The organism is Fischerella sp. JS2, from assembly GCF_032393985.1.
In the GTDB taxonomy this organism is placed as follows: Bacteria; Cyanobacteriota; Cyanobacteriia; order Cyanobacteriales; family Nostocaceae; genus Fischerella.
This window is the reverse complement of the sequence record NZ_CP135918.1, coordinates 922,745-980,415: the sequence shown is the minus strand read 5'-3', so window position 1 is coordinate 980,415 and position 57,671 is coordinate 922,745. Positions and strand designations below refer to the sequence as shown.

Genomic DNA, 57,671 nt, shown 5'->3' with positions numbered 1-57,671 from the left:
CTTCAGATAATTATTACAAAACTGATAACTGTTAACTGAATATGTTACCAACAGATTTACTTCATCATCGACAAAATGGGGAAGAAATTATCCCAAAAAGATTAAAACTGGATTCTAAACATATAGAGTTAGCCAACGAATTAATTAGTTCTTTTCAAGAATCAGTAGGAAAAACCCAAGGTACGCTAGAACGTCAATTATTAGAATTAGAAGGTGACACAACCGACTATAAAATGAAGCGGGGTTTAGCTTATCTGCTCAAAAGTAGTTTTTGTACATTTGAAGTCGTCAGTCCCTTAGAACCCCAAATGTTAAGAGAAAAGGTGTTTGCTTTAGCAGCTAAATCCGTTCCAAGCCCGGAATTGACACAAGTGACATTAAAAAATATAGCTGATAATTTAACTCAAGAACTCGAACGAGAAGTTTTACCACAGCAAGTCCGTGATGGATTATATGCTGACTTGTTAGAGAATAAAATTCTCACTACTTTTGATGCACCAAAACCGGAAGCATTATTGCATAGATATAATTTATCGCAAGTGCAGGGTGTATTTTATAAAGCCAGTCAATTAGTATTAAATGCTCATCGAAATGTTCCTGGTGAATACAAGTTGTTATTTCGCTATTTAAAATTATTTCAATTGATGGCATATATCGAAGGTGATGCCGATCATGGATTTACAATTACAATTGATGGACCGACGAGTTTATTTAATCCTAGTACGCGGTATGGTTTAGCGATCGCTAAACTTATTCCAGCTTTATTGCACGTCACCAAATGGAGTCTTTCTGCAACACTACAAGTCCGTGATTTTTATACAGAAACCTGGAAAACTGGACGTTTCACCCTTAATTCTGAATGTGGGTTAGTAACTCATTACCCACCAGGTAAACCTTACGATAGTATGATCGAAGCATCCTTTGCTGATAAATGGGATGCACTGAAAAGTTGTTGGGTGTTAGAGCGAGAAGTTGATTTAATTCCTATTCCTGGTAGTGTGATGATTCCGGATTTTCGGTTAGTGCATCCCGATGGACGTAGTTTTCTCTTAGAAATTATTGGTTATTGGCGACCGGAATATTTACAAAAAAAGTTTGCTCAAGTCCGGCGCGCCCAATGTGATAATTTAATTTTGGCAATTTCTGAACGTTTGAATTTGGATAAAGTTGGTGTCAAATTAAACGATGTTCCCGCCAGAATAGTTTGGTTCAAAGATAAATTATTGCCAAAATCTATATTAGCTGTTATAGAGTAAAATACACAGTTCGTAGTAAGCACTTTAGTGCTTGTGAAAACATTGGCTGATGTAAATTGCAGCGATGCCCAAAATCGTTTTTTGATAATCGAACACCGATGGATACCGATGGACACCGATGGGTTATTTGTGTGTATTTTATAATTTGTACGTCTGAGGTGAATTAATCATTGTTTTTAGAGAAGCGATACCAATAATCCATCTGTGTGCATCTGTGTTCATCTGCGTTCGATTATCAAATATCTAGTGGTTTGCGATGAACTCCAGTAGAGGAAAATATTTTAGTAATATTTGCTAAAATAATATTTTTAGGGCGAATATCAAGAATCTTACCATAATCTCAATTACTGCCTTTAAGAGTAGGGAATCCTGTTTGTAGCCAAGCAATCATCATCAAAATATTAAGTATGCTACTAACAGATTTACGAACAATTTATGAGCGTGACCCCGCAGCCCGTAACTGGCTAGAAGTATTATTTTGCTATCCTGGACTGCAAGCTTTGCTGTTCCATCGCATTGCCCATTGGTTGTACAAGAAAAATATTCCATTTATTCCCCGCCTCATTTCTCAAATCAGTAGGTTTATCACTGGGATTGAAATTCACCCAAGAGCAAAAATTGGTCGGGGTGTATTTATAGACCATGGCATGGGAGTGGTGATTGGCGAGACGGCAATTGTAGGTGATTATGCCCTGATTTATCAAGGTGTTACCCTTGGCGGTACTGGTAAAGAAACTGGTAAGCGCCATCCGACTTTAGGTAACAATGTCGTTGTTGGTGCAGGTGCAAAGGTATTAGGCAATATCCAAATAGGAGATAATGTCCGTATTGGTGCAGGTTCAGTAGTACTGCGCGACGTACCTAGCAATACAACTGTAGTTGGTATTCCTGGACGTATCACTCGTTGCGAAAATACAAAAGTAGATGTTTTGGCTCACAATCAACTGCGGGATGTAGAAGCTGAAGCAATTCGAGCTTTATTTGAACGTGTGAAAGAACTAGAACAACAAGTAGAAAAGTTGGAAGTGAATTTACATATGTCTGTCACTCAAGTAAATCAAGAAATTAGATGTAGTCGTGATTCTGTGATTGAAGATTTTTTAGATGGATCTGGGATTTGAAGTTTAGTTAGGGTTGTCATTTATTATTTGTCATTGGTAAGGATTTTATGTTTATCTACTTTTCTTAACATAGTTAGGTTGATTTTCACTCACCTACTTAAAGCAAAGGATTGAAATCTTTGGTTGATAGCAGAACTCATACCATTTTGGATTTTGGATTGGAAATTGCCTTCTGTGTCCGGGTTGGGTGAATCCATCTGTCAATTAGTATCATCTAAAGATAACTCAATAAAAGAATGAGTAGGGGCGTACACCTGTACGCCCCTAGTTTCTTAAAAATAAAGAATTCATAATATTAGAGATTGTACTTAGCTAAAAAATGTCAATATAAATAAGACACTTAGTTTAGCAGTAAACTGATTTCTCTCTAATGATACAAGCCCCCACAAAAATCTGTGGGGTCAATCCAAAATCCAAAATATAAAATCCAAAATTGTTTGACCTATGGATTGCAAAACTGCAACTTTAGTCTACCAAAATGAAAATCATCTAGAAAAAATCCAGGAAATTTTTCCAGAAGCTTGGAATTTTTTAGAAGAAGTATCTTTTGCCTACGTTCAGAAAGAGCCAGATAAATTCGATGCTGCTGTCAAAGAAATAGTTGGCGAAACACCTTTCCAATTTAGAATGGTTCACCGGGATGACAGAGATCAACTCACAAAAGACCTTTCTGATTTATTAGGAGATATTACCTCAAGATTACTGCTAGAAAAACATTTTTCAGAAGTAGTCGGTCAGCCAGTATTTTTTAGTACTATTTGTTGTAACAGTCACCTTACTTCTGACCATGAATTAACTTTAGAAGAAGTTTTACCTCTACAACGTGCAGCAGTGAAGTTACAATAAGGGTTAGTAGTTAGTAGAGACGCAATTAATCGCGTCTGTACATTAGTAGTTAGTAGTTTAACTGATAGCCAGTTCTACCCAACTGTGACACCAATAAAGGTTAGTAGTTAGTAGTTCACCACTAACCACTAACCACTAACCACTAACCACTAACTAATTAGCGAATTTTCCTACCAGTTAGTACTTCCCGTACATCAAGCATAGCTGTGTAGGTAGGTAAGATATGCAAAGTTTCGTGATCTGGGGTATTTGCCAAAGCTGTGTTGATAGCTTGTTGCAAATTTTCTTCGACAATCAATTTACAAGTATTTTGAGGTGCGGGATCGCTGTAGCGAAGACGCAGAGCCATATCATAGGCGCGATCGCCACTCACTATGAGAGTTCCTCCCCGTTGGACTAGTTTCTCTGTATCTACATCCCAAATCCAGGAAACATCCTCGCCATCTTGAATGCGATCATTTAATACTAATAACGTTGTTTGATGATGACTTTGGGTCACAACTCGAATAGTTTCATTTGTCCCCACAGGATTTTTTGATAATAAAATTCGTACTTGTTTCCCATTAATATTTAGTTCTTCCGCACGACCAAAAGCAGGTTGAAACTTAGGTATAGCATCACGAATAGTCGCTTCATCAATTCCCAATTCAATGGCGGCAGTAGCAGCTGCTAAAGTATTGTATTTGTTGTACAAGCCAATGAGAATTTGCGGCCATTGGCTACTATCAATAGTTGGTTTGCTTCTAGTAAAACTACAACTGGGACAAGTATATTCGCCCATATGAGATAAATAAACGCCTTTATAATCTAAAGCGTGTCCGCAACTGGGACAATAGATAGAATCAACAGCATGGGGAATCGCTTCTAAATACTGTTCTGGTTCGTTTAAACCAAAAAATGCAACTTGTTGTTGAGATAACTGCTGACCAAGATAGCAAATTGTCGGGTCGTCAGCATTGGCAACAATAATAGTTTCAGGGGGTAAAGTTGCGATCGCACTTCCCCAACGTTTACTAATTGTGTCTACTTCTCCATATCTATCCAGTTGATCACGGAACAAGTTTAAACAGAGAATCAGTTTTGGTTGAATTGGAGCTAAAACCCTGGGTAGGATATTTTCATCTACTTCTAAAATGGCGTAATCTACATCTAGCGAACCTACCAAATTTGTGCTTTCCATTAACGCTGTCATCAAGCCATTTTCTAAATTCGCACCCGTGGAATTATGAGCAACACAAAAACCTTGGCGTTCTAAAATCTCCCGTAAGAACAGCGATGTGGTAGTTTTGCCATTTGTGCCAGCAACAAGAATCACCCCATTTTTCACCTGCTGACTCAACAATGGCAACAAACGGGGTTCAATACGACGTGCGATCGCACCAGGTAAAACAGACGCCGCACCCAAACGTAGCGATCGCACCATCAAAGTTACGCTTTTAGCTATAGAGACAGCCAAACCCAGCCGCAGTTTATCTATGAATTGAATTTTGTTTTCCACAACCATATCCTAATCGGCAATTTAACAGTTATCAGTTATCAGTTATCTTGATCACTGTTCACTGTTGACTGATTTAATCCTGTGAGTTTAGCGAATCCTGGGTAAAAATACCAGACAATTTAATTCATAATTTATTCAGAGATACAAAGCTTTACGCCCTTATAGTAGATGGTGGTGAGTTATACCCAAAATCTAAAATCCTGTTAGCAAATGACTAATGCCTTTTTTCACGAACAATTGCAACGCACACCAGCACTAATGCATAAACTGCGGGACTTCTCCATTACCATTTGTGGTGCTGGGGCTTTGGGTGCAAATATCACTGAAAATCTAGCCCGTTCCGGTTTTGGCAAGTTGCGGGTAATAGATAGAGACAGAGTTGAGGAACGTAACCTTTCTACTCAACCTTACTACCGTTCCGATGTTGGCGCATATAAAGCCAAAATCCTCACCAATAATCTTTACCGTGCTTTGGGTGTCACAGTCGATGGGCGTCCGAAAGAATTAACATCAGCCAATGCAGGACAATTATTAGCAGATAGTGCTTTGATTATTGACACCTTTGATAACAGCAGCAGCCGACAAGCTGTGTTTGATTACTCTACTAATTCTCAGATACCTTGTCTGCATGTAGGTTTAGCTTCAGATTATGCAGAAATCATCTGGAACCAAATTTATCGTGTACCTTCACCTGCTAATGATGATATCTGCGACTACCCCCTGGCACGCAACTTAGTTATCCTCGCAGTAGCAGTTGCTTGTGAAGTTATCGTTAATTTTGTAGCTACAGGGAAGCAGCAGAGTTTTACTGTTACCTTAGCTGATTTTGCCGTTCAGCCTTTTAACGTATAAAGTTAGTACAGATTGGGAATTAAATTATGGAGCAAAATCAGCATCAACAGCGCCGCGTCGCTGATCAAGAGTTTCAAAAATCCCTAGACCAACTGCAACAAATTTTACAAGATGATTCTACACAAATAGAAGAGACACCCCAATCCCCCAGTAATCATGAAAGCGATCGCCAAATAGCCGAAAGTTCCTCAATCATTGATTTAGATGTATGGGAAGACGCAGTTGCTGATATCGAGCAATATTTGCAGCAAAGAGGAAAAAGTTAATTGTCAATGGTCATTGGTTAGTAGTTAGTACAGACGCGAGGAACATCGCGTCTGTACATTATTAGTTAATTGTTGGTAGTTGATTGCTTACTACCCCTCACACCCCTCATACTCCCCACCTTCCCCACCTCCCCACCTCCCTACTCCCCTCTCTGTCTTCGCGCTTCGTATAACATCAATGCAGATGCGATCGCTACATTCAGTGACTCTACTCCAGGATTGAGAGGAATTTTTACGCTTGTATCTGCCATTGCAGCTAATTCTGTTGACAAACCAGCACCTTCATTCCCTAATAAAATTAAACTTGGCTGATGCCAGTCTACTTCCCAGTAAGTTAAAGTTGCACTCGGCAGGGTGGCGATCACTTGCATTCCCGCCTGTTTAGCTTGCATGAGTGTCGCTTTTAAATCTGGACTTACTGCCATCGGCAGACGGAACCATTGTCCAGCAGTAGCTCGTAATACCTTAGGATTATCTAAATCTACACTATCTGTACTGAGCCACAACCCACTTGCCCCAGCCGCCGCCGCAGCGCGAATAATTGTACCCAAATTACCAGGATCTTGCACTGTTTCTAGGGCCAATACCACACCAGTAAATGGTATGGGAGTTGGAGAGACATCCCGTTTCGCTAGCGCCACAACTCCATCTGGTTGCACTGTGGTAGCGATCGTCGCCATCACTTCTTCACTGACAATTTCTGTGCGATCGCTCTTTTGACAAGCCTCTTCCCATAACATCGGATGGGATATTTGCCACTGTTGGGTACAACACACCACTGCAAGCGGATAATTTACTGCACAAGCTTCCTCCAACAAGTGTGTTCCCTCCAGTAGGAACAATTGCTGCTTATGCCGTTCCTTAGCAGCGTGGAGTTTTCTAATTTGCTTAACTAAAGAATTCTGTAAACTCGTCAACATAAGAAGGATGAACTATCAAGGATGAAGGCTGAAACTTTATCCTTCATCTTTTATCCCTTAAATTTTAGATGCGGAACCCGGGACTTGAACCCGGAAGCCTTGTGGGCACTAGAACCTGAATCTAGCGCGTCTGCCAATTCCGCCAGTTCCGCTTGCGAAGTTGTGTAATGACCGTTTTCTATTATTACTACATTTTTCATAGGTGTCAACTAATAATTTTTGTTGGTGGTCAATGGTTAATTGTCATCTGTCATTGGTTAGTGGTTAGTAGAGACGCGAGGAACATCGCGTCTGTACATTAGTAGTTGATGGTTGCTTATTCCTCACACTCTTCCCACTCCTCACACTCTTCCCACTCCTCACACTCCCCACCTCCCCGACTCGTGCCAGAAATCTACTTGCAGATGTGATGCAAGCATGTGGACAAATTAAATCTTTCCTGTAGAATCAAAACCAACTTAAAATTTGTAAAATTTATAGTTTTTTGGAGGGTAGGCTTATTAATCCTTCTAGCAGCTTACCAGATGCTAAATTGTCATCTGTTGCAGACTCCTCAGTCTTGCAGATCTGTGGTGGGTATCCGTTGCAAGGCCATGTCAAAATCAGTGGGGCAAAAAATTCAGCACTAGTAATTATGGCTGGAGCCTTGCTGTGTTCGGGAGACTGTCACATCCGTAACGTACCTTTGTTAGCGGATGTAGAGCGGATGGGTCAGGTATTGTCAGCTTTAGGTGTTCGTTTACAGCAAAATGGTGATTTTTTAGACGTAAATGCTAGTGAAATTACTTCATCCAAAGCTCCTTACGAACTAGTTACCCAGTTGCGAGCCAGTTTTTTTGCGATCGGCCCTATCCTAGCGCGCTTAGGAGTAGCGCAGATGCCATTACCAGGGGGTTGTGCCATTGGGGCCAGACCAGTGGATCTCCATGTGCGCGGACTACAAGCAATGGGAGCCGAGGTACAAATTGAGCATGGCATTTGTAATGCCTACGTCCCTGGCAAAAACCGCCGCCTGAAGGGAGCAAAAATCTACCTAGATATTCCCAGTGTGGGAGCCACAGAAACGCTGATGATGGCAGCAACTCTGGCAGAAGGTGAAACAATCATCGAAAACGCCGCCCGTGAACCAGAAGTTGTGGATTTGGCAAATTTCTGTATTGCGATGGGGGCAAAAATTCAAGGTGCAGGAACGAGTACGATTATAATCGACGGTGTTCCCAAATTACATTCTACAGAGTATAGTATTATACCTGACCGCATTGAAGCAGGAACTTTTCTAGTGGCGGGGGCAATAACCCGTTCCGAACTGCTTCTCTCGCCAGTAGCCCCAGACCATCTGGTACCAGTGATTTCCAAATTGCGGGAGATTGGCGTGAGTGTGGTTGAAGAAACACCAGACTGCTTACGTGTCCTCAAATCCGAAAGACTGATAGCCGCAGACATTGAAACCATGCCCCATCCCGGCTTTCCTACGGACATGCAAGCGCCGTTCATGGCTTTGCTTGCGATCGCAGAAGGCGATAGTCTCATTAATGAAACCGTATTTGAAAACCGTCTGCGTCATGCCTCAGAGTTAAATCGCTTGGGGGCAGACATTCGTGTTAAGGGTAACACTGCCTTTGTACGGGGAGTACCGTTGTTATCTGGCGCACCCGTGATTGGCACTGATTTACGAGCCGCAGCAGCTTTAGTTGTCGCCGGTTTGGCAGCAGATGGTAAAACCACTATTCAAGGACTGCGCTACCTTGATCGCGGCTATGATCGCCTTGATCTCAAATTACAGGAGTTAGGAGCAAAAATCCAACGTTTACCTTGTTCAGAGGTAAAAACAGAAATTGCCCCTAGCACTATCAATCCTTTGGTTAATAGTTAGTACAGACGCGATGTTCCTCGCGTCTGTACATTAGGTTGATGGTTGGTTGTTGGTTGGTAGAGACGCGATTAATTGTGTCTGTACATTAGTAGTTATACCAATTCAAATAATGTTTGCGACAGATAACCCCACCCGCCTAACCCCACCCTCCCCTTGGAAAGGGGAGGGTTGGGGTGGGGTCTTATATAATCCATGTGTTGTATTCTTTTTTCAAATTGGTATTAGTTATTGGTTGCTAAATTTTTAACCACTAACCAATAACCACTAACCAATAACCACTCACCAATAACCACTCACCAATAACCACTCACCACAAACAACAAACAACAAACAAATAACAACTAACAACTAATAATTCTTCTCGCTATACTAGGCTTTGTAGGGCTGGTATCAAACCAACTCCATTACAACCTCACTACTTCCAACTTGCTTTGCTATGTTATCCTCCAAAACTCAGCTAATTGGTCTGAAAGCCGATTCATTTCGTCACCCGCTAGACCTAGAAGCAACCAAAGCGCTAAAACAGATTCCCGGTATAGATATGATGGTGCGAAATTTCTTGGGACCAGTGGCTGAGCAGTTATTTTATGTGGAAAACATTGCATCTAGTATTTTGGTAGGTGAAAACCAATTACCGCATTTACATAAACTATTATTAGAAGCTTGTCATATTTTAGATATGGAGCCACCCCAGTTGTATATAAGACAACATCCGGCTCCGAACGCTTATACTTTTGCGATGCGGGGAAAGCAGCCTTTTGTAGTGCTGCACACTTCCTTAATTGATATGCTCACACCAGAGGAGACTCAAGCAGTCATTGCCCATGAACTCGGACATCTTAAATGTGACCACAGCGTTTATCTGACACCAGTAAATATATTAATTTTGGCGGCAGCAACTTTGCCTAATATTGGTGCGGTTATTGCCCAAGCAATCCAAGCACAACTTTTAGAATGGGTACGTTGTGCTGAATTTACATGCGATCGCGCCGCATTATTAGCAACCCAAAATCCCAAAGCTGTGATGTCTGTGTTAATGAAGTTAAGTGGTGGTTCACCAACTCTCGCACCACAGCTTAACCTAGATGCTTTTATTGAGCAAGCCCGCGCCTACGATGACATCAGTAAAACCGAACTAGGCGAAATGCTCAAAGCAACTCGGACAGCACAATTAACCCACCCAGTACCAGTACTACGGGCGCGAGAAATAGACCGTTGGGCAAGTAGCAAAGAATATGAAAGCTTATTGCAAAATCCAAAGTTAGAGTTTGGTAGTGAGTCAAAAACTGTCGGTAGATGGCGTAACTGGTAGATATTGCTCACAGCCCTTAGTGATTGGAAGTAAGTCGGGTGTGTGAAGCTTACGCACCACTTTTTAGGCGGCGTGATAGCTTCCGCCCACAACTCATCCTACACAAGATTTACTAAGCGTGCGATCGCCGTTAGTAGAAACCGATTATTTCATTTCGGTTATTCTGACAAGAGCCAAATACATTTAATTGATAGATTAATTTTTAGAAACCAAAAATTATGTTGTTATAAGCTGAAGAGATATGAGCAACTTATTTCCTCAGAATCAAGGCTCTTCTAAGAATGAATTGAATAGTCATAACTCACTGTCACAATACATCCAATCCATGAGTCCAGAAGTGTTGACTCATTTATCTAAGCCTGTTTCCCAAGATGCTTTGCAATTAATCATGCAAGCTGTGACGCACAAGTTGAACAGCTTAACTACAGAACAGTTTAATGGCTTAATTGCTACTAACCGCGAAACCTTGGGTATGTTGCTAGGTGAAGCGATGGTGGATGGTTATTTTTTACGCAACGCCGAACAGAGAATGGAAATGGAGAAATTGTTGCCTTCTATGGAAACCAATTTATCAGACTAAAAGCCAACAGCAAAATGAACGAGCATCGCCTATATCTTAACTCATGTCAATTACATCATCTGGTGTTGCTGAATCAAGATATGAATTTACAATTCACGGGTATGTAGAGATGTAGCAATGCTAAGTCTCTACAAGGATTTGGCATTTAATTACAAAAATGTATGCAAACACAGAACCAAATTCAGCAATGCCGGATTGAGCGATCGCACTCGCTTAACTTATAATTGTTACCAAAATAGCTTTCATCACCAGTAAAATTTTGTAGTTAGATTTGCCGGGGTGAAATTGTAAAATCACATCTAATGCGAAAAGAATAATACATCTGTGTACATCTGTGTGCATTGGTGGTCGATTCTCAAAAATAAATTGTGTTGTGGTTGCAATTCACATCAAGCGTAAATCCAACTTTTGATCAAAAAGCAATGAAAAAAGTTTTGTTCTCTGGATTACTACTAATCTTACTCCCGTTAACAGCTTGTTCTGAAGCTTCCCAAACTACTGGTGTAAAAAAAGTCCAACCCTTAGTCACAGGTGCAATACCCGACCAAGATCCAGAGAAGTTGCAGCGCCAGTATAACAAGCTAGCAGCGTATTTACAGCAAGAATTAGGTGTACCTGTAGAATACAAACCTGTGACTGATTACACCGCAGCAGTCACAGCCTTTAAGGTGGGAGACTTAGATTTAGTATGGTTTGGCGGATTGACTGGGGTGCAAGCCAGATTGCAAGTACCAGGTGCAGAAGCGATCGCGCAACGGGATGTAGATAAAAAATTCCATAGTGTTTTCATTGCCAACAAAAAAACAGGTTTACAACCATTCCAAAATACTAACGATCTCCAAAAACTCAAAGGCAAAACCTTTACCTTTGGTAGCGAATCTTCTACCTCCGGGCGGTTAATGCCTCAATATTTTCTGGAACAAGCTGGCGTCAAACTCACAGATTTTAAAGGTCAGCCAGGCTTTTCTGGTGATCATGATAAAACTATCAAATTAGTAGAAGCAGGAACTTATGAAGTCGGTGCTGTAAATGAAAAAGTATGGTCAAAACGTGTCGATTCCAAAGAAGTAGATTTAAATAAAGTAGAAGTTATTTGGCGTACTCCTGCTTATTATGATTACCATTGGGTAATTAACCCCCAGGTCAAACAACGCTACGGTGAAGATTTTGTCAAAAAAGTTCAGGCTGCTTTCTTCAAACTAGACCCCAAAGTGCCAGAACAAAAGGAAATTCTCGACCTATTACAAGCAAGTAAATTCATTCCTACCCAGAATGAAAACTACAGACAAATTGAAGAAATCGGTCGGGAAATTGGGAAAATAAAATAAAAGTTATTTCCAGAGCGAAGAAAGATTTCTGGAAAAGAGAATTTTATAATTGAATTTAATTATTAGTAGTGAAACACAATTTGATCAAATTGGAAAAATTGAGCATACAGAAAAAGGTTTGAAGAAATTGCTACAAGATATAAATTTGAAACAATTTGCCTTTACAAAGAGTTTATACCTGTTATTACTACTGTTAATGAGTGTACTGGTACAAAGCTGTGAATCCAAACCAACAGCCAAGTTAACCGTAAATATAAATGTGAATGGATGTTCAACTCAATACCAAACAAACCTCTGGACTGGTAGCCCAGTGACAGATTTGGCAACCCTTGACCGCGTCAGCAGTGAAACCACAGAAATTACTGGATGTGGAATTGATGAGTTAGAGTACTCATTTAATGTTTCACCCGTAGTCGCAAAAATAGAATTTGAAATCGACGCAGAGGAAGTAACAGCTTTTGTACCAATGCAAAAAGGTGTCACTGCCCCTAAACCCTTTATTGATGGCGATATTTCTCTGGAAAGTATTAACGTCAAGGTAGATTTCCCTAACGGTAATCCGTCTTCTGTTGAGGGTTCCTATCGCGTTTCCAAGTAACAAGATTAAAGTTTTCACCTATGAACCCACATGCACCAATTTTTGCACTCAAAAACGTCAGCAAAAAATTTGGTCAATTTGCATCTCTGGTTGACATCAACTTGGAAATTTATCCTGGTGAAAGAGTTGCCTTTGTTGGTTCTAGTGGTGCAGGCAAAAGTACGCTGCTTAGCTTACTCAATGGTTCCTCCCAACCTACCCAAGGTCAAGTTTGGATACTTGATCGCAACATAGCACGTCTGCGTCCTAAATTGCGGCGACAAGTGCAACGGCAAATTGGTACAATCTACCAGCAACTTCATTTGGTGGATAACTTACGGGTGATTCATAATGTCAACGCTGGACATCTGGGACGATGGTCATTTTGGCAAGCAGCGCTTTCTTTGATTTACCCACGAGAAGTAGAAACAGCTACCAAAGCTTTAATCCAGGTAGGAATTCCTGAAAAATTGTACGATCGCACTGATCGCCTTTCCGGGGGACAGCAACAACGAGTAGCGATCGCCCGTGTGTTAGTGCAAGATCCTGTAGCAATTCTGGCTGATGAACCAATTTCTAGTCTTGACCCGGAACGCAGTCGTGAGATTATGAATTTGTTGCGGGATTTAAGTGAGGAAACAGGGAAAACATTGGTTAGTAGTCTACACGCAATTGAGTATGCCCGCAGTCATTTTCAACGAGTGATTGGGTTGCGTCAGGGTAGGATTTTGTTTGATGCGCCTGCTGGGGAAGTGTCGGCGACTATGGTGGAGGAGTTGTATAGAATTAAACCACAGAGGCGATGGGGTGATGGGGTGTAGACGCGTTTGCACAGCGTGTCGCTTTGCGACTCAGCGGCTTCCCGTAGGGTAGGGGTGATGAGGAGAAAAGTGATTATATCTCCCTATTTTTTTTGGGGTTTGGTGTGGTTGGTGGCGGTAAGTTGGTCGCTGCGTGTTGCTGGGGTGTTTCAAGGGGATTTGGTGAATGAAGGTGGGTGGAGTCTGGTTGTTGCTTTTCTGGTTGCTGTGGTTTCGCCGGATTTGAGTTCAGAGTTTTTACTTCTAACTTTCGATGCAATGTTGAAGACTCTGGCTTATGCGGTGTGTGGGACGTTTTTTTGTGTGGTGATTGGGTTGGTGGGTGGTGTTTTATCCAGCCAGGTGTGGTGGCAGTCTCTAGGTAGGGGTTACAATTGTGCTTGGTTGGTGGTACGAGCAATTTTAGCAATCCCAAGAGCGATTCATGAATTGATTTGGGGATTGTTTTTTGTGAATATTTTTGGACTTGATCCATTGGTGGCGGTGTTGGCGATCGCTATTCCTTTTGGGGCAATCACTGCTAAGGTATTTTCGGAAATTTTGGATGAGACGCCTCGCGAAGCGTTGTTGGCATTACTCAATAGTGGTGTATCTCCTCTGAGTGCATTTGTTTATAGTCTTATTCCTCAAGCTTTTCCCAATCTACTTTCTTATAGTTTTTATCGATTTGAGTGTTCGATTCGTTCAGCGACGGTATTAGGTATTATCGGTGCTGGCGGATTGGGTTATCAAATTTATCTGAGTCTCCAGACTTTGCGTTATCAGCAAGTATGGACTTTGATGTTTGCATTGCTTTTATTGAGTGGTTGTACAGATTTTTTGAGTGGCTGGTTACGTCAACAATTGCAATTACCTAGTCGGTTGGATTTAAATATTTTGAAACTCAAACAACGTTCTCACAATCACTCTATCACCTCATCTTCCTATGTGTTTTTACTAGGTGCATTTGTCCTATTAATTTTTTCTTTTTGGTACATTAAAGCTGATTTTGCCAAGCTGTGGGAACCGCTTACTGCGGAACGTGTAGCGGGAATTATTCAAGATGTTTTTCCACCACTATGGATTGATCTAAATCAGTTATTTGTTTTTTCTACTCAAACTCTAGCCATGTCAATTTTAGCGATGACTGGTGCGGGTTTGGGTGGAATATTGCTTTCTTTTTTGGCAGCAAGGGGGGAGACAAGAGGGGGTGGGGAGATGGGGGGGTGGGGCAATGGGAGGATGGGGAGAAATTTGGTTTCTCTATTCACACGATTTTTATTACTTTTTGCCCGGGCTGTACCCGAACCAATTTGGGCATTAATCTTTTTATTTGTGTTATTTCCAGGAATTTTACCAGGTGCGATCGCTCTTGCTATCCATAATCTTGGTATTTTAGGACGGTTGATGGCGGAGGCGATCGAAAATTTAGATCAACGTCCTTTGCTTTCTTTAACAGCTTTGGGTGCTAGTAATTCTCAAGTCTTTATCTACGGCATTTTACCTGCCACTACTCCCCGCTTTCTTGCTTACATTCTCTACCGTTGGGAAGTCTGTATTCGCGCGACGGTGATTGTCGGATTGATAGGTGCTGGTGGTTTAGGGCGTCTGTTGACTGAACAACTGAGCAATTTTGATTACCAAGGTCTACTGACAACTTTGATGGTTTTTATTGGTTTAACTTTTGTAGTAGATGTGATTAGTGCTTCAGTAAGAAGGACTTTGAGATAATGCAAACAAAGTAGAAATAAATTACCTTTTTTCCATTCCTCTTGTTTTTCCTCTTACTTTGTGTTCTACCCTGCAGGTAGACACGAAGTGGCTTCTGTTCCCTGAAAGGGTTCCCGAAGGGTAAGTAGCCTATGAGTGCGTCTAATGTGTCCTTTGCGGTTCGTTCTTTTGCCTCTGATAATTAATGCGATAAACCACTAGTGGCCTAGCAAGACTAAAATTAAGCATGAGATTTTGTAGGTTGGGTCGAGCTTACAAGACCAATATCATCAATTACAAAACATCTACTTTTAGTTAGATGTAAATCAGCAAATCTGTAACAACCATAGGTGTGATGGGTTACAAACTTGTCGAACTCATTCCTGTTGATGAGCTAACTTTATGACTTTATTCACTGGTATATAACGTCAAAACTTGAGGAGAACAACTATGACTACAGTGAATTCAGTGCAACTACAGAAAAACTTGCACGAAACCAACTACCCCATCAGCAAAAAAGACTTAATCAAGTATGCTGAAGAAAAAGGTTTTGATGAGAAAATCCTCCGGCTTTTGAAGCAGTTGCCTTCAATACAGTATGAAACCCCCGTCGATGTAAGCAAAGCGATCGCTAATATCAATAATCAATGAGTTTTAGTGTGACAATTCACCAGAGCAATACACTGGTAGAAGTAATTAGCGCTCCTATGTAGCGCTACAAGCAAAGAGGATAGATTATGCGTCAAATCCCAGTAGTTGCTTTCCTGATCCTTTTAGGCAATATCCTTTTCTCAACAGCAATTAGGGCTGGTGAACCTGCGACCATAACAAGTTTAGTCATGCGCGATCGCATTGTTGTAATCACCAATGACACAGACGGGCTAAAGTACTCAGTCAAAAGCAAGGACGGTACTGTATTAAGTGCCAATATCACAGAAAGCGAACTAGCCCGAAAGCACCCTGATGTTTATGAACAGGTTCGTCCAGCTTACGCTAGCGACAAAAATATCCCTGGTTTACTCATGTGGGTGGGAGACTTGGAAGCTAAGCCGTGAAGTGTTGAGACTTACCTTATGTCTACCACCGTAAAGTATCAGTCCTGAAACGAATTTTTTTTGGTGTCTTGGTGTCTTAATGGTTCAAAGCTGATCTTTTATCACCACAAAGACACTAAGAATTTAATCATGTTTTGTTGCACTTGGCGGGAGTTCGTTTGTCACTTACTTTTACCTTGTAGCGCCCAAATAAGCAGCCAAAGCTTCAGAACCACCAATTTGTTGACCATCGATAAACACTTGCGGAACGGTTGTTGCACCTGCGATCGCTTTTAAGGAATGAGTTGTGGCATCTTTACCCAAGACAATTTCTTCGTAGTCTAAACTATTTTGCTTGAGCATGTCTTTGGCACGCGCACAGAAAGGACAACCAGGTTTTGTAAATAGAGAAACACACTTAGGTTTTACTGCCTCTGGATTAATATATGCCAGCATAGTCTCGGCATCAGATACCTTGAAGGGGTCACCTGGTTCTTCTGGTTCAATGAACATTTTTTCTACTACGCCATCTTTGACTAACATGGAGTAGCGCCAAGACCGCTTGCCAAACCCTAAATCGGATTTATCAACTAGCATACCCATGCCTTCAGTAAATTCACCATTGCCATCGGGTATAAAAGTTACATTATCTGCTTCCTGATCCTTTGCCCATTCATTCATCACAAAAGTATCGTTGACAGATATGCAGACAATGTCATCTACACCATTCTCTTTGAAAGTTTTTGCCAACTGATTGTAGCCTGGAACATGAGTCGATGAACAAGTAGGCGTAAAAGCCCCCGGCAGAGAAAAAACTACAACAGTCTTACCTTTGAATAAATCATCAGTTGTCACATTCACCCACTGATCATTCTGACGCAGACGAAAGGTGACATCGGGAACTCTTCTTCCTTCGCGATATGGCAACATTTAATTTACTCCTGGAAACTTGCTAAATAAAGCGTACTCATTATGAGTATGAATGTCAAGGAGGAATTTTAGTGGTTGGTTGTTGATTGTTGATTGTTGTTTGTTGCTTGTTAGGGGTTAGTGGTTAGGGGTTGTACCAGACGTGCCATGGCACGTCTCTACATTGGTTAGTAGTTAGTTTTTTAATACTTACTCCACCCTACGGGAAGCCACTTGCGTGTCTACACACTTCTCACACCCCACCCTTACCTTAAGCCTATGAGCGCGTCTACACACCCCTCACATCCCACCTCCCCATTGCCCCTAATCCCCGACCGGAATCGGTGAGTTCCCCATCTCCCTAATCCCCAATCCCTTATAATTTAAGACTCCCGCCCAGATGCCCAAGTATCACGCCATTTCACAGTACCCTCAGTGGCAATTACCCAGCGCCGAGAAACGAGATTTTCCCGCAGGGGAGAACTTCCCTGTCGCCACATCGCATATTTGTAGCTGATCAGCTTACCAGCGCTTTCATTAAAGGGAATTTCAGCAAACCAGGTGTTGGAGTTAATGTATTCTAGGGGGTATGCTTTGGCGATGTCCCAATTACCAAGTTCGGGACAATCTCCGATCACCACGATGGTTTCTCCGGGTTGAGTGCGTACGCCATTGAGTTGTACCCGGACAATGGTTTGGCCTTTGACACGGTCGCCAACGTGGCTGATGGCGATCGCTTCTTTAGGTGCAAGTTCTAAGTTATAAATCTTGCCATCTTTGACTTCAAATTTGCGTCCAGTTAATAAACAAGTATGTTCCCGATCTGGTAATTCCGTATCAACCGCCTCTAGAGTGACAGCACCACCTCTATTTAATGCCACAAAACAACGAGAGTCGCGGTAGCGGCGGATATAACAATAAACATCTGGTGTAATGTATTTCTGCCACTGACTACCCATTGATACTGCTGGGTTGAGACGACGTAGTCCTGAAAGTTTGCGTATATCTCGGTAGATGGGGGTATCATTATCCCAACTTTCCATCATTGGACGGTTGTAGGGATCGTTGTTACCGTAGATATTATCATCACCATTGGTATCGTTATGCAGGTATTGTTCTGTGCCGTAAAATAGGCAAGGAATGCCGCGAGTTGTCATCAACAAAATCACCGCCAACCGTAAAATATCGGGATCAGGGTTGATCGTTTGAAAACGGTGCATATCATGATTGTCGATAAAGGTGATGAGTTCGGTTGCACCGTTATAGCGATAGTCTAAATCCAGTACATTTTGAATCAGGTAAAAACCTTGTTCGTCATACTTGGCTAGGGCTTGCCGAATTGCCATGCACAAGCCAAAATCGAGGATAGTCATACCAGAGTTATTGACGAATTCCACAGCGCGATCGTCATTGGGACTGCTGTAAATCCATTCACCGAAAATAAATACATCTGGTTTGTGCTTATACATTTCTCCAGTAAATTCCTGCCAAAACCAGATTGGCATGTGTTTAACAGTATCTACTCGCAACGCATCCACACCCCGATCCAACCACTGCTTAATTGCAGATTTAATATAGTTGCGGTACTGAATATTGTTTTCGTTAAAAGTGGCTAGTCCTGATAGTTCACAGTTATGAACTTGCCACTCATCTTCCCAATTTGTAACTTCACCATAATGATGATACCAATGATCTTGATCATCATGAAAATCAGCAATCTTCACGCCATCATCATATAATTCGCCTTTACTACCACCAGTGTCAGGACTACTATGGTTGCAGACAATATCCAACACTAACTTCATATTGCGCTGATGCAATTCTGTAATTAGGCGATCAAAAACAGTATTTTTTTGCTCTTGAGTTTTGTTGAGAGAAGGATCATCATCAGCAGCAATGTAGCGGGGATTAATACGTTTAAAATCTTTTGTCCAATAGCCATGAATCGCAGCACTTTCAATAAATAATTCTTCTACTTGTTCAAATAAAGGAGTTAACCAAATAGCAGTGACTCCCAAATTTTTGAGATAGTCTAGCTTATCAATAATCCCTTGCAAATCTCCACCCCAATACTTACCCCAGTCTTCGCGATTGGGATCATAAAGTTCTGCATTGATACCTTGGCTATTGTCAGGATCACCATCGTAAAAGCGATCAACAACAATGAAGTAAATAGTTTCTTGACGAAATTCGATATCTCTAGTGTAGAGAAATTCTAAATCAATTTCTGTATGTGATGGTGGTGTTTTGACAATTGCTTCAACTTCTGCGGCTGGGTTTTCTACTGTATATTGAGTATCTGAAATTTGAGATGGAGGATTTGCTACCATAGTAAAATGATAAATTAATTAAATTGATACTTTTAGTCTTAGGAAAAGCAGTTTTACAAAAATTGCTCTCTAACTTTTACGCTTCTTTCATCGCAAGTATCTATTTATTTATAAAAAAAATACATCTATCTTTAGTTAGTATTTTTTAGGTCTTTAGATAGATTTACTCAAGAAGCTTGATTGTATATAATCACTAGTTATTTATTTATTATTTAGTTGATTTCAAAGAAATATCTTTTGTTTGAATAAAGCTTTATTAACTCTAGTCTACTTGTGATGCTTTAGTTCTCATCAATGTACTACCAGAGATTGATTCTCTTTATTCGGCAGACAGATGTAAGGGAAAAGAGAATTGTATGTTTTTATTAAACATGATACTCTACCTCGTAGTTTGTATAACCAAGGTAGTAAGTTAGTTTCTGTAAAAAAAATACACTTAATTTTTGGTATTTCTCTTTACAAAGTATCAAAGCTTAGTTACTATGTCAAACAAATATTCAATTTCTGCTTAGTTGATGCTGATTTTCATAAATTACTCTCTAAACAATTGTATTAAAGCTATGTTGTTGATATTTTCTCAGTAAATTTAAAAAATAAATTTATACTAAGACATATTTAAAGAACTATATTTATCTAACTACAGATAGTTTTTCATTTTGATTAAGATAGACAAAATTAGCTAACGTTCACATAATGCAGCACGCCATCCAAATATTCATAAAAAATTAAAATTTAGATAATATGCCATATTCCTTACTGAAGTAAACACTAAAATAGTTGAGCAACGTGTTTTGATATATATAAATATTGGAATATTAAGAGGGTAAAAATTTGCTATCACAAAGTCCAATTATTGCATTTACAATTCTGCTACTAGTCATTTTTACTGTACCACCTATATTTGAAAGACTACGATTACCCGGCTTAGTTGGTTTATTGATAGCAGGTGTAATATTGGGTGAAAATGGACTCAAGCTACTGAACTCTGAATCTGAAACAATTAAACTGCTATCAGATATCGGTAAAGTTTATTTAATGTTCGTAGCTGGTTTAGAGATTGACCTTGAGCAGTTTCGTAAAACTAGAAATCGCTCAATTGGTTTTGGTGGTTTCACGTTTTTAGTACCCTTAGTTGCGGGAATTGCTGTTGGCAGATTATTTAATTTTAGTTGGAATACTTCTGTATTAATTGGTTCTTTGCTTGCTTCCCACACTCTGTTGGCATATCCAATTGTTAGCCGCTTGGGAGTTGTGACAAATGAGGCTGTAACAGTCACAATTGGTGCCACTATTTTTACTGATACTGGTGCTTTGTTAGTGCTAGCAGTCTGTGTTGGCATTCACGGTGGAGAATTTACAGCCCTGAGTTTGATAACACTTTTAGTTGGATTAGCAATTTACTCTGCTGTTGTTTTATTTGGTTTTGATTGGGCAGGAAAAGAATTCTTTCGACGTTCTGGTGATGAACAAGGTAATCAGTTTTTATTTATCTTGGTAGCATTATTTATAGCATCTGTAGGAGCGCAGGTAATTGGAGTTGAAAAAATTGTTGGTGCCTTCCTAGCAGGTTTAGCTGTTAATGATGTGTTGGGACGTAGCCCTGTTAAAGAAAAAGTTGAGTTTATTGGTAGTGTTTTGTTTATCCCTTGTTTTTTTGTGGACATGGGATTATTGATTGATATTCCTGCCTTTATCAAAACCCTGAGTTCTATTTGGTTAGCTGCGGCAATTGTAGTCGCTTTGATTGGCAGCAAATTCATAGCAGCATTCATAGCTAAATTATTGTACCGCTACAATACCGCAGAAATGCTGACAATGTGGTCGTTATCACTACCCCAAGTAGCAGCCACACTCGCAGCAGCTTTAGTTGCCTATGAAACAGTTAACCCTGCGGGTGAGCGATTAATCAATGATGGTGTGTTAAATAGTGTAATTGTGTTGATGCTGGTAACTTCAATACTTGGCCCAGTAGTAACAGCACGGTTTGCCAGCGCACTTACAGTTCCTCAGACAGACTGGGCAAAAGATAAATTATCTACGTGGTGGCAAGGAGATAGTTATAATGCGGATGAACAAGCACACTATCCATTCACTGTTGTTGTTCCCCTATATAATCCTCAAACTCAGCGCTATTTGATCGAAATGGCTGCATTACTGGCGCGTCACGAATCAGGGAAGATTGTACCATTAGCGATCGCCAGAGGTCATGTGCAAATGGATGATCCGCGCTTAAAAACAGCACTTGAACAAAGTCAGCAACGCTTGCAGGGTGTTTTAGAAATTAGCCAAGAATTTGGGGTGGAAGTATCACCAGCTATCCGGATTGATGACGATGTCGCTTTAGGAATTTGTCGTACTAGTCGCGAACAGAATGCTAATTTAGTAGTCATGGGTTGGTCGCGTAACATGGGTATTCGCGCCCGCTTGTTTGGTAGTGTCATTGATAGGGTGTTTTGGTCTTCTCATTGTCCGGTAGCAGTGACAAGATTATTGAGTAGTCCGACAACTATCCAGCGTATTCTTGTACCAGTAGGAGATTTAACGCGGCAAACAGTCGGTACTTTGCGGTTTGCCCAAATTTTAGCAGATGCGAATCAAGCAGAAGTGGTACTATTGCATGTAGGCGATCGCAGAACACCCCCAACTCAGCTTGATAAGTTCAAATCCCAACTCTCTGGAATCGCTTCTCAAAGTAAGTTACAAGTAAATACCGATATCCATACAATCATTGGTGATGACGTAGCTAGAGTCATTATTCGTGAAGCCAAAACCTTTGACTTAGTAGTTTTGCGATCAACTCGTTATCGTACCGCCGGTGGATTAGCTGTCAGTGAAGTGACAACCCAGGTGATTAAAGAGTTAACTTGTTCAATTGTATTACTGGGAGAACCTCATTCTTAACATAGTTGATTCTATAGCGTCTGGGGTTTTTGATGGTACTAACTTACACCCAAATATCAGAGGTAACATCACCCCCAGGATAATGCATTTCATGGGCTCGTGCAGGGCCAGCTGGTTCCTTACCAAAATCAACGTAAAAATTCTCGTTAATTTTCATCCCGCCGTTTTCGGTGTCACAATCAATCTGCAATAAGTATGATCCAGTCTGGGAAAAATCGGGATAGAATTGGTTGTCCCACGTACTCAACAAAGAATTTGTGACATAAAGCCGCTTGCCATCAAGACTCAGTTGCAGCATCTGTGGCCCACCAGCTAGTTTATGATCTTGAACTTCACCTGCTTGACCTAGCAAACCACCACACCAAATTTGACCTGTGAGCTTAGGTTGAGAAGGATTGCTAATGTCATACTGGCGAATATCACCATGCAACCAGTTGGAAAGATAGACAAAGCGATCGCACATAGAAATTATGATATCAGTAATCAACGATGGCACGGGGATTGGCCAACCTTCCACTTCTACCGATGGAATATCAATAACTTTCTCGACTTCCCAACGTCCGTTAGATTTATGCCAATGCCAAACATTACTGCTGAGGGCTGCACCAACAAACCCGTGGGTACTATTAGGATTGTGATGAAAACGCACTTCTAGAGGAATTAATCCTTCTTCACCCAAATCAACACTTTGAATAATTTCGTGTTTTGACCAATCCCAAAAATGTAATTGATGCCCGTAGTTCCCAGCTGCTACATCGTTGAGGTCAAAGCCAGGATAATAAGTTTTTGGTGCGCCCCATTCGCTACTCACCATGACGTTATGACGCGGCTGATACCAAAAGTCATAGTTAAACCGCATGGCATCAGCTTGGCATTCCCAGCGTCCAGCAATCTCAAAATTCTCATCCAGCAATAAAAAGCCACCCGGGCCATTACCTTCGCTGTCGCCCAGCATGGAAATCATCACATGACCATCAGCCAAACAATGTACTGTATGCGGTGCTGTTAAATTTGTTTTCTCTTTAATTGCTTCCGGTTCAATAATTTTATATAGTTTGGGCGCGTGGGTGTCTGCGGTATCAACAATATAAATCCGGCTAGAACCCAGCCCCGGAATTACTAAAAATCTGCGGTTTTTATTTATATCATTGTAACAAGAACTACACGCATTCCAGCCAAAATGATGTAACTCATCACCAATATAGGGCATGGGAAGGCGATGTATTACTTGAGAATAAGTTGGGGAATCAGGGTCAACGTCTATAGTGGCAAGATAATCTGGTGCTTCAATACCCGTACCTGTATAGATGGCTATTGTATAAAGTATCTTTTCCCGTTCTGCCTTCATCGCTGCTTCTGGAGAAGCATAGCCAGGACCACAGCAAGCATGAGCCATAATTTTGTTCTCCAAGTGTCCTAAATTAGAGTTTATGCAAATATCACTGGACTATTCGAGGTTGCTGTTGTAGTTGGTACATATGATTAAATAAATTCCAGCAGTACTCTTCCGGTAATCCGCACGTAACAGCACCCCGCAGCACAACGTTAAAGTACCAGTCGTTTGGTGCGTGTTCTTTTGCTAATTTGTCAACCACTACATAAGTGCGGACACTGCTATAAACCCGCCCTTGGCAGTGAATATCAACAAATTCATGACGATAACCTCCACGCGGGACATCTTCTCTTTCATCTAAGCGATCGCTAATTCGCCAAGGTAGTTGATAAAGTACACCATGCACAGTGCTAGTTGGATCTTGGATAATATCTAGCACACCACACTTGCGAAAAGCAGAATAGCGATAAAATCCCAGCCTATATCCTTTGAGTATACCAGGCCCAATCACAAAATTATGAGTGTTTTCGCCGAGCGATCGCTTCAGATCAACAGGACACATACATGATCCATAAGCAAAATAAAAAAACATTGGTTCTCGCTGTTGTTGCCCCACTGCTATGTTGACTGCACTACTAGAATGCACCCAAGTATGATGTAAATATCTACTCTGCTTGCTCATTTATCTGTGCAAGTATCAACTACAGTCAGTAATTATACTCTAATTCAGAGATTATACTTTCTCTATACATCTGTATATCGATAAATAAACCGTAGATTAAATCAGCGATCGCTGATTACTCTTCACTGACTTAACTACCCCTGCGCCTCTCTCAAGAGCTGATTCCATGCTGTGACTACAACTTGTAAATTCTTAGGCAAGCTATTGTGAGAAATATCGTTGTATCGAATAGTACCATCACTACTAGTGAGAGTATAGATCACATAATCAGCTGCACCAGAAGGCGCAGGATAACTAAGATTCTGAAATTCGTTTGCTCCTTTTTCTTCTAGCAATTTCTGAAACTGCCGTAACTTCTGTAAAGAAATGCGACGGACACTACGTTCAGAATCGTTAGCATCACCTATGCGAGTCCGAATCAAAAGCCCGTCATCTAATAAAACAGTTTCGTAGGTTCTACCCACAAATCCACCACTAGAAATTTGACGGAAAACTACACCACTTTCTAAAAGCGGTGGTAACTCGCTAGTCGGAATTGGCTGAGGTTTAAGGCTATTATTAACAGTTATTTTGCTAGCTTGTTTATCCAGCTTAATTGTGTTTGGTTCACCAACTCGGTAAACTAAACGCTGTTGCCCATCGCTGACAGTTACCCGCCAACCAGGTACAACACTCGGCGCACATAAAATCAGGGGTGTGCTAATACCCAAACAACGATCTGACCATTCTCGCCTTTCTACACCAACTATCCACAGTCGAGAAACGGGTAATCCTAACTCTTCTTCTGCATCTGCCAAAATCGCATCAGTGATGGATTTTGGTAAAGCGTTTGTGCTTGCATTTTGATTGAGTCTGACTTGAGAACCATCACGATTGGCGCGATAAACCAAACGTTGTTTTCCTGCTTGTACGTTGACTTCCCAAGCCTGCTGGGCAATCTGAATACAAACCTCCCCAGGACGTGCCAAACCCAGACAGCCATCTGTGGTTATTTGTTTAAAGTTAACAATGCGTACTCGAGAAGTAGGTAATCCTGTAAGTTGGGATGCAGCAGCTAAAACAGCATTTTTCACAGAAGTAGGTAAATTGTTTGATTGGTTATTTACAGGAGTTGCAGAATTGGCTAAACGTAAAGAACGACCATTACTATTAGTGTGATAAATCCAGTTCTGACTGCCATTAGACACAATTACTCGCCAACCTGGAACTAAAGCTTGAGTGCAGAATTCATCTGGTTTAGGCAACCCTAAACAACCATCGCGCCAAGTTTGTTGATTGTATGCAACTATTTGCAATTTACTGGGCAAAACTCCTTGGTTGCGTAATGATACATCTCGTAGTACAGCCCTCGCCACCGGTAAAGGTAAGTTGTTATTTTTATTAGTTACTTCTAAAATTTCATTTGCTGTGTCTGGCAAAATATTTCTGGGATTAGCGCTAGTATTTTTGATGAATACAAGGTTGCTACTAACAGATAAAATGCCAGTTAATATCAAAGCAGTGAAAATTTTTACTTGTTTGGTGGTAGGATAATTCTTTAAGATGGTTTTCATGAGAATATTGCCAATTAATAAGTAATAATTGTTAAGGTCATTAGTTGAATTTTAACTAACGACAAAAGGCGGAAACATCTAAAGATAAATCTATATATCATCTTATTCCTGAATCAATCAGGATATTTCTTGGTTGTTTTTCAACACAGATATACAACTGGACGTCAATAGATTTACCTTTTGTTCCTAATGTATAGCTATTGTTTGTAATTGTAATTAGATTTTAGTGTTTTGGTAGATGCCCTGCTAAACCAATGGGTTTAAGCTTTTGGGGTATCTGGTAAATCTTCAGTTAATATCTCCTTTAGTGTTAACAACCATTGGTAACAAGGCTCGTCAATTGGTGCAATTTCTCTACGTTGCTGTGCCAATGATTCGGTATACGCTGTCATCCAAGCCACAGCAAGTTCTTGCTCCGAAACAGTTTCCTCTGTCAAAGTACGTTCAAACTGTTCTCCAATTCACTCTTCAAAAGTCAGAACTTCTAAAGATATTCCGTAAATTTCCTCAATCTCTTCACATCTGGGTTTCAACTCATCAAGCCCTCAGGCTCAAGACTTGTAACGAAACCAGCCCGTCTAATAGCAGGATGTACTTCCAGTTTTTCTGACAACTCTTCAATCTCATCTCGTAAATATGCTTTGCCATACTTGGCATCCCAAGCCTCTACAATCTGTCTATCCTCTAAAAGCTCGATATCACCAATATTTCCATGCTTTTTGTTGGCGGAACGCATTTGTGAAAGAGGTTTCAAAAGACTATTTGGAAAAACTTGATAATCTTGCATAGCTTGCATCAAACTGTGCATCGCAATTTCCATTAATTGAGCAGCATAATCAGATCGATTAATGTGACGCAGAATGAGACTTAATGCTATTTTTTGATCAATAACCGTTGCTTCAAAAAATAAACTAAGCTTATCAATAACTTGTAAAGCTAGTCTTCTAAAGTTGTCTGCTTGATTAAGTAACTGTGAAAGAAGATATCGAAGTGCAACATCAGCAGCTAATTCGGCTTTCTCTGTAGCTTCAACAAGGTTTACCCATTCAGAACGCGCACCTCGTATATTCGCTTTGTATACGGTTGAATATGGATAATTTTCTGCTAAGCTGCGAGTCATCATAAAACCATCAGCATTTAGCCTCAGCAATTCATATTTTCGCAAAACAGGTGTAATGTATTGTCTATCAAGAGAACGCATAGAAATCCCATCACACCAAGAAAAATCTCTTGTGCCTGTGCTACCTTTATGCAACCTAATATTCTGTTCGGGCTCAATTGATTTAACGCATAACTGTAGTATCGTCAGCCCAACTAATGCTCTACCAACTTCACTAGTTACTGATTGAACCAATCTATCTAAAAGGTATCTATGTGCCTGTATTAACTCTAAAAAGTCAAGATTTGAGCATGTATCCCTACAAGCTAAGATTTGTCTTTCTAAATAGCCATTGGAAAGCTCTACTGCTATTCTCCTAGATCTTGCCTTTGCGGCTTGATTCATTCCTCCTTCATGAAAGGCTTGAACTGTTCCATCAGGGAGAACTAGTTCACTCCTATTACCATAAACTTTTAAGTGCAGTTCACTCATAACCCAGCTATAAAATTTTACGCAGTTGAACGCTCTTTGGGTTCAGTGTAGGAAATGCATAAGGGATCAAATACTCACCTGGGGGAATCTGCGGGTTTGTATTATGACTTCTAACTTCGTAGCCCATAGCTCTTAAAGACTGAAGGTAGAAGAATATGTCTTCTTCGTGAACAGCCCACTTTTGTGCAAATTCTTTTGCTTTAAGTTGAGTAGAAGTACCAATACATCTTGTTATACATTGAACTACACGCCAAAACGAATTAACTTTCAACTTATCACAGAAGTTCATGACTCCAATGATACGAGCATTATACTGATAATACCCAGATAATTGCACTAAATCTGCTTTGCCTGTAGCTTTATTCAACTTTTCTTCAAAGGCTTTCCAAACAGATGTAAAGACTTGTGTATTCAATTGTTTACCACACAGCTTAACTGAGTTCGTACCAAGAACCCACTCTTCATAACCACATGAGGGATACACATCAATGATAAATTGATCTGCTTCCTCCCAATGGCCATTAGTACTTGCTGTAATCGTCCAAGAAGAATTATTTAATTCATAATTCAAGTAAATCTTGATACATCCGGGAGATGATTTTTTTGCCCATGAGAAATTTTCCAGAGACAAGAATCTGATAGATTCTTCTTTCTCCTCGTAAATAGAATCAGCTAAGGCTGTTATTTTTCCTTCCTTAGACAGTTTAGCGATCGCTATTTGGGCTTTTTGAAAGTAAACCTCTGTCAGCTTTCGTTTGCGCTGCCTGAAACCTAATTTTTTACTTTCAGGCAAATAAGCAAGGTTAAAGGGCAATCCAACATTTATTACTTGATCTAAAATGCTGAGGGCAAGGATTCTACCTAACTGAGGAGGAACTGAATTTCCAATTTGCTCAATAACAACTTGTCGATTTCCTACTATTTCATAATCATCAGGAATAGTCTGCAAACGCTTTAATTCAGTTATGGAAAATCTACGGTTTTCCCAACTAAAGGGACCAGTATATTGGCCACTCTGAGCTTTGATGGTTCTTACTGGAGTATCTGGATCTGCTTTGTAGAGGAAATCAGAGAATTTTGATCTCCAACTGAAAATGGGATTTGGATAACCCATTTCCTTTGTATAAAAGCTGTAGTTAAGCCCTGGTGGAATATCTTCAAGTAAATGACCAAATCGTCCGCCCAAACCTGGTTCTATGTCTGAAATATCAGCACCTTCTACAGCCTTTGCTGCCGAATAATACGGACGCTGGTCAAGAGAATCAAAACCGTGAGTAGGATATGGAAATAAATATTTCCCTCGTTTCAAGCCGACAATAAACAAACGTTCTCGATGCTGAGGTACACCGTAGTCAGCAGCATCTAGGATACGGAAGTAAATACTATATCCAACTTCTCGAAAAGCTTCTTGAAGTTTTTTCCATGCTTCTCCTCCATTTGCACCAGTAATTCCATATACATTTTCAAATAAAAATCCTTTAGGTTGAAGCAGTTTTAGAATGCGAACATATTCTTGGAATAGTGTTCCCCTTGCATCTGTTGTTCCAGATACCCCAGCAGCCCGACGCCCAGCAGCAGAAAAGGTTTGACATGGTGGGCCTCCAATGATGAAATCTACTTTGAGCTTAGGATCAGGAAAATAGTCTCTAATGTCAGTACAAATTGGTTTAGAACCTTCCAACCGTTTTCCTAATTGAGAATTTTTTTGCAACGTCTGAACATATTTAGCTTCCAGTTCAACCATCTGAACTATTTCAAATCCAGAATCATGAAATGCAATATCTAGCCCACCACCGCCAGAAAACAAACTAAGTGTTTTAACGGGAGAAATACCCTGCTGCTGCAACCATTTACACAAAGACTTGCCAAAATTATCAGTCCATGTTGCCTGCTGTCCCACCTCAAGAGTATCTAAGATATTTTGAAACCAATTCGTATTAGCTGATTCAGAGTTGAGCAGTTCAAGAGGAAGGGACAATTGCTGCATTGCTTTTTTGGCCTAAGTATCAGAAATATAAACTAATCCTAAAATATGGAAATATAAAGTCTATTACTATTAAGCTTAAATATAGTACATACAAACTGGTTGTGTACCGATAGGCTAATGGGCTTCTAACAATGCATTGGTTAAAATTTATTTTTGAAATGCATCGATACCAAAATACAAAAATGCGATCGCCTGCTATTCAAACTAAAACATGATTAGGTAAATCGATTTTAATTGTCGTAGCTGCCCAGTCTTTGAGGTCTGGCGCTAACAAGATCAGTTTTCTTAAGATTTCATCGTTTATCCACAATACCAAGGGAAACTGAAACTGTTTGCGAAACTCATCACGCATTAAATTTGTAGAAATGATGAGTTGATTAATTGCGACTACGGACTCTAAACCATCTACCATCAAAGCTTCGGGATGGTTAGACCCAATGGCACTGGTGATATTAGTATAAAGCGTTTGTGCAGAAGCAGACAGAGATAATTGTGCGATCGCTATTGGTAAAAATTCATTTAACAAACTCACTAACTGCTGTTTATTGGTAGAGTTACAGCAGACTAAAAGTAAAGAAAATTGACCGTGGGAAAGGGTTATCGCCCTTGCCAACCTCGCAATAGCGGCTGTAGTGCTTGTATCATGCTCTTGTGTCTTAATTAAGTTGATCATTAATTTGACCTAAGTATATTTTTATATAGTTTTCTCAATAACCAGCAATACTACCCGTCTATTGAGAAATAAGGCGATAAATGAATAAAATAAAGGGCATTGTTGAATTTTGTCCTGATAATTATACTCATAGTAATTTTAACAAGTAGTGTGGTGCATTACCCCAGAATGACGGTTAAATTTACGTAATTTTGCTAAAGATGAACTTTTCGACAAAATTCAGCCTGATTTTGCACGTAAGTGGAGGATTGGGGATCGGGAGGACAAAGGGGACAAGGAGGATGAGGAGTGTGGGGAGTGTGGGGAGTGTGAGTAATAACCAACTATTAACTACTAATGTACAGACGCGATGTTCCTCGCATCTCTACTAACTACTAACTACTAACAAATGACAATTGACAACAGACCATTGACCATTGACCAGTGACAAACTTACGCAACTTCTTGGAGATCTACGCAGTCATAGGTGATGATTTGTTGAAGCCTATGTGAAATTTTGTACCCAATTCATGATGAAAAAGTTTGTTAGATCTTGTCGACAGTTGTTTGTGTGGAATGTTCGTCAAAGTAGTCATCGCAACTTAGCTTTTTTTGCTGTACTGGTTACTTTGTCAATGATTGCTACAATGATGCTATCTTTTCCCCTACCAGCGCAAATACCTACGCGTCAGCAAATAGCAGAGTTACGGGGGGTGTGGTTAACCAATATTGATAGTAATGTCTTGTTTGAGCGCGATCGCCTCAAGAGTGCATTACAAAATCTCCAACAGCTGAACTTTAATGTTGTCTATCCAACCGTATGGAATTGGGGTTGGACGCTGTATCCTAGTAAAGTTGCCCAAAAGGTGATTGGGCGATCGCTTGATCCAGAACCGGGTCTACAAGGGCGAAATATGCTTAAAGAAGTGGTCAACGTTGGGCATCAACAAGGCTTAACAGTCATTCCCTGGTTTGAATTTGGCTTTATGGCCCCTGCCGACTCCCAACTAGCAAAACGTCGCCCGCAATGGTTAACTAGTCGTAGAGATGGTAGTAAAATTTGGAAAGAAGGTACTCATGATCGAGTATGGCTAAATCCCTTCCGACCGGAAGTGCAACAATTCATCCAAGATTTAATAGTAGAAATAGTTAGGAATTATGACATTGATGGCATTCAATTTGATGACCATTTTGGTTTGCCATCAGAGTTAGGATACGACGCTTATACAGTTGCACTATACAAAAAAGAACACGGTGGTAAAGCACCCCCTACCAACTCCAAAGATCCAGAATGGGTACAGTGGCGCGCCAACAAAATTACTAACTACATGAAGCGGGTATTTACAGCGATCAAAGCTACAAAGAAGAACTGTATTGTTTCCGTAGCACCTAATCCTCAACGCTTCTCCTACGAATTCTTTTTAGCGGACTGGCAGAAATGGGAAAGAATGGGACTTGTGGAAGACTTAGTTATACAAGTGTATCGAGACGACCTGAATGTTTTTCAGAGCGAATTAGAGTACCCAGAAGTCAAAGCTGCTAAAAGTCACATACCCGTAAGTATCGGTATTATGACGGGACTAAAACGTAAACATGTACCAATGACACAGATTAACCAACAAGTCCAACAGGTACGCGATCGCAACTTTGCTGGTGTCTCTTTCTTTTTCTACGAAAGTTTGTGGAACATTACCAAAGAAGCACCACAACAACGTCAAACAGGTTTTAAAAATCTTTTCCCAACAGGAACTTCCTACCCAAATCTACTAGCTGGGTGGAAACCGTAATTTGGTTAGTGGTTAATGGTTAGTAGTTGCCCGTCAACCACTAACCATTAACTATTAACTACTAACTACTAACTACTAACAATGTTATCCAATTCCCAATCGCCCAGCTAAACCAGGAGTTAGGGGTAAAAGAGTCGCAACCATTAAAAATAAAGCCAACAAACCTAAAGCGGCGCGTGCATCGTCTGGTTCGCTGATTTCATTCAAGCTAGGGCGTTCTAAGCCTCGTTGTAAAAACAGAATCACGATTGCCCAATACATTGCTAAAGGATTACCCAAAGCTACTAATCCCAGCAAAATTAAAGTTGCAAAGGTCGTTCTACCAGCTGTTTTGCGTCCGTAGATAGCTTGGACAATCCGACCACCATCAAGTTGTCCAGCAGGCATCAAGTTTAAAGCTGTGATTACCAACCCCAGCCAACCAATAACTACCAAGGGATGCACGTCCACTAATGGTGATTGCAAAGCTGAACCAAGTACAACCCGTGCTAAAGTGCCCACCAAAATTGAACCTTGGAAAAACTGATTGGGTAATTGAAACATACTGCCTTGATGAGAAAGCAGCAATCCAGTAATCAGCATCAACACAGACACAATTCCCCCAGCAGCTGGGCCAGCCAAGGCGATATCAAATAATACTTTACGGTTGGGTAACAAAGACTCAAACCGAGTAATTGCCCCAAAAGAGCCGATTTGTACTGCTGGTAGAAAGTAGGGCCAGCTGAGGCGGATATTGTGGCGACGGGCAAGTAACCAATGACCTATTTCATGGGCCAGTAAAATTACTAAAATCCCCAAACCAATAGGTAAAGTTTCTGTTAAGCGTGCAAAATTGGCAAATAAATCAAAGCCTTGCAGGATACCCGACGCTTCCAAACTTGTGGCAACTGTTGATACCAGCAGAATCACAGCAAAGACTTTTTGCGATACGCTCATCGGACGCGGGTCATTGCGGCTGGGTAGGACAATTACCACTGGTTTTTCATCAGTATTTTCAACTAAATAAAGGCGGTATTTGTCACCCAATGTTTCCTGCAACTTAGCAGTCAGACGGTTGTGAACCATCTGTGCTTCTCCCCGCAGATTACCTTTAAAGATAGCTCCTTCTTGATAGGCAATAGTTTCCGTAGCAAAAAACGTATCCAGACCAAAAATACCTTTGATAGCATTTAAATCTGCTTCTGGAATTGGCAGAACCTCCAATTTTACTTGTGCAGGTTCCACCGTCGATGTTGTTTCTGCTGTAGGAGTTGATTCTTGTTCAGCTAGCTTTTGTGTGGCTCGCTGTCTAAGAATCACGTCTTGTCCCGCTGCCCTTAACTGTCTACCCAGATAGATGTAAATTGCTGTAGAAACTACCAGCAACAAGAGAATGGCAACAATATTGATGTAAATCCCGGCTGCAAATAAGCCAAAAAATACTAGCCAGGGAGCCATTAAAACCACTGACTGTAACCAGGCAAAGATTCCCAGCTTGCCATAGGGTCTGGCACGATAAAAGCCCCAACCCAAGATTCCGAAAGCGACTAATAGAATTGTCGCAATAATAGGAGTCTCTGATGCAGTAAACATTTCCAAACCCTTTGCTTTGCAAAATCAAGCCTGAATTTAGTCAGGTGTTCACATACATTAATAATTTATCAATATAAGTAAGTCAGTACAAATAAAGCTAACTCGTTGGGGTCGTCATTGTCCAAAGTCATTGATCATTGGTAAGGGTTCTAGGCGTGTTTACTTTTCGTAACATAGTTATGTTTATTTCCACCGACTTACTTATGCAATGGGATTGCGATCGCTTTTCATCTTCAATTCCCTTGTCTAAATAATTAGAAATCTGGGAATATAAAGCTGAATATAGGAACAAGCAGCTGAACAATTAAGTACTACTACTGAAAATACTGAGTAAAGTACATCATGGCTAAAAGTGTTCCTATGTTCGCCTGTCCTACTCTGATTGTATTGATCAGCACGATGTTAATGTCAGAGTCTGGAATGGCATCTGTGATTACCCCATCATTGAAGTTTCTCATTGCCCCACCTCTAAACCTAGCTCAACAACCCAACAGCCCTGAAAAACAAAAAGCCTTTGTTCAGGCACAGCAATTATCACAAGCAGCAAAAAAACTATTTGAGCAAGGTACAGCCGCATCTCGACAACAAGCACTAGCTAAATACCAAGCCGCTTTGAAAATATGGCAGCAACTTGCTGTTAATGAATCTCCTCCCTATGTAGCTCGTAGGTTTGTTGTCACTACCCTGAATGCTATAGGTACAATCCATTATACTGATGGTCAATCACAGAAAGCCTTAGAAAGTTTTCAGCAGGCTTTAGCGATCGCTCGTGAACTCAAAGATCCACTTGGGGAAGCCTTTGCTCTCACTTCCATTGCCAATGCTTATTCTAATTTGGGTCAAAAGCCACAAGCATTAGAATTGTACAAGCAAGCAGTATCAATCTTTCAGGCTCAAAAAAAGCCTGCTACTGCTGCTGGCGTACTAACTCAAATAGGCAGAATTTACTTTAGTTTAGGACAGACGACAAACGCTCTGGCAACTTACAATCAAGCACTAGATATTCAACGCCAGCAAAAAGATACTGATGCTCAAGCTACAACACTCAAAGACCTTGGCTTAGTTTACATGTCTTTAGGCGAACCGCAAAAGGCCCTCGCCAGCCTCAATCAAGCATTAGAAATTCAACGCGCAAACAAAGATTTGTCTGGACAAGCTGATACTCTCACTTATATTGCTTCGGTCTACACTTCCATAAGTGAAAATCAAAAGGCATTGGCATCTTTAAATGCAGCATTAGCATTGCAGAAAGCAGCACAAGCTAATATCTCTAGCACACAACGCCCTTTTAATCTCTCAAAACAAGCCTTAATTCTGAGCAATATTGCCTCTGTATACAAGTCCATCGGTAATTTTTCCCAAGCTTTGCAGTCAGCAAAGCAAGCGCGATCGCTTTTGCAACAAGCAGGTTTACCTTATCAGGAAGCTGAAATACTCAATCAACTTAGTTATATCTACAGCGAACAAGGAGAAGTAAAACAAGCTCTTGATTCCTTAAATGAAGCACTCAAACTTCAGCGTAGCATCAAAGAACCAGCCAGAGAAGCTTTTACCCTTGGTAACATCGCTGAAATTTATGCATCTTTCGGCGATTATCAGCAAGCGCTGGATTCCTACAATCAAGCATTGGATATCCAACGGCGGATTAAAGATCGTCCAGGAGAGGCTGCTACCCTCAAGGACATCGCTCAAGTTTATAGTGATTTGGGAGACTATCAACTCAGTATTGCTACTTACAACCAAGCCTTAGAGATATTTCAACAAATAGGTGATCGCACCCAGACAGGACAAACCCTAAATAGTATTGGTAGTACTTACCGTTACGCAGAGAATTATCAAAAGTCGCTGGAATATTACAACCAAGCCCTAAAAATTTGGCGCGATCAAGGGGATAAATTTAGAGAAGTCGCTACACTCACAGGGGTAGTCAGAGCCTACGAGTCATTAAAAGGTTATCCCAAAGCGCTAGCTGCTGCTAACCAAATTTTGACATTATCTCGCCAACTAAATAGTAGCTTTAGCGAGGCTACTGCTTATGTCTTTTTGGGTAGAGTGTATTTAGCTACACAAGACTATCAAAAAGCCTTGGCAGCTACAAGCCAGGGTGTGTCAGGATTCCAAAAGTTAGGTTTCCAGTTGGCAGAAGCTAACGCTCTAAGTGTCCAAGGCAAAGTTTATGATGGGTTAAAGCAGCCAAACAAAGCGATCGCAACTTACAACCAAGAATTAGCATTACGGCAGAAATTAAGCGATCGCTCTGGTATTGCCGACACATATTACGCGATCGCCCTTACCGAACGCAACCGGGGTAATCTCAACGCCGCCCGTAGCCAAATTGAAGAAACAATCAAACTCGTTGAAGGTATTCGTACCCAAGTTACCAGCCAGGACTTACGTACTTCCTACTTTGCCAAAGTTCAGAATTATTACGAGTTTTATATAGATTTGCTGATGCAGTTGCACAAACAAAACCCATTGCAAGGATACGATGCATTGGCACTGCAAGCTAGTGAACGTGCCCGCGCCCGTAGTTTATTGGAACTATTGAATGAAGCAAAAGCCGATATCCGCCAAGGAGTTGATCCCAAACTACTAGAAAAAGAACGTAACTTACAGCAAAAACTTGATGCGATCGAAAAACGCCAAATCGAATTAGCCGATGATGCATATAACGAAGAAATAGCCCAAGCATTAGCAAAAGAAAATGCCACACTATTAGAACAGTACCGACAGCTACAAGCAGAGATCCGTACCAAGAGTCCTCGTTATGCAGCACTTACTCAACCTCAACCCTTGAATGTTACCCAAATTCAGCAGCAAGTCTTGGATGACAACACTCTGCTGTTAGAATATGCGCTGGGAGAAGAACGCAGCTATCTCTGGGCTGTGAGCAAAAATAGCATTAAAAGTTACGAACTACCTAAACGTGCTGACATTGAAGCTACTGCACGCAAGTTTTATGATCTTTTAAACACACCCGATTACAAACTTGGGGCAAACGAAGACAGCAAAGTTGCCAACCAGTTAAGCCAGATGCTACTGCAACCCGTAGCTAAAGAATTAGGAAATAAACGTTTGCTAATTGTCAGTGATGGAGCCTTGCAGTATTTGCCATTTAGTGCATTACCTTCTCCTGCTGCTTCGACCTCTCCCACTCCCTTATTATTAGAACACGAAATCGTCAACTTGCCCTCAGCTTCTACCTTAGCAGTGTTGCGGCAAGAAGTTAGCGGACGTAAAGTAGCTCCGAAAGCGATCGCAGTTTTTGCTGATCCTGTGTTTAGCAGCGACGATGATCGGATTCAAACTAAAGTTAAACAAACCACTCAACAACCTGTAGACAAGCGCAATATCAACAGTCTGGCATTAGCAAAAGCTAGCAGAAACACCGATGTAATTTTTACCCGCTTACCTTTCACTCGCAAAGAAGCCGAGAGTATTTTGTCACTAGTGCCAACAGGTGAGCGTTTGCAAGCCTTAGACTTCACTGCTAACCGCACTACTGCCACCAATAACCAACTCAGTCAATATCGAATTGTGCATTTTGCCACTCACGGTATCCTGGATAGTACTAATCCAGAGTTATCAGGTGTAGTGTTATCACTGTTTGATAACAACGGCAAACCACAAAACGGCTATTTGCGACTCCATGATGTCTTCAACCTCAATTTACCAGCAGAATTAGTTGTGCTGAGTGCCTGTGAAACCGGATTGGGTGAAGAAATCAAAGGCGAAGGCTTGGTAGGTTTAACTAGAGGATTTATGTATGCAGGTAGTCCGCGAGTAGTTGTAAGTTTGTGGAGTGTGGATGATCGAGCCACATCAGAATTGATGACCAAATTCTACAAAAAAATGCTGCAAGAAAACTTAAAGCCAGCAGCCGCACTGCGATCAGCACAGATAGAAATGTGGCAAAATCAAAATTATACTGCACCGTTTTTCTGGGCAGCATTTACCTTGCAGGGTGAGTGGAAGTAGTTATGAATTACGCCTAATGTGAATTTTACCAATTTTGGATTTTGGATTAAAAGACTTTGCTAAAAAGCTTTTCCAAGAATTTCAAACAATACTTCCTATCCCCATTTGGTATTGGTTAGCTTAAAGCTGACTTAAGCTATTAGCCCAAAATTTATTTTAGGGCAGAATTTTGGGCTAATAGAGATGAGATAGCTGTAGGCTACAAGTTGCTACAAACTCTAACCAAAAATACTACCAATAGAACGAACTAAATTCTGTGGTTGCATCGCATCGGTGGCGGCGGTAGGTTCATAACCGCAGTGAACCATACAATCTGCACATTTGGGATTACCACTAGCACGACCGTATTTGTTCCAATCTGTGTCTTTCATTAGTTCATCAAAGGTGGCATAATGTCCCTCATTTAACAAATAACAGGGTTTTTGCCAACCTAGAACACTGTAACTCGGACTACCCCAAGGTGAGCATTCATAGTCTTTCTCGCCAGTGAGAAAATCTAAAAATAGTGGGTTATGGTTAAAGTTCCAGTTTTTCTGACCTGCTTTGTAAGGAGCTAAGATTTCTCTAAATAAAGCGCGTGTTTGTTCTCGCTTGAGAAAATGTTCTTGATCACTTGCCCACTCATAACTATAACCAGGAGAAATCATCATCCCATCAATGTTGAGCGTACTCAGGAAATCAAAAAACTCCTGCATTTGTTTGCGATCAACACCTTCAAAAACAGTAGTGTTAGTGGTGACACGAAATCCTTTGGCTTTAGCAGCACATATAGCTTGCACAGCAGTGTCAAAAACACCTTTGCGATTCACACAATGATCATGCCAATCTCGCATTCCATCGAGATGTACACTGAATGTCAAATAAGGTGACGGTTGAAATTTATCTAGACTCTTTTCTAATAACAAGCCGTTAGTACACAAGTAAACAAACTTTTTGCGCTCAATCAATCCCTGCACAATCTCGTCAATCTGGGGATGCAGAAGTGGTTCCCCACCAGGAATAGAGACTATAGGCGCACCACATTCTTCTACTGCTGCAAAACACTCTTGTGGAGTTAGGTTACGCTTGAGTATATCTGTGGGATGTTGAATTTTGCCGCAACCAGGACAGGCGAGGTTGCAACGAAACAGAGGTTCCAACATTAAAACCAAGGGATAACGCTTACGTCCTTTCAGACGTTGGGTAACAATATATTTGCCGACTTCTAATGCTTGCTGAAGATTAATAGCCATCTAAGCTCACTCCCCACATTTTCAGTTAAATATATTGTGCCGCAAGTCTGTGGTTGTAGTGGGAGACACTGAGTAGGAAGTGGAGAATTAGAAATCGACCACCGATAAACACAGTGCAAGGCGATGGTCTATCTGTGTACATCGCCTTGCACTGTGTTCGTTTACAAAAAACACCTAGATAGCTTTGCTAGTCTAGGGGTAGATTAGACTCTGGACTTTGCCTAACGACTTTAAAATCCCATCGCCGCAGCTACGGCGTGGACTTCCGATTCAATACCTTGTTTAAATTGGCTGTTGCTGTGTTTAATGGCTGTATCTGGGTCTTTTAAACCATTGCCAGTGAGGACGCAAACCACTGTTGCACCTGTGGGAACTTGGTCTTTGACCTGCAACAAACCTGCTATAGAAGCAGCACTAGCTGGTTCGCAGAAAATTCCTTCTTCTGATGCCAATAGACGATAGGCTTCAAGGATTTCGTCATCGGTGACAGAGTGAAAATTCCCCATACTGGCTGATTTGACAGCTACTGCTTTTTCCCAACTGGCGGGGTTGCCAATTCTAATGGCTGTGGCAAGTGTTTCTGGGTGGGGTATTGGTTCCCCTTTTACTAAGGGTGCTGCACCAGCTGCTTGGAAACCCATCATTCGAGGCAGGCGATCGCACTTCCCAATTTGATGGTATTGACAAAATCCCATCCAATATGCTGTGATATTTCCCGCATTACCCACAGGAATGCACAGCCAATCAGGAGTGTTACCTAAAACATCAACTATTTCAAATGCTGCGGTTTTTTGCCCTTCTAGACGGTAGGGGTTAACTGAATTCACCAATGTGACTGGATAAGTTTGGGCCATTTCCCGGACAATTTCTAAAGCACGGTCAAAGTTACCTTGAATTGCCAGTACCTCTGCACCATACAAGAGTGCCTGCGCCAATTTTCCCAGCGCTACATAACCATCGGGAATCAATACAAAAGCACGCATTCCCCCACGCCGAGCATAGGCTGCTGCTGCTGCTGAGGTGTTGCCTGTACTCGCACAAATAACCGCCTTGGCCCCTGCTTCTTTGGCTTTGGAAATTGCCATTGTCATGCCTCGGTCTTTGAAGCTACCAGTGGGGTTAAGACCGTCATATTTGACAAAAACACGTACTTGTCTGCCAATGCGTTGTGCGATCGCAGGAACTGGTATCAGAGGTGTGTTACCCTCCAGCAGGGTGACAACTGGTGTTGTTTCGCTGACAGGCAAGTAGTCGCGATACTGCTCTATAAGTCCGGGCCAGGGTTGGCGATGAGATGTAGTTGCAGACAGGCTCAAGGTCACGAGTTTTCAGGGCTTTTTAAATATTATTGAGTGTTGGTTGTTTGGAAACCACCAACAAACAACTAGTTCGTAGAATGTCAGTTTATCGTTTTAGATGTCTCTCTGGAAAGGTTTATGCGACATTTTTTGACACTCCTTAACTGATACCAATTTGAAAAAAGAATACAACACATGGATTATATAAGACCCCACCCCAACCCTCCCCTTTCTAAGGGGAGGGTGCCGTTAGGCGGGTGGGATGATCTGCCGCAAACATGATTTGAATTGGTATGAGAAATTTAACCAGTTCTTTTTGCACGCTTAACATCGCTGTGGAATTTATGAGATTAATATCTCAGTCAAATACGCTTCCTGAGCTTCTTCGGTGGGGTCGCCAAAGCACAAAGCGTGAAAAAATTCTTGGCTTTGCTGTCTTTCGTTTTCTATAGGAATAAGGACACCTGCTCAAATGACTTCTGCTTCTACCCTCTTTTGCTCAAAGTCTGAACCAGATCAAGACACTATAGCTATTGTCGCTCCTACCATAGAAACACCATCAACCATTGATGATGAAGACTTTTTCTCAGGGCAACCTCTCAATATTCTGTTGGTAAACGATGACAGTTACCAGGCAGAAGGCATTAAAGTTCTCTACGAAGCACTTGTAGCAGCTGGACATCATGTCACCTTAGTTGCACCTAAGCAGCAGCAAAGTGGTAAAGGAACCGCTATCGACGCAGACAAAATTTTTCAGCCTACTGAGCTTGTTAACTATGCGGAAAACCAGTGGTATGTTGATGGCACACCAGTTGTAACTACTCTGGCAGGATTAGATTATGTCCTGCAAGATAATCCGCCTGATTTAGTCATTTCTGGGATCAACGAGGGTGAAAACCTCGGTTATGGTGCGATTTCTTCTGGAACACTCAGCGCCGCAGTTATAGCCTTACAAAAGGAAATTCCGGCGATCGCTATCAGTGCAGGCATCAAGTTAGAAGAAGCGAGTCAGGATTATCCTAGCACCCAAGAGGCTTATAAGATCGGTGCTAAGTATGTGATTGATTTAATTGCTCAACTCCAAGAGACTCAAGCGGGTGAAACCCTACTTCCAGAAGGTGTGGGATTAAATGTGAATATCCCTGCTGATCAAGTCGTCAAGGGTGTTTCCTACACTGGTTTTGATCAAGCTACGAGTTTGGCATTACGCTTTGGTGATTTACCCAGTGGAGGACAAAGCTTGTTGTTAACCTCAAAGTCACTCGTGATTGGGGAAGTACCTGAGCTTGATTCTGAAGGCGAGCAATTCTTGGCAGGACGAATTACTGTTACACCCATAGATGGTAATTGGAGTGCTGAGGCAGATCGTCGGGAAGTAATAAGCGATCGCCTTAGTGAGGTGACTATTTTGCCTGTTGTGAAACCACTCAACATTTTGTTGGTGAATGACGACGGCTACCAGGCAGAAGGTATTAAGATTCTCTACGAAGCGCTAGTGGCAGCTGGACACCATGTGACGCTGGTTGCACCTAAGCAACAACAAAGTGGCAAAGGCACTTCTATCAATACAGATCAACTTTTTCAACCGATTGAAGTTATCAACTATGCCGAAAACCAGTGGTATGTAGATAGTACACCAGTTGTCACTACTAAGGCTGGATTAGATTACATTTTGCCAGACAATCCACCAGATTTAGTGATCTCTGGTATTAACCAGGGTGAAAACATTGGTTTGTCGGCTGTGTCGTCAGGAACACTGAGTGCGGCTGTGACTGCTGTTTTAGAAAATGTACCTTCTATTGCTGTCAGTGCAGGTATCAAGTTAGAGGAAGCGCAGCAAAGCTACCCTAGCACTCAGAAAGCATACAAAGTTGGTGCTGAATACATTGTTAACCTGATTGCTCAACTCCAGGCTACCCAAGGAGAGGATGCCAGCATCTTACCCACAGGTATTGGTCTGAATGTCAATATTCCGGCAGTTGATGATATTCAAGGTGTGTCTGTAACAGAGTTTGACCAAGCAACTAGTTTAGGATTTCGTTTTGGCAACCTGCCCCCCATTTTCGGTGAGGGACAGGGCTTGTTATTAGTTCCTGGTACTTCTAGTGACAATCCTAACCCTATTTCTGAAGGTGAGCAATTTTTAGCAGGTTATATTACAGTCACGCCATTCGATGGTGACTGGGGTAGCAAACACAGCGATCGCCAACTGCTGGCGGCAGACTTATCTCAGGTACTCCTTGGTGATGCAGATGACCCTGCTATCTGGGTAAATCCCAATAATTCAGAACAGAGCTTAATTATTGCCACACTTAAAGATGGTGGACTGATTACTTTTAATTTAGATGGTAGTGTCAACCAAGATTTGACAGTCCGTCCCTATGGTGATGAACGCTACAACAACGTAGATTTAATTTACGGCTTTAACCTGAATGGAAAGATAGTGGATCTAGCAATTGCTAGCGATCGCCAAAATGATACTTTAGTGATTTGGGCGATTGACCCGGAAACTCGCCAACTTACCGAAGTTACTGCTGCTGACCTCAGTGATCATACTGCTTCGATATTTGGGATTGATGATGGTGAACAAACTGCCTATGGTGTTGCTACCTATATTAGTCCTAGTTCTGGCGATGCTTACGTATTTGTCAGCCAACGGGAAAATAACCAGATTGCTCAACTAGAACTGATTGCTAACCCAGATGGCACAGTCAGCGCCAAGACTGTCCGTACACTCTCGGTACCTGACAATGAACTAGAGAATCCCCAATTTGAGGGTATGGTTGTTGACCAAGAATTAGGTGATCTCTACGCAGCACAAGAACAACGTGGTATCTGGAAGTTTTTAGCACAACCCAATGCTGATCCGACTGGTGAGTTGATTGAAGCAGTAACACCAGAAGGAAATGTGATTACACCAGATGCAGAAGGTCTGACAATTTATTACGGTGCTAATCGTACGGGATATTTGATCGCTTCTAGTCAAGGTGATAGCACTTTTGCGGTATTTAGGCGTGAAGGTGAAAATGAGTACTTGGGTAGTGTTGTGATTGATAATGGTAATGACATCGATGGAGTGCAAGAATCCGACGGTGCAGCAGTGATTAACACTCCCCTTGGTTCTGAATTCCCTTATGGTTTGTTAGTAGTGCATGACGGTAACAACGAACCACCTGTGCTAGTAGAAGATGACGGGGAAATTGAAAATATTAATACCAACTTCAAGTATATAGACTGGCGTGAATTTGCGATCGCCTTTGAGAACCCTTTAGACATTGATCCCATCAGCTACGATCCTCGCCATCCCGGTTCAAATTTTTTAATTACAGCCAATATACTAGGAACCGATGAGGACGATCGCTTGTTTGGAAGAAAAATCAATGAAAGACTACTAGGCGAAGCAGGTAACGATTTGCTCTTTGGCTATGCTGGTAATGACATTCTCTTAGGTGGAGATGGTAACGATTTCCTCAATGGCGGCAAAGGAGATGATACATTGAGTGGAGGCGATGACCGAGATGTGTTTTTCTTATCCCTAGAGCAAAGTCAAGATGTGATTACTGACTTTACCGTCGGCGAAGATTTACTCGCTTTGTCAAAAGGACTCACCTTCAGTAATCTAGCGATCGCTCAAGATCATAACAATACTCTAATTAGTATCGCTGGCAATTGTGACATTCTAGCTACTCTGACTGGTGTTCAGGCAAATACCATCACTCGTGGAAGTTTTATAACTCTTTAGTGGTTAGTTGTTGGTTGTTGATTGTTGGTGGTTGGTAGTTAGTAGTTAGTGGTGAGTCAGCGACTCTTACGCAGGGGGTTCCTCCCCCAACCCCAAAGGGGACCCCGAGCCCCCATGAGCGACTGACGAACCCGTAGACGCGCAAGCGTCTTCTCAAAAGAGTAGGGTTAGTGGTTGATTAATACTTACTTCTCATACCCCACCCTACGGGAAGCCGCTGACACGTCTACACACTCCTCACACTCCCCACACTCCCCATTGCCCCACCCCAATCCCTAAGGAACAAAGTGATTTTTTTACTGTCATTAACTACACATTTAAAAGTGAATTACAAGGGCAAGGAAAAATTATACAATTTTTTAACAATTCTTTAAACTTGCCTATTATAATATCTCTAATGGTGTGAGTTATAAGTTACGGGTGATTTTGTAAGCAATGTCTACATCTGGTATTTCTGAACGTGAATCCCATGCTGCTTGGGCAACAAAGCTAGAGAAGTGTTTTAATCAAGTAGATCAACAAGTCAAATTTATGCACTTGCAGGCAGAAGTAGACTGTCTACTACAGCAGTTGCAACACTTAAAAATGCAAAAATTAGCAGCCATTGATAAAGAAAAATAGACAGTATCTCAAAAACAAAACTTGTCATAGACAAGTGCTGTTAGAGGTGTCAGTATTAAAGTGTGACTCTGGGTAACAAGTGTAACCAGGCAGTATCCTAATTCTTAGTAATTGGCATTCTCTAGCAGTGATGTAATTGATTTAGGAATTGTAAGTTTGGCGATCGCTACTAAAAAAGATTGAGAATTTTTTCTGATAGTTCTATACTCTATTCACTAAACAATTCAGTTACCAGTGATATAAAGTTCTGTTAATTACTTGTCATAAAAACCTCACAAGAACAGCCCCTCTCCGTGAGTTCACCAGAGGGGTGCCGCAGGCGGGGTGAGGTTAAACGAGAATTATAAGTAATTATGCGAACTTGATATTACTCATAGTGAAAAGCTAACTATTAATAACTGTTCACTGCTCACTGTTCACTGATCACCTGTGCTAGCAGACTTTGAATGTAAGCTAGTGATTCTTTAGTGATTTGAGTTTGCCCTTGTAAGAAAGTGTTAGCACGTTCTTGTCCTTGCTGAACTGCTATTATTAATGCTCCCCATGCTTGCACTTCTGGCCGCTTAGGATTGACCTGTAATGCTGTTTCGACGCGATTCCATAATCTTCCTTTATCTGCCTTAAGCAAAATGGCAATTTCTTGGGCATTTTGTGGTGATGCCTCAAATACTTGTAAAGCTTTTCCCCAGCGACCGTCTATTAAATCTGCCAGTACTTGTTGACTGGGACTTGCCCAAGTTGTATCTGCTTGCGTTTTGGTCAGTTGAGAGTGTAGGCGAATCATATCAATTTGTGTCTGTGCTGCTGCTGGCAATTTGTCCCGGCGTTGTTTTTGGATGAATTGCAACCATTCCCAAGCTGGTGTCCATAATCCGCTGTTAGCGATCAAAAGGGCGTCTTGGTAAGCGGAATCGTTGAGGGCGGGTGGTTGCAGGGAAATTTTTTCTAATTGGATAGGGTTGAGGACAAAGTTGGATGGTTTAACTTGATAGATATGTAGTTGGGGTTCCAAACCTACTGTTTGATCTACAATTAATTCTTTTGTACCACCACCAGTTACCTGCTGCCATTTTGGGAGTTGTCCAGCAGGGCTTGTCCAAGACAACATCAGTTGTAGGTTGGTGCGTTTGGGGTTGTAGTGAAAAATGTAACCGTAGGCGATCGCTTGTGATTCTTGCTGGTGCTTACCCTGTGCATAAAGCCAGATACCAGAAGATGATGTCTCACCTTCCAAGCGTCCTATTTCACTGACTGGAAAAGTAACACTGGAACCTTGGTTTTCAGATGTAGCATCAACAGAGGGAGAAACGACAAATGATTCTTCTAGTCCAGTGATGGATAGTTGAGTTGCCAGAGTGTAGTATTTTTCAGCTTTTGATTTTAGTTCTAAGTTTTGTGAACGTTGATAAACCCTCAGTTCCACAATTTCTCGGCAATCTGATTGACAATTATGAGCTTGTTTGAAAACTGGGAGTAAAAAAGTTGCTGTTTGATCGCTTTCTAAAGGGATGATATCTCCGGCAATAGTACCTTGTTGTTCCAGATCAGATTGAATTTGTGGCAAGGTTTGGGGATTTTCGTCGTGGCTAAGAGATTTTACCCATGCAGGCAAAAATTTATTTATCCAAGTGACTTTATCAGGATTGATCATCAATTCGATACTAACCCAAGCAAAAGCCACGACTAAGCAAGCGCTGCCTAGTAAAATGGCGATCGCTAATTTTGATGCTAATCCCGAGGAAGTTTTCCTAGTCTTAACTTTTCGACGCAGAACCGGACGTCCAGCTTGTTGAGAATTTTCTGCGGGAAGTTGGGATGTTTTAATGATTTTCTTAGCTTTTTTAACAATTCGTTTTTTACTTGTGTTGGCAGCAGATGGTTTTGGTGGGCGGTTAACCATACTTTTAGTTTCAGTAATAATAGCGAGATTTTTGATGAGTTTTTTATTTTATACTCGCGTTCTTAAGGAATTGCCTAGAAATAATAGTGTAAATTTGTACAAATAAGTGATTTTACGAATGACGTTAAAAAGATATTTTGAATAAGCTCTATCGTTGAGAGTGTGGGAGCGAAGTTTAAAAAGTTGAACGAAACTCAAAGTAGGGTAATTGCGTACTTATTAGTAGCGGTGGTCAACGGATTACCAATACCAGCGATCGCTATTTCCACAGACAAAACCGGAGAACCTACAGAGAGTTTTTCTACTAGTTCTCCTGCTTCCCTTGATGATCCGATGGCACAAGTGAGATCAGTATCTCAACTGCGAGATGTCCAATCTACAGATTGGGCATTCGGTACATTGCAATCTTTAGTAGAAAGATATGGTTGCATTGCAGGTTATCCCAACGGAACTTATCGTGGCGATCATCCCCTCACCCGTTATGAATTTGCTGCTGGGTTGAATGCTTGCTTAGATTGGATAAATGAATTTATCGCCGCAGCCACGAGTGATTCAGTCACTCGCGAAGATTTAATTACTTTAGAAAAATTACAAGCAGAATTTGCTACAGAATTAGCTGCTGTACGAGGTCGAGTGAATAATTTAGAAGCCCGTACTGCCGAAATTACTGCGAATCAATTCTCCACAACAACCAAACTAAGTGGTTTTACCATAGTTAGTATTCAAGCACGCACTGACAGCCGTGCTGATCTTAATCCTAGAGATGGGAAAAAAGATACAGATGATGTTGGTACAAATATCAATCTCATCAACTTTAGCCAGCTATACTTAACTAGTCAATTCACTCCTAATAGTTATCTATTGACAAGTCTGATAGCAGGTAATGGTTCGACAGCACCCAGATTAAGCAATGACGTTTATCTTGGCTACGAATACCCCACAAATAATCAGTTAAGTATATATGATTTAAATTTTCACTGGCTTGTCGCTGATAACTTAGCGATTATGGCAGGACCCCAAGGTATAAATATGCCCAATGCTTTCCGTGGCCCTAATCGAGCCGAAAGTGGAGCAATAGGGCCATTGTCATATTTTGCCCAAAGGAACCCAATTTTAGATATCGGGTTCAACGGGGGTGGTATTGCTGTTGATTGGCAATTTGCCAAACGTGCTAGTTTACAGGCTCTTTATACGAGTAACACACCAGCAAATCCTGGCAAACGCAGTGGTTTGTTTGATGGCAACACCACCACTGGCGTGCAATTATTACTGACACCGTCTAACAGTTTTGATGTCAGTTTGTATTACGTGAATAATTACTCTGCGGATGGATGTTTGCTTACTTACTTAGGTGATGATTGCCTAACAGCAGTTAACCCCAATACAGATAAATCAGAACCATTACAAACTAATGCTGTTGGTACTTCTATCAATTGGCAAATCTCACCTCAGTTGACTTTAGGTGGTTGGCTTGGTTATACCAATTCTTACATTCCAGGCAAATCAGGAAATGTAGAAACTACAAATTACATGGTGTATCTCAATTTCCCTGATTTATTTGCCAAAGGTAATTTGGGTGGAATTTATTTTGGACAGCCTCCCAAAATTACAAGTAGTGATTTACCAGTAGGAAACAATGTCCCTGATTATATAAATACAGGTTTAGGGCGTCCTGGGGGTCAGCCAGGAACAACCCATCACCTCGAAGCTTTCTACCGCTTCCAAGTAACGGATAACATCAGCATCACACCAGGAATCATTCACATCTGGGAACCTGGCCATACTCCAGATAGTGACTCAATTACAATAGGCGTGCTGCGAACTAGTTTCACTTTTTAGGTAGAAACTAGAAACGATGAAATTAATTTATATTCTTGAAGAAGGCAGAAGTACGGAGGCAGAGGAGGCGTGGGTTGCAAAGCTGCGGGCGAACAAAGAACGCCGTGGCAGAAGGGAATTAAAGGGGGATACCACCGGACACGCCGCTTTGCGTCTTGTGATCCCCAGGAACATTGCAGACCAGTAAATCTTCGATTTACTGGGGGTCTTAAACCCATTTGGCAGAGGGTATAGATGGCTCAATCACGAACGAAAACTTTAGATCTTCGCATAGCTGCCATCTGCCATCTGCCCGAAGCCTTTCTTGATAAAAAGTTCATAAAAATCTCTATGTTTTAGCAAAACTTACGAAGGAATAATCTTTTCTACCAGCAAAAAATAAATTTCAGATCTCCGAGAAATTTCTCTTGTTGAAACTATTCCAAAAAATATAAATTATTGGATAGTTGTTGAGCTATTTATCACAACATATTTCTTATAGGTGTATCTATTAAACAAGATAGTCTAGCTCGGCTGGAGACAAAAAGACTATTCAATTCAATAACTAGACATAAATAAATATAGCTATTAGCGTGAGTAGTTAGTTTGCCAAGAATTTTAATTCTTAACTTATGGTTGAATCCGTCTAAAGATGTTTGAAAAGCTTTTTAACAAAGTATGAGCTTGGAAATTAATTTCTGGGCGGGTGATGCCAAGAATGAAATAGTTCTATAACTACTAACTACTAACGATACTTTTATTTATGTCTACATTTTAAACACTTTTTGTAAAAAGCTTATTTAGTCAGATGTGTCAATATTTCTGTAGTTTACTAGGTATATTCCTGGTCACTAGTTGTACTATGTTGGTTATTCCTTGCCAAGCTCAAAATCTCCAAGATTTTCATCAAGAAAAGACAAATTTAATGCCTGCATCATTGCAATCTAATACTGCTACTAATGTAAATATAAAATCTAACTTAGATAATAGTGATGATTCGAGCAATAATCAAATAAACGTGATTTCTGAGTCAACTAATAATGAAGTAGTTACTACTAAACCTAATTCACGCATTCCCATATCTAGTAGAATATTTGCTGCGCCTTCAATGAAACAATAATTGAAGGAGGCAAAAGGGAATTAGTGGGATTTTAATTGCCCACTAATTGTAGGCGCTAAATCTATTCGCGAAAAGAAATAAAAATATTTTTTTCATCCAATAAGCGCTAGAAAAATATGTCTATTTCAAATCCTCTTAATTTATTTATGGGGATTTTTCTGTTGTTTTTGTCTAGTAAGCTATTCCCTTTTAAGGCAATTTTTCAATACATATTTGCTCGTAGCGTTTACCTGCGCTTTCCCAAGTGAATTCATTTTCTATCAATTGTCTACCGTTGGAAGATAATTCATCCCGTAGTTGTGAGTTACTAAATAGGTGACTAATGGCACTAATATATTCAGCTGGATGATTTGCTCGTAGTGCAGTGAGTGGAACATTTGCGCCGTCTACAGCTAATCCTTCTAAACCGCGATCGCTTGCGACTACTGGGATGCCAGCTGCCATTGCCTCTAAGGTTTTATTTTTAATCCCGAATCCTGTCCGCATCGGTACAACACAGACAGTGGCTTTGTGCAAATACTCTACCATTGAAGGCACACGTCCAGTCACAGTAATTCCTGGTTTTGCTTGCAGTGCCAAAACCTCCGGTACAGGACGAGAACCAACAATATCAAAAGTTGTATCTGGATAACGTTCTTGAACTTTTGGTAAAACTTCGTTGCTAAAAAAGCAGACGGCATCAATATTTGCTAAATTATCCATTGCACCGATAAAAACTAAACGGTGTCCTGTCGGATCACTAATGCGATAGGGAAATGATTCTAAATCCACACCATTAGGAATTATGGTAATCTCAGCATTAGGATTGAACTGTTGCAGTTGAATTTGATCTTCTTGTGTAGTCGCTACAATTGCTGAAAATTTAGAGCAGTAGTGTTGTTCGTAACGTCGTAACAAAGGTAAGTTTATTCTATCTCGCCAAGGATTTTCAGAAATACCAATTTCTAGTTGGTTGCGGCAGGTTCCATAAACAGAACTATGCACATTAACTATAGTTCTTACCTGTTTTTTAAAATGAGGTTTTATATAGATTTCATTGGCACTATGTTCGCAGGTAATAACATCACATTTTCCTGCCTGTACAAAATTATCAATCCATTCTTGCATTTCCCCACAATAGCGGTTTAAGATACTCGGTGGAATTCCATCTTGTACAAAACTAATAAATCGTTGAATTTTCTTTACTACACTGCCACTAGTTCCTAAATCAGGAGGACGCTTAAAAACAACTAAATTCTTTACCCAATTTTGTAAGTCTGTAATTTCTGCATCTGTGACATCAGCTTCCCGTTGAGTGACAAGAGTAATAGCATGGCGTTGATGAAGATACTTGAGTAAGTTAAACGTTCGCACTTGGGTTCCTCCCCGCGTTGGCGGATAAGGAAAAGTGGAAGATAACATCAAAATGTTCATAAAGGAATTTAGTTGGGAATAATATTGACAAGTACAGTGATGTATATAGAATGACCTGTTGGTGTATTTTATGTCATCATCTAGAACTCTATGTATTTAAACTGACTTGAAAGTCACCTCTCTCAGTCCTATCGGACACCCCTCTTCTTGACAAGGAGAGGGGTGAGGTTTTTCATTTGTATTCAGCTATACAGTTCATGACCACTACTTAATAACTTCAATATCAAGATAATTGATCAGTATGAAAACAGTTGGTATTTATACTCTTGCTAATGATGCTGTTTATGACCAGTTGGTTGCATTATTAAATAGCATTGAAAGAAATATTAGTCCAGAGATCCCAGTTTGTATTATTCCCTATAATCAACAATTAGAGCTAATTGCAAAAGAAATTAAGTCTAGACCAAATGTTAGTCTTTTTGAGAATTGGGAGACAATTCAGCGTTGGGATGATTTTGTCAATCAAGTGTGGGATGCTCATCCAAGAACTCAAGAATCTCAGTTAACCCGTCCTGGCTGGTATAAAGGTTTTGTTCATAGAAAATTCGCTGCATTTGATGGAGATTTTGAAAAGTTCATATTTTATGATGCCGACAGCTTAGTAATGAAACCAATTGATGATGTCTTAATCAAACTAGACACTTACGATTTAGTTTTTGATGATTGGGAACATGCCAAGCCTGAAGCTGCTACAGATATTAATCTTGAACTTGCCCAACGTGCAACTAATATTGCAAAAGCTCAATTACGTTCTAGAATTCATTGCAATAGTTTTTTTGGTTCCCACCAGGGACTCTTTGGAATTGATCAATTAAATAATCTGATGCACCACCTGATTGAAAAAAGAGAAGTTGAATGGATAAATAAAAAATTTTGGTGGTCAAGTTCAGCTTTATTTAATTACATGACGATAGATGGCAAGTACTCTATTTTTAACTATACTCTTAGCCCTAACGGTGAAGACAAAACAGGTAATTGTGCTAATGCAGATTTATTTGTCAATATTGACAATATCCTTTACAACCAAGAGGGATTAAAACCTATTCATCGGATTCACTATATGAGCTACCCTGCCAGTGATTTTGCCCGTTTGTGTCGTGGTGAAGATGTTAATATTTGCTATCGAGAAGAATTTTTATATTATCGATTTCTCAAACAACCAAAGCAGAAACCACAGCAACTAAAACCGCCAACTGTAACAGCAAAGACTAATCGATTAATTAAAAGGGTGATGAAGAAAATTAAAAGAACGATTGCTTGATTTGCTTAGGAGAGATCATGGCTGAGAAAAAATTGATGAATCGAATACCAATGCACACAGATTAACACCGATTAAGTTGCTAGTTAGTATTTTTTATATTATAAAAAAATATGCCAAAAATCAGTATTTGTATTCCAACTTTTAACCGAGTTAAGCTTTTACCTTTTGCTATTGACAGTGTACTACAGCAAACTTATCAAGACTTAGAATTAATTATCTGTGATGATGGTTCTCGTGATGGTACACCCAAATTAATCTCGCAATACACAGATAGCCGCATTAGATATATTCGCCACTCGCAAAATATCGGTAAAAGCAATAATATGCGCTCTGGGTTTGAGGCTGCTACAGGTGAATATTTTATCAAATTTGATGATGATGATAGATTAACACCAGATTTTTTAGTACGTACTGCAACCATTTTAGATCAAGACCATAGCATTGATTTTGTTAGTACTGACCATTGGATTATTAATATTGACAATATTAAAGATGAAGTCAAAACTCAAGACAATTCTCGTCGCTGGGGTAGAGCAAATTTATCAGCAGGTGTTGTAAATAATTTATTAGAAGTAGTATTTATTCAACAAAGTTTTCAAATTGGTGCAACTTTATTTCGTCGCCAAACTTTGTCAGAGTTAGAGTTTATGCAACCTAATTGGCAAAATTGCGAGGACAATGATTTATTTGTGCGGCTCGCTTTAGCAGGTAAAAAAGGTTATTATTTACCAGAATTGTTGATGGAATATCGCGTACATGCAGAACAGCAAGGAATCAATCGTGCTATTCCTTATTTGCAGGATAAATTGCGGTATTTAAGTAGTTATAAATTTGAGTCAGATAAGTTAGAGAAAGTTAGGTTACAGCGTCTTGCAGAAACACAGTTGTTCTTAGGTTTGCGGTTGATTGAAAAGGGAGAAGTTAAAAAAGGTAGAGAGTTAGTTTTTGCCGGTAAGTCTTTTTCTGTTGCTAAAGCGTGGACTGGGTTATGGTTATCGTTTTTACCTGGGGGTGTGAGGGGAAAGGCGTTTGAAGTATTGCGACAGGTACGGGGGTAGTAAGGGGGACAAGGGAGACAAGGAAGACAAGGGAGACAAGGGAAGGGGAAAATCGCCTTGAGTAAAAAATTGGATAGTTTATTTTTTGGACTCACCTAAAGAAAGAATACAGCACTTTGCCTGATTGCATTAATTCTCGCTACGATGGAGTAGGTGTGTCAATTATAGCCATTTTAGCTAGAGTAGTGCTGATTCAGACACAGGTAAGATTACCCGCATGGATACTAATGAATTAAAGTTCTTACTAAAGCTGTTAGGATGTTCTAACTATCGAGCAAGCCTTAGTGGTAGTGTTTTCAAAACCTTTAAAGGTAAAGATAATATATGTCGAGATTTAGGCGATCGCAATCTAGTAGACTTTTCGCGTGAGACTGCCACAGTCAAGATTTTATCGCCTGGTCAAGCACTATTGAAACTTGATCCAGCCGAATTACCGATTACAGATAAAGAACGTAAAGTTTTAGAGAAGCTAAGTAAAACTTCAGGCAAAATCACTCCTAGTAAGATTACTTCACTCAAAGCCGCAGAAAGAGACACAATATTGAAAACTTTAAGCGATCGCGGATTAATTGAAGTTGAACTTAAAATCAAAAGAACGAAACCTGAGGTTTGGCTGACTGAACGTGGAATAGAATTTTTACGAGATGACTACAGTCCCAAAGGTGCTGCAAACATTAGCTTGGATCTACTAAATAATTACGTGCGCTTTCTGCGAAAAACTTTGAGAGTTAAACCAGAACAAGTCTCTACTTCAGCTGTTCACAGTACAGAGTCAGGTGTTGAGACGATTATCAATATCACTGACGAAGAAATTTTACAAACTATCCAGAAATTAGATAAAGAGCTTGGTACTGATAATTATTTGCCAATTTACCATTTGCGGCAAAAGTTGCAACCGCCATTGTCACGGGATGAGTTGGATAAGGCGCTGTATCGGTTACAAAGGAATGATCAAATTGAGTTTAGCACCCTATTAGATCCAAAACCTTATACTCCAGAACAAGTTGATGCTGGAATTCAACAAAATGTAGGTGGTTCGCTGTTTTTTATCAGTGTTAACTAGCAATCATTACTGCAATTTTACACATAATTGAAGTTCGCTCTCTCATCAAAATTTAAGTATGGCATCAATCAACGAAATTATTCAACGTGAGGTTAACCCGTTTGACCTAGTAAATTTGAAAACAGGTAATTTTTGGACTGAACATCAAGACTTCAAATCTGTGGTTGAATCTATTCATCAAGAAGCAATCAATGAGATTGAAGAATTATTACAATTAGTGACGATAGACCATCGCAGTCGTACTGTATTGCTGATAGGTGATTCGGGTTCTGGCAAAAGTTATTTACTAGGTAGACTCAAGCATAAATTTAATCCTAAAGCTTTTTTTGCTTATATTGGCCCTTGGGCTGAAAATGACTATATATGGCGACATGTTTTGCGCTATACGGTTGATAGTTTAATCAAAGTACCAAATGGTCAGCAAGAATCTCAACTGATACTTTGGCTAAAGAGCTTATCTGCTTTTATTAATAAAAATGATAACATCTGGAAATTGTTACTGAATGATCGCCAAAAATTTATCAAGCATCTTAAGGATAACTACCAACAGGCAGGTATTTATAATCCTGAGGTTTTTTTCGGAGTGCTACACGACTTGACAAATCCTGAACTTTATACCATAGCGTGCGAGTGGTTAAAAGGAGATGATATCAGTGAAGAATCAATGCAAGCTTTAAGAGTGAAATACTGTATTGATACTGAGGATGCAGCAAAAAATATATTAGCTAATTTTGGTAAAATTTCCACTGATACTCAACCAATAGTTTTATGCTTTGATCAAGTTGAAGCATCAATAAATTTTAATTCAAATTCTCAACTTATTTTTAATATTAATACTACTATTCACAACGACAATCTCAAAAATTTTTTAATAATTATCAGCATAGTTAAGGATAACTGGATACGCTGCAAAAACTATATTTTACAATCAGACAAAGCTCGTATTGACAGGTTAGTATCACTCAAACCTATTAATTTAGATCAAGCAGAATCGCTTTGGGCTGATAAATTACAATCACTACATCAAAAAGCAAACCCTAAACCGAATTCACCTATTTTTCCCTTAACTCAGCAATTATTGGAGGCAAATTTTCCTGGTGGTAAAACAATGCCAAGGAATGCTCTAATCTTGGGTAGATTAGAGTATCAAAAATACAAAATTTTATTAGGAAATACCAAAGTAAAAATTCCTACTAAGCATCAAACAAATTATTCATCTACCAAAACATTACAAAATAATAATCAGCCAGTTATTACACTCGTAAATCAAGACTCTGATAGAATAATTGATATATCAAATCGAGAAAGAATCATAGCTGAATTTCAACTTCTATGGCAGCAGGAATTTAAGAAAACTCAAAGTAAAATAGGAAAAATATCTCTTTTACCAGCAACTGACTTAATCAAGATGGTGCAAGAAGTTTTAGAGGCATTACAAGTACAATCGATTAAGCCAAAACTGCTCAAAGGTAAATATGCTAGCTATTCCTTAAGTTATCAAGCACCTGATAAACAAGACAAAGTAGGAATAGTGTGGACAGAAGATGCTAATATGACAAGTTTTTTCAATATAATGAATGCTTGTCAAAAAGCAATTCAAGAAAATATTTGTAAAAAACTATATTTGATTAGAATCAACACGGTAGGAAACACAAAACTGGTTGGTTATAAAATCTATAATCAAATTTTCAAAGGAACCAATCATCATCACATTAAACCAAATCTTGCTTCAGTTCATTACTTAGCAACATACGATAGTTTAGTAAATTCTGCGATCGCTCAGGAATTGGTGCTTGGTGGTAATACTATTACTTTACAAGAACTACAATCTTTAACTCGTGAAACTAAAATTTTAAATAAATGTGCTTTATTGCAGGATTTAGGAATTATTTCTCAACAAGGTTCTGATACTGTTGATAGAAACGGCAAAAAAGATTTGCGACCAGTTAAAGATTTTATGCTAAATTTAGTCAAAACTCAAAGCTATATGGGAGTAGCAACTTTAATTTCCCAGTCTGTTGCTCAGTTTCCTGAAGTAGAAGAAACTGATCTTCAACTCTTGATTGATTTATTATGTCAGGAACAAAAAGTAAAAATTATCAATCCTAAAGCTAAGTTACAAGACCGATTAATTTGTTTAGTCAATAAAATATAATTAATGTTTAGCCATGCAGTACCTGAAAGAACCTACTGAAATCAGGATGCAAATAGCAAAATTTGCCCTGGCTAAAACACTATGGTTAGATACAGAAGTTGCAGATTGGCAAACTTCTGATCCAAAATTGTCATTAATTCAGATACTGATAGAACCTAGAGATTTGACAGGAAAATTTACTTATATTCTTGATGTGTTGCATCAGCCTGATTTGGTTTTATTTTTTATTAACCAAATCATGATTAATCCCAAAGTTGAAAAAATATTTCATAATGCTAGTTTTGATTTAAAGTATTTAGGTGGAAATTCTGCACAGAATGTTACTTGTACTCTGAAAATAGCAAGAAGGATTAAAAAAGATATTTTAAAAGTATCTAACTTGCAACTCAAAACTTTAGCTACTGAATTATGTCACTTTTGTGATGTCAACAAGGAAGAACAGGGAAGTGACTGGGGAAAGCGTCCTTTGACGGAAAAGCAGCTACATTATGCCGCAATGGATACAGTGTACCTAGCTGCTGTGCATCAATATTTATTAAAAATTTTAAATCATAATACTGTCAGTAATATTTTTGCTCATATGCCTAACACCTCAAAGCACTCAAAAGATGTATCTGAAAATTTATCTTTATCTGCTACTAAAGTTAGAGTTGCTTTTGAGTGTCCTCGCCTATTTTATTTGCATCAGCATTTTGGCGGCAATAGCTTATTTATACCATCAGATAATAAACTTGGTATTGGTAATGTATTTCATTATTTAGCTGATGAATTCATTAATTTAGCTACTGATGAACCAAAATTTAAAGAATTATTTCAACTTGGTGTATCCCAATTAAAGGTAGAGGAAATAGCCTCTACCATGCAGCAGCTTTTTTATCAACTCAAATTTTCTGCTTATTTAGAAAAAGCTGTTGCTAAAGATGTCAACCAAGCACAGCCATTATTAAATGTTTGGCAAGGATTACAAGGACTAATCAAACGCTTCGCAGAAATACTTGTAGTCAATCGTCGCTATTGTAGTGCAGAAAAGCTGATGAGTAACACTTTTATCTCAGAAGGACGTAAGCTTGAACATTATTTTGATCTACCTGATGAAAGCAAACAAAAAGTAGTAGGAGAATTTGATTGCTTAGTTTTCAACTTTGAACTCAAGCGCCTTTGTGTAGTTGAATTCAAAACTTATCAGCCTGTAGATCCGTCAGCACAATTAGCGCAAGTTGCACTTTATAGTTACATGCTGTGGCAAAAGAAGAAAGTACCTGTAGATTCAGCAGTATATTGTGTTTTGCCAGAATTTAAAGAGTATAAATATACCTGGGAAGAACTAGAAAATACAGTTCATAGGCTGATTCCTTATAAATTACAACAAATGCAACAATGGTTGACTTGGGAACCACCTCATCCTAATCCACCACCACCGACAACTCAGCCTCACCTGTGTGAAATTTGTCCTCAAAAACAAAAATGTCAAACTTATTTTGTTTCAACAGATATCTCTTCTATAAAGAATAGCCAGGAATCTGTTAATGCTGATGCAATTGCTGAAGAATTGGTTGCAACTCTGCAATCTTTTAAAATCAAAGTTGATTACCAAGGTGCGGCTGTTGGTTCAGCTTTTATTCGTGTGAAGCTGAAACCTCATTTAGGCGTAAGCGTTAACTCGATTTTGCGTTTATCTAAAGATTTACAAGTGCAGTTGGGGTTAGCAGATCCTCCCTTCATTGCACCTCAAGCTGGTTATG

At 40.2% G+C, this 57,671-nt stretch carries 42 protein-coding genes and 1 tRNA gene (1 of these 43 cut by a window edge); 26 read left to right on the top strand and 17 right to left on the bottom strand.

The features are described from left to right. Positions 1–41: 41 nt before the first annotated feature. The 3 genes from RS893_RS04100 to RS893_RS04090 all read left to right on the top strand — a co-directional run bounded on the left by RS893_RS04100 (position 42) and on the right by RS893_RS04090 (position 3,223). Entirely contained in the window at positions 42–1,256 is a 1,215-nt protein-coding gene (locus RS893_RS04100; protein WP_315789992.1) for a DUF790 family protein, read from the top strand. A 407-nt stretch (positions 1,257–1,663) separates the two neighbouring features. After that, positions 1,664–2,377, top strand: a complete 714-nt coding sequence (gene cysE, locus RS893_RS04095) for a serine O-acetyltransferase (protein ID WP_315789991.1) — start codon at positions 1,664–1,666, stop codon at positions 2,375–2,377. Between the two features lie 444 nt (positions 2,378–2,821). Further along, entirely contained in the window at positions 2,822–3,223 is a 402-nt protein-coding gene (locus RS893_RS04090; protein WP_315789990.1) for a hypothetical protein, read from the top strand. 157 nt (positions 3,224–3,380) lie between these two features. Here RS893_RS04090 and RS893_RS04085 read toward each other — a convergent pair whose 3' ends face one another. Beyond that, a complete protein-coding gene (locus RS893_RS04085; RefSeq protein ID WP_315789989.1) occupies positions 3,381–4,727 on the bottom strand; it encodes a Mur ligase family protein in 1,347 nt (448 codons plus the stop codon). Positions 4,728–4,931: 204 nt separating this feature from the next. Here RS893_RS04085 and RS893_RS04080 point away from each other — a divergent pair, with 204 nt between their 5' ends. Next, complete coding sequence (locus RS893_RS04080; RefSeq protein WP_315789988.1) at positions 4,932–5,573, top strand: ThiF family adenylyltransferase; 642 nt, start codon at positions 4,932–4,934, stop codon at positions 5,571–5,573. A gap of 26 nt (positions 5,574–5,599) precedes the next feature. After that, positions 5,600–5,839, top strand: a complete 240-nt coding sequence (locus RS893_RS04075; protein ID WP_315789987.1) for a hypothetical protein — start codon at positions 5,600–5,602, stop codon at positions 5,837–5,839. Positions 5,840–5,979: 140 nt separating this feature from the next. Here RS893_RS04075 and RS893_RS04070 read toward each other — a convergent pair whose 3' ends face one another. Beyond that, positions 5,980–6,759 (bottom strand): RNA methyltransferase, encoded by a 780-nt coding sequence (locus RS893_RS04070; RefSeq protein ID WP_315789986.1) that lies wholly within the window; start codon positions 6,757–6,759, stop codon positions 5,980–5,982. 69 nt (positions 6,760–6,828) lie between these two features. Then, positions 6,829–6,911 (bottom strand) — tRNA-Leu (locus RS893_RS04065). Positions 6,912–7,243: 332 nt separating this feature from the next. On the opposite strand from RS893_RS04065, the gene murA reads away from it, so the two are divergent. The 9 genes from murA to RS893_RS04020 all read left to right on the top strand — a co-directional run bounded on the left by murA (position 7,244) and on the right by RS893_RS04020 (position 15,994). Continuing rightward, positions 7,244–8,632, top strand: coding sequence for a UDP-N-acetylglucosamine 1-carboxyvinyltransferase (murA, locus tag RS893_RS04060; protein ID WP_315789985.1), 1,389 nt, complete (start codon positions 7,244–7,246; stop codon positions 8,630–8,632). 436 nt (positions 8,633–9,068) lie between these two features. Next, the gene (locus tag RS893_RS04055; RefSeq protein ID WP_315789984.1) at positions 9,069–9,944 is read left to right on the top strand and encodes a M48 family metallopeptidase; all 876 of its coding nucleotides are present in this window, start codon (positions 9,069–9,071) and stop codon (positions 9,942–9,944) included. A 241-nt stretch (positions 9,945–10,185) separates the two neighbouring features. Next, positions 10,186–10,524, top strand: coding sequence for a DUF760 domain-containing protein (locus tag RS893_RS04050; RefSeq protein ID WP_315789983.1), 339 nt, complete (start codon positions 10,186–10,188; stop codon positions 10,522–10,524). A 422-nt stretch (positions 10,525–10,946) separates the two neighbouring features. After that, complete coding sequence (locus tag RS893_RS04045; RefSeq protein WP_315789982.1) at positions 10,947–11,852, top strand: putative selenate ABC transporter substrate-binding protein; 906 nt, start codon at positions 10,947–10,949, stop codon at positions 11,850–11,852. 49 nt (positions 11,853–11,901) lie between these two features. Further along, positions 11,902–12,450 (top strand): hypothetical protein, encoded by a 549-nt coding sequence (locus RS893_RS04040; protein WP_315789981.1) that lies wholly within the window; start codon positions 11,902–11,904, stop codon positions 12,448–12,450. A gap of 20 nt (positions 12,451–12,470) precedes the next feature. Then, the gene (locus tag RS893_RS04035) at positions 12,471–13,250 is read left to right on the top strand and encodes a phosphonate ABC transporter ATP-binding protein (protein ID WP_315789980.1); all 780 of its coding nucleotides are present in this window, start codon (positions 12,471–12,473) and stop codon (positions 13,248–13,250) included. Between the two features lie 57 nt (positions 13,251–13,307). Then, on the top strand, positions 13,308–14,960 hold the full coding sequence (locus RS893_RS04030) for a PhnE/PtxC family ABC transporter permease (protein WP_315789979.1): 1,653 nt from the start codon (positions 13,308–13,310) through the stop codon (positions 14,958–14,960). Between the two features lie 429 nt (positions 14,961–15,389). Next, on the top strand, positions 15,390–15,590 hold the full coding sequence (locus tag RS893_RS04025; RefSeq protein ID WP_315789978.1) for a DUF2795 domain-containing protein: 201 nt from the start codon (positions 15,390–15,392) through the stop codon (positions 15,588–15,590). 86 nt (positions 15,591–15,676) lie between these two features. Beyond that, complete coding sequence (locus RS893_RS04020) at positions 15,677–15,994, top strand: hypothetical protein (RefSeq protein WP_315789977.1); 318 nt, start codon at positions 15,677–15,679, stop codon at positions 15,992–15,994. A 171-nt stretch (positions 15,995–16,165) separates the two neighbouring features. Here the strand turns inward: RS893_RS04020 and RS893_RS04015 are convergent, their stop codons facing one another. Both RS893_RS04015 and RS893_RS04010 read right to left on the bottom strand, forming a co-directional pair. After that, positions 16,166–16,903, bottom strand: coding sequence for a glutathione peroxidase (locus tag RS893_RS04015; RefSeq protein ID WP_315789976.1), 738 nt, complete (start codon positions 16,901–16,903; stop codon positions 16,166–16,168). 362 nt (positions 16,904–17,265) lie between these two features. Then, positions 17,266–19,212: an alpha-amylase family glycosyl hydrolase gene (locus tag RS893_RS04010; RefSeq protein WP_315789975.1), complete on the bottom strand. Its 1,947-nt coding sequence runs from the start codon at positions 19,210–19,212 to the stop codon at positions 17,266–17,268. 831 nt (positions 19,213–20,043) lie between these two features. Here RS893_RS04010 and RS893_RS04005 point away from each other — a divergent pair. Continuing rightward, positions 20,044–22,113, top strand: coding sequence for a cation:proton antiporter (locus tag RS893_RS04005; RefSeq protein ID WP_315789974.1), 2,070 nt, complete (start codon positions 20,044–20,046; stop codon positions 22,111–22,113). 43 nt (positions 22,114–22,156) lie between these two features. Here RS893_RS04005 and RS893_RS04000 read toward each other — a convergent pair whose 3' ends face one another. The 7 genes from RS893_RS04000 to RS893_RS03970 form a co-directional block, all read right to left on the bottom strand. Further along, entirely contained in the window at positions 22,157–23,509 is a 1,353-nt protein-coding gene (locus tag RS893_RS04000; protein WP_315789973.1) for a selenium-binding family protein, read from the bottom strand. A gap of 43 nt (positions 23,510–23,552) precedes the next feature. Beyond that, positions 23,553–24,128 carry a gamma-glutamylcyclotransferase gene (locus tag RS893_RS03995; RefSeq protein ID WP_315789972.1) on the bottom strand — a complete coding sequence of 192 codons (576 nt, stop codon included), beginning with the start codon at positions 24,126–24,128 and terminating at the stop codon, positions 23,553–23,555. 134 nt (positions 24,129–24,262) lie between these two features. Further along, complete coding sequence (locus tag RS893_RS03990; protein WP_315789971.1) at positions 24,263–25,681, bottom strand: hypothetical protein; 1,419 nt, start codon at positions 25,679–25,681, stop codon at positions 24,263–24,265. A 260-nt stretch (positions 25,682–25,941) separates the two neighbouring features. Continuing rightward, positions 25,942–26,118, bottom strand: coding sequence for a hypothetical protein (locus RS893_RS03985; RefSeq protein WP_315789970.1), 177 nt, complete (start codon positions 26,116–26,118; stop codon positions 25,942–25,944). Between the two features lie 92 nt (positions 26,119–26,210). Then, positions 26,211–27,272 (bottom strand): hypothetical protein, encoded by a 1,062-nt coding sequence (locus RS893_RS03980; protein ID WP_315789969.1) that lies wholly within the window; start codon positions 27,270–27,272, stop codon positions 26,211–26,213. A gap of 7 nt (positions 27,273–27,279) precedes the next feature. Next, on the bottom strand, positions 27,280–29,118 hold the full coding sequence (locus RS893_RS03975) for a DNA cytosine methyltransferase (RefSeq protein WP_315789968.1): 1,839 nt from the start codon (positions 29,116–29,118) through the stop codon (positions 27,280–27,282). 340 nt (positions 29,119–29,458) lie between these two features. Then, the gene (locus RS893_RS03970; protein WP_315789967.1) at positions 29,459–29,932 is read right to left on the bottom strand and encodes a hypothetical protein; all 474 of its coding nucleotides are present in this window, start codon (positions 29,930–29,932) and stop codon (positions 29,459–29,461) included. A gap of 512 nt (positions 29,933–30,444) precedes the next feature. Here RS893_RS03970 and RS893_RS03965 point away from each other — a divergent pair. After that, positions 30,445–31,698 carry a glycoside hydrolase family 10 protein gene (locus tag RS893_RS03965; RefSeq protein ID WP_315791861.1) on the top strand — a complete coding sequence of 418 codons (1,254 nt, stop codon included), beginning with the start codon at positions 30,445–30,447 and terminating at the stop codon, positions 31,696–31,698. A gap of 84 nt (positions 31,699–31,782) precedes the next feature. On the opposite strand, the gene RS893_RS03960 is transcribed toward RS893_RS03965, so the two are convergent. Further along, a complete protein-coding gene (locus RS893_RS03960; RefSeq protein ID WP_315789966.1) occupies positions 31,783–33,270 on the bottom strand; it encodes a site-2 protease family protein in 1,488 nt (495 codons plus the stop codon). Positions 33,271–33,612: 342 nt separating this feature from the next. Between RS893_RS03960 and RS893_RS03955 the strand changes: the two genes are divergently transcribed. Then, entirely contained in the window at positions 33,613–37,248 is a 3,636-nt protein-coding gene (locus tag RS893_RS03955) for a CHAT domain-containing tetratricopeptide repeat protein (RefSeq protein ID WP_315789965.1), read from the top strand. 218 nt (positions 37,249–37,466) lie between these two features. On the opposite strand, the gene hpnH is transcribed toward RS893_RS03955, so the two are convergent. Next, positions 37,467–38,480: an adenosyl-hopene transferase HpnH gene (gene hpnH, locus RS893_RS03950; protein ID WP_315789964.1), complete on the bottom strand. Its 1,014-nt coding sequence runs from the start codon at positions 38,478–38,480 to the stop codon at positions 37,467–37,469. 230 nt (positions 38,481–38,710) lie between these two features. Next, positions 38,711–39,802, bottom strand: a complete 1,092-nt coding sequence (gene thrC, locus RS893_RS03945) for a threonine synthase (protein WP_315789963.1) — start codon at positions 39,800–39,802, stop codon at positions 38,711–38,713. 448 nt (positions 39,803–40,250) lie between these two features. Between thrC and surE the strand changes: the two genes are divergently transcribed. Then, the gene (surE, locus tag RS893_RS03940; RefSeq protein WP_315789962.1) at positions 40,251–43,520 is read left to right on the top strand and encodes a 5'/3'-nucleotidase SurE; all 3,270 of its coding nucleotides are present in this window, start codon (positions 40,251–40,253) and stop codon (positions 43,518–43,520) included. A gap of 435 nt (positions 43,521–43,955) precedes the next feature. Continuing rightward, positions 43,956–44,141 (top strand): hypothetical protein, encoded by a 186-nt coding sequence (locus RS893_RS03935; RefSeq protein WP_315789961.1) that lies wholly within the window; start codon positions 43,956–43,958, stop codon positions 44,139–44,141. 409 nt (positions 44,142–44,550) lie between these two features. On the opposite strand, the gene RS893_RS03930 is transcribed toward RS893_RS03935, so the two are convergent. Beyond that, positions 44,551–46,041, bottom strand: coding sequence for a hypothetical protein (locus tag RS893_RS03930; RefSeq protein WP_315789960.1), 1,491 nt, complete (start codon positions 46,039–46,041; stop codon positions 44,551–44,553). A 183-nt stretch (positions 46,042–46,224) separates the two neighbouring features. On the opposite strand from RS893_RS03930, the gene RS893_RS03925 reads away from it, so the two are divergent. Next, a complete protein-coding gene (locus RS893_RS03925; RefSeq protein ID WP_315789959.1) occupies positions 46,225–47,880 on the top strand; it encodes an iron uptake porin in 1,656 nt (551 codons plus the stop codon). An 841-nt stretch (positions 47,881–48,721) separates the two neighbouring features. Next, positions 48,722–48,979, top strand: a complete 258-nt coding sequence (locus RS893_RS03920) for a hypothetical protein (protein WP_315789958.1) — start codon at positions 48,722–48,724, stop codon at positions 48,977–48,979. Positions 48,980–49,168: 189 nt separating this feature from the next. Here the strand turns inward: RS893_RS03920 and RS893_RS03915 are convergent, their stop codons facing one another. Then, on the bottom strand, positions 49,169–50,392 hold the full coding sequence (locus tag RS893_RS03915) for a glycosyltransferase family 4 protein (RefSeq protein WP_315789957.1): 1,224 nt from the start codon (positions 50,390–50,392) through the stop codon (positions 49,169–49,171). A 241-nt stretch (positions 50,393–50,633) separates the two neighbouring features. On the opposite strand from RS893_RS03915, the gene RS893_RS03910 reads away from it, so the two are divergent. The 5 genes from RS893_RS03910 to RS893_RS03890 all read left to right on the top strand — a co-directional run. Continuing rightward, positions 50,634–51,653, top strand: a complete 1,020-nt coding sequence (locus RS893_RS03910) for an Npun_R2821/Npun_R2822 family protein (protein WP_315789956.1) — start codon at positions 50,634–50,636, stop codon at positions 51,651–51,653. A gap of 110 nt (positions 51,654–51,763) precedes the next feature. Beyond that, positions 51,764–52,711 carry a glycosyltransferase family 2 protein gene (locus RS893_RS03905; protein ID WP_315789955.1) on the top strand — a complete coding sequence of 316 codons (948 nt, stop codon included), beginning with the start codon at positions 51,764–51,766 and terminating at the stop codon, positions 52,709–52,711. Between the two features lie 217 nt (positions 52,712–52,928). Beyond that, positions 52,929–53,774: a transcription factor RcaD gene (locus RS893_RS03900; protein WP_315789954.1), complete on the top strand. Its 846-nt coding sequence runs from the start codon at positions 52,929–52,931 to the stop codon at positions 53,772–53,774. Between the two features lie 58 nt (positions 53,775–53,832). Then, positions 53,833–55,929, top strand: coding sequence for an ATP-binding protein (locus RS893_RS03895; protein WP_315789953.1), 2,097 nt, complete (start codon positions 53,833–53,835; stop codon positions 55,927–55,929). A gap of 13 nt (positions 55,930–55,942) precedes the next feature. After that, positions 55,943–57,671 carry the 5' portion of a DNA translocase FtsK gene (locus RS893_RS03890; protein WP_315789952.1) on the top strand. Its footprint extends 821 nt past the window's final position, so only the first 1,729 of its 2,550 coding nucleotides appear in the window; its start codon is at positions 55,943–55,945; its stop codon lies beyond the right edge, outside the window.

Bases quoted from the DNA above. Each gene is read 5' to 3' on its own strand.
- RS893_RS04000 (WP_315789973.1), bottom strand. From the start codon at position 23,509: ATGGCTCATGCTTGCTGTGGTCCTGGCTATGCTTCTCCAGAAGCAGCG.
- RS893_RS04025 (WP_315789978.1), top strand. From the start codon at position 15,390: ATGACTACAGTGAATTCAGTGCAACTACAGAAAAACTTGCACGAAACC.
- RS893_RS03995 (WP_315789972.1), bottom strand. From the start codon at position 24,128: ATGAGCAAGCAGAGTAGATATTTACATCATACTTGGGTGCATTCTAGT.
- RS893_RS03970 (WP_315789967.1), bottom strand. From the start codon at position 29,932: ATGATCAACTTAATTAAGACACAAGAGCATGATACAAGCACTACAGCC.
- RS893_RS04020 (WP_315789977.1), top strand. From the start codon at position 15,677: ATGCGTCAAATCCCAGTAGTTGCTTTCCTGATCCTTTTAGGCAATATC.
- RS893_RS03930 (WP_315789960.1), bottom strand. From the start codon at position 46,041: ATGGTTAACCGCCCACCAAAACCATCTGCTGCCAACACAAGTAAAAAA.
- RS893_RS04030 (WP_315789979.1), top strand. From the start codon at position 13,308: ATGAGGAGAAAAGTGATTATATCTCCCTATTTTTTTTGGGGTTTGGTG.
- RS893_RS04090 (WP_315789990.1), top strand. From the start codon at position 2,822: ATGGATTGCAAAACTGCAACTTTAGTCTACCAAAATGAAAATCATCTA.
- RS893_RS03935 (WP_315789961.1), top strand. From the start codon at position 43,956: ATGTCTACATCTGGTATTTCTGAACGTGAATCCCATGCTGCTTGGGCA.
- RS893_RS03955 (WP_315789965.1), top strand. From the start codon at position 33,613: ATGGCTAAAAGTGTTCCTATGTTCGCCTGTCCTACTCTGATTGTATTG.
- RS893_RS03980 (WP_315789969.1), bottom strand. From the start codon at position 27,272: ATGAGTGAACTGCACTTAAAAGTTTATGGTAATAGGAGTGAACTAGTT.
- RS893_RS04015 (WP_315789976.1), bottom strand. From the start codon at position 16,903: ATGTTGCCATATCGCGAAGGAAGAAGAGTTCCCGATGTCACCTTTCGT.
- RS893_RS03895 (WP_315789953.1), top strand. From the start codon at position 53,833: ATGGCATCAATCAACGAAATTATTCAACGTGAGGTTAACCCGTTTGAC.
- RS893_RS04075 (WP_315789987.1), top strand. From the start codon at position 5,600: ATGGAGCAAAATCAGCATCAACAGCGCCGCGTCGCTGATCAAGAGTTT.
- RS893_RS03965 (WP_315791861.1), top strand. From the start codon at position 30,445: ATGAAAAAGTTTGTTAGATCTTGTCGACAGTTGTTTGTGTGGAATGTT.
- RS893_RS04045 (WP_315789982.1), top strand. From the start codon at position 10,947: ATGAAAAAAGTTTTGTTCTCTGGATTACTACTAATCTTACTCCCGTTA.
- RS893_RS04010 (WP_315789975.1), bottom strand. From the start codon at position 19,212: ATGGTAGCAAATCCTCCATCTCAAATTTCAGATACTCAATATACAGTA.
- RS893_RS04050 (WP_315789983.1), top strand. From the start codon at position 10,186: ATGAGCAACTTATTTCCTCAGAATCAAGGCTCTTCTAAGAATGAATTG.
- RS893_RS03915 (WP_315789957.1), bottom strand. From the start codon at position 50,392: ATGAACATTTTGATGTTATCTTCCACTTTTCCTTATCCGCCAACGCGG.
- RS893_RS04085 (WP_315789989.1), bottom strand. From the start codon at position 4,727: ATGGTTGTGGAAAACAAAATTCAATTCATAGATAAACTGCGGCTGGGT.
- RS893_RS03960 (WP_315789966.1), bottom strand. From the start codon at position 33,270: ATGTTTACTGCATCAGAGACTCCTATTATTGCGACAATTCTATTAGTC.
- RS893_RS04070 (WP_315789986.1), bottom strand. From the start codon at position 6,759: ATGTTGACGAGTTTACAGAATTCTTTAGTTAAGCAAATTAGAAAACTC.
- RS893_RS04100 (WP_315789992.1), top strand. From the start codon at position 42: ATGTTACCAACAGATTTACTTCATCATCGACAAAATGGGGAAGAAATT.
- RS893_RS03920 (WP_315789958.1), top strand. From the start codon at position 48,722: ATGTTGGTTATTCCTTGCCAAGCTCAAAATCTCCAAGATTTTCATCAA.
- cysE (WP_315789991.1), top strand. From the start codon at position 1,664: ATGCTACTAACAGATTTACGAACAATTTATGAGCGTGACCCCGCAGCC.
- RS893_RS04080 (WP_315789988.1), top strand. From the start codon at position 4,932: ATGACTAATGCCTTTTTTCACGAACAATTGCAACGCACACCAGCACTA.
- RS893_RS03900 (WP_315789954.1), top strand. From the start codon at position 52,929: ATGGATACTAATGAATTAAAGTTCTTACTAAAGCTGTTAGGATGTTCT.
- RS893_RS03905 (WP_315789955.1), top strand. From the start codon at position 51,764: ATGCCAAAAATCAGTATTTGTATTCCAACTTTTAACCGAGTTAAGCTT.
- RS893_RS03910 (WP_315789956.1), top strand. From the start codon at position 50,634: ATGAAAACAGTTGGTATTTATACTCTTGCTAATGATGCTGTTTATGAC.
- hpnH (WP_315789964.1), bottom strand. From the start codon at position 38,480: ATGGCTATTAATCTTCAGCAAGCATTAGAAGTCGGCAAATATATTGTT.
- RS893_RS04055 (WP_315789984.1), top strand. From the start codon at position 9,069: ATGTTATCCTCCAAAACTCAGCTAATTGGTCTGAAAGCCGATTCATTT.
- RS893_RS03990 (WP_315789971.1), bottom strand. From the start codon at position 25,681: ATGAAAACCATCTTAAAGAATTATCCTACCACCAAACAAGTAAAAATT.
- surE (WP_315789962.1), top strand. From the start codon at position 40,251: ATGACTTCTGCTTCTACCCTCTTTTGCTCAAAGTCTGAACCAGATCAA.
- RS893_RS04035 (WP_315789980.1), top strand. From the start codon at position 12,471: ATGAACCCACATGCACCAATTTTTGCACTCAAAAACGTCAGCAAAAAA.